General features: G+C 69.4%; 58 protein-coding genes, 4 tRNA genes and 1 pseudogene (2 of these 63 cut by a window edge). 10 read left to right on the top strand and 53 right to left on the bottom strand.

Annotated features, from left to right (window positions below):
- The 29 genes from rpsM to rpsL all read right to left on the bottom strand — a co-directional run.
- Positions 1 to 69, bottom strand: partial view of a 30S ribosomal protein S13 gene (gene rpsM, locus LRS07_RS03495; protein ID WP_260500624.1) — the 5' portion only. 297 nt of this gene lie to the left of the window's left edge; 69 of the gene's 366 nt are visible here — the first part of the coding sequence; it begins with the start codon at positions 67 to 69; its stop codon lies beyond the left edge, outside the window.
- Positions 70 to 110: 41 nt separating this feature from the next.
- Positions 111 to 224, bottom strand: a complete 114-nt coding sequence (gene rpmJ, locus LRS07_RS03490; RefSeq protein ID WP_035036301.1) for a 50S ribosomal protein L36 — start codon at positions 222 to 224, stop codon at positions 111 to 113.
- An 83-nt stretch (positions 225 to 307) separates the two neighbouring features.
- Positions 308 to 1,618 (bottom strand): preprotein translocase subunit SecY, encoded by a 1,311-nt coding sequence (gene secY, locus LRS07_RS03485; protein ID WP_260500623.1) that lies wholly within the window; start codon positions 1,616 to 1,618, stop codon positions 308 to 310.
- 33 nt (positions 1,619 to 1,651) lie between these two features.
- Positions 1,652 to 2,083: a 50S ribosomal protein L15 gene (gene rplO / locus LRS07_RS03480; protein WP_260500622.1), complete on the bottom strand. Its 432-nt coding sequence runs from the start codon at positions 2,081 to 2,083 to the stop codon at positions 1,652 to 1,654.
- 25 nt (positions 2,084 to 2,108) lie between these two features.
- Positions 2,109 to 2,294 (bottom strand): 50S ribosomal protein L30, encoded by a 186-nt coding sequence (gene rpmD / locus LRS07_RS03475; RefSeq protein ID WP_260500621.1) that lies wholly within the window; start codon positions 2,292 to 2,294, stop codon positions 2,109 to 2,111.
- Between the two features lie 22 nt (positions 2,295 to 2,316).
- Complete coding sequence (gene rpsE / locus LRS07_RS03470) at positions 2,317 to 2,835, bottom strand: 30S ribosomal protein S5 (RefSeq protein ID WP_260500620.1); 519 nt, start codon at positions 2,833 to 2,835, stop codon at positions 2,317 to 2,319.
- A gap of 25 nt (positions 2,836 to 2,860) precedes the next feature.
- Complete coding sequence (gene rplR / locus LRS07_RS03465) at positions 2,861 to 3,232, bottom strand: 50S ribosomal protein L18 (RefSeq protein WP_260500619.1); 372 nt, start codon at positions 3,230 to 3,232, stop codon at positions 2,861 to 2,863.
- Positions 3,233 to 3,243: 11 nt separating this feature from the next.
- Positions 3,244 to 3,777 (bottom strand): 50S ribosomal protein L6, encoded by a 534-nt coding sequence (rplF, locus tag LRS07_RS03460; RefSeq protein WP_260500618.1) that lies wholly within the window; start codon positions 3,775 to 3,777, stop codon positions 3,244 to 3,246.
- A 19-nt stretch (positions 3,778 to 3,796) separates the two neighbouring features.
- Entirely contained in the window at positions 3,797 to 4,189 is a 393-nt protein-coding gene (rpsH, locus tag LRS07_RS03455; RefSeq protein WP_260500617.1) for a 30S ribosomal protein S8, read from the bottom strand.
- 24 nt (positions 4,190 to 4,213) lie between these two features.
- Positions 4,214 to 4,519 (bottom strand): 30S ribosomal protein S14, encoded by a 306-nt coding sequence (rpsN, locus tag LRS07_RS03450; RefSeq protein ID WP_260500616.1) that lies wholly within the window; start codon positions 4,517 to 4,519, stop codon positions 4,214 to 4,216.
- 9 nt (positions 4,520 to 4,528) lie between these two features.
- Positions 4,529 to 5,068, bottom strand: coding sequence for a 50S ribosomal protein L5 (gene rplE, locus LRS07_RS03445; protein ID WP_260500615.1), 540 nt, complete (start codon positions 5,066 to 5,068; stop codon positions 4,529 to 4,531).
- Between the two features lie 11 nt (positions 5,069 to 5,079).
- A complete protein-coding gene (gene rplX / locus LRS07_RS03440; RefSeq protein ID WP_260500614.1) occupies positions 5,080 to 5,397 on the bottom strand; it encodes a 50S ribosomal protein L24 in 318 nt (105 codons plus the stop codon).
- A gap of 30 nt (positions 5,398 to 5,427) precedes the next feature.
- The gene (gene rplN, locus LRS07_RS03435) at positions 5,428 to 5,796 is read right to left on the bottom strand and encodes a 50S ribosomal protein L14 (RefSeq protein WP_028997289.1); all 369 of its coding nucleotides are present in this window, start codon (positions 5,794 to 5,796) and stop codon (positions 5,428 to 5,430) included.
- Between the two features lie 349 nt (positions 5,797 to 6,145).
- Positions 6,146 to 6,664 (bottom strand): peroxiredoxin, encoded by a 519-nt coding sequence (locus tag LRS07_RS03430; RefSeq protein ID WP_260500613.1) that lies wholly within the window; start codon positions 6,662 to 6,664, stop codon positions 6,146 to 6,148.
- A 76-nt stretch (positions 6,665 to 6,740) separates the two neighbouring features.
- Entirely contained in the window at positions 6,741 to 7,034 is a 294-nt protein-coding gene (gene rpsQ, locus LRS07_RS03425; protein ID WP_260500612.1) for a 30S ribosomal protein S17, read from the bottom strand.
- Positions 7,031 to 7,234: a 50S ribosomal protein L29 gene (rpmC, locus tag LRS07_RS03420; RefSeq protein WP_260500611.1), complete on the bottom strand. Its 204-nt coding sequence runs from the start codon at positions 7,232 to 7,234 to the stop codon at positions 7,031 to 7,033. The genes rpsQ and rpmC overlap by 4 nt, the downstream gene beginning before the upstream one ends.
- 13 nt (positions 7,235 to 7,247) lie before the next feature.
- A complete protein-coding gene (gene rplP / locus LRS07_RS03415) occupies positions 7,248 to 7,664 on the bottom strand; it encodes a 50S ribosomal protein L16 (RefSeq protein ID WP_260500610.1) in 417 nt (138 codons plus the stop codon).
- A gap of 3 nt (positions 7,665 to 7,667) precedes the next feature.
- Positions 7,668 to 8,546 (bottom strand): 30S ribosomal protein S3, encoded by an 879-nt coding sequence (gene rpsC, locus LRS07_RS03410; RefSeq protein WP_260500609.1) that lies wholly within the window; start codon positions 8,544 to 8,546, stop codon positions 7,668 to 7,670.
- A gap of 9 nt (positions 8,547 to 8,555) precedes the next feature.
- Positions 8,556 to 8,885, bottom strand: coding sequence for a 50S ribosomal protein L22 (gene rplV, locus LRS07_RS03405; protein ID WP_260500608.1), 330 nt, complete (start codon positions 8,883 to 8,885; stop codon positions 8,556 to 8,558).
- Positions 8,886 to 8,891: 6 nt separating this feature from the next.
- The gene (rpsS, locus tag LRS07_RS03400; protein ID WP_260500607.1) at positions 8,892 to 9,167 is read right to left on the bottom strand and encodes a 30S ribosomal protein S19; all 276 of its coding nucleotides are present in this window, start codon (positions 9,165 to 9,167) and stop codon (positions 8,892 to 8,894) included.
- Between the two features lie 15 nt (positions 9,168 to 9,182).
- A complete protein-coding gene (gene rplB / locus LRS07_RS03395) occupies positions 9,183 to 10,007 on the bottom strand; it encodes a 50S ribosomal protein L2 (protein WP_260500605.1) in 825 nt (274 codons plus the stop codon).
- Positions 10,008 to 10,328, bottom strand: a complete 321-nt coding sequence (gene rplW / locus LRS07_RS03390) for a 50S ribosomal protein L23 (protein ID WP_260500604.1) — start codon at positions 10,326 to 10,328, stop codon at positions 10,008 to 10,010.
- Positions 10,325 to 10,945 (bottom strand): 50S ribosomal protein L4, encoded by a 621-nt coding sequence (rplD, locus tag LRS07_RS03385; RefSeq protein ID WP_260500603.1) that lies wholly within the window; start codon positions 10,943 to 10,945, stop codon positions 10,325 to 10,327. Before rplD ends, rplW begins: the two co-directional genes overlap by 4 nt.
- Position 10,946: 1 nt before the next feature.
- Positions 10,947 to 11,627, bottom strand: coding sequence for a 50S ribosomal protein L3 (rplC, locus tag LRS07_RS03380; protein ID WP_260500602.1), 681 nt, complete (start codon positions 11,625 to 11,627; stop codon positions 10,947 to 10,949).
- Between the two features lie 255 nt (positions 11,628 to 11,882).
- Entirely contained in the window at positions 11,883 to 12,194 is a 312-nt protein-coding gene (gene rpsJ / locus LRS07_RS03375) for a 30S ribosomal protein S10 (RefSeq protein WP_260500601.1), read from the bottom strand.
- A gap of 10 nt (positions 12,195 to 12,204) precedes the next feature.
- The gene (tuf, locus tag LRS07_RS03370; protein ID WP_260500590.1) at positions 12,205 to 13,395 is read right to left on the bottom strand and encodes an elongation factor Tu; all 1,191 of its coding nucleotides are present in this window, start codon (positions 13,393 to 13,395) and stop codon (positions 12,205 to 12,207) included.
- A 151-nt stretch (positions 13,396 to 13,546) separates the two neighbouring features.
- The gene (gene fusA, locus LRS07_RS03365; RefSeq protein ID WP_260500600.1) at positions 13,547 to 15,649 is read right to left on the bottom strand and encodes an elongation factor G; all 2,103 of its coding nucleotides are present in this window, start codon (positions 15,647 to 15,649) and stop codon (positions 13,547 to 13,549) included.
- A 143-nt stretch (positions 15,650 to 15,792) separates the two neighbouring features.
- Complete coding sequence (rpsG, locus tag LRS07_RS03360; protein WP_260500599.1) at positions 15,793 to 16,263, bottom strand: 30S ribosomal protein S7; 471 nt, start codon at positions 16,261 to 16,263, stop codon at positions 15,793 to 15,795.
- Positions 16,264 to 16,395: 132 nt separating this feature from the next.
- The gene (gene rpsL / locus LRS07_RS03355) at positions 16,396 to 16,773 is read right to left on the bottom strand and encodes a 30S ribosomal protein S12 (RefSeq protein WP_260500598.1); all 378 of its coding nucleotides are present in this window, start codon (positions 16,771 to 16,773) and stop codon (positions 16,396 to 16,398) included.
- Between the two features lie 255 nt (positions 16,774 to 17,028).
- On the opposite strand from rpsL, the gene LRS07_RS03350 reads away from it, so the two are divergent.
- Positions 17,029 to 17,478, top strand: a complete 450-nt coding sequence (locus tag LRS07_RS03350; protein ID WP_260500597.1) for a PIN domain-containing protein — start codon at positions 17,029 to 17,031, stop codon at positions 17,476 to 17,478.
- A 56-nt stretch (positions 17,479 to 17,534) separates the two neighbouring features.
- Here the strand turns inward: LRS07_RS03350 and rpoC are convergent, their stop codons facing one another.
- The 21 genes and pseudogenes from rpoC to rpe form a co-directional block, all read right to left on the bottom strand.
- The gene (rpoC, locus tag LRS07_RS03345) at positions 17,535 to 21,752 is read right to left on the bottom strand and encodes a DNA-directed RNA polymerase subunit beta' (protein ID WP_260500596.1); all 4,218 of its coding nucleotides are present in this window, start codon (positions 21,750 to 21,752) and stop codon (positions 17,535 to 17,537) included.
- Positions 21,753 to 21,764: 12 nt separating this feature from the next.
- Entirely contained in the window at positions 21,765 to 25,889 is a 4,125-nt protein-coding gene (gene rpoB / locus LRS07_RS03340; protein WP_260500595.1) for a DNA-directed RNA polymerase subunit beta, read from the bottom strand.
- Between the two features lie 248 nt (positions 25,890 to 26,137).
- Positions 26,138 to 26,518 (bottom strand): 50S ribosomal protein L7/L12, encoded by a 381-nt coding sequence (gene rplL, locus LRS07_RS03335; RefSeq protein ID WP_260500594.1) that lies wholly within the window; start codon positions 26,516 to 26,518, stop codon positions 26,138 to 26,140.
- Between the two features lie 16 nt (positions 26,519 to 26,534).
- Entirely contained in the window at positions 26,535 to 27,092 is a 558-nt protein-coding gene (rplJ, locus tag LRS07_RS03330; RefSeq protein WP_260502029.1) for a 50S ribosomal protein L10, read from the bottom strand.
- Between the two features lie 274 nt (positions 27,093 to 27,366).
- Complete coding sequence (gene rplA, locus LRS07_RS03325) at positions 27,367 to 28,074, bottom strand: 50S ribosomal protein L1 (protein WP_260500593.1); 708 nt, start codon at positions 28,072 to 28,074, stop codon at positions 27,367 to 27,369.
- 2 nt (positions 28,075 to 28,076) lie between these two features.
- Positions 28,077 to 28,508 carry a 50S ribosomal protein L11 gene (gene rplK, locus LRS07_RS03320; RefSeq protein ID WP_260500592.1) on the bottom strand — a complete coding sequence of 144 codons (432 nt, stop codon included), beginning with the start codon at positions 28,506 to 28,508 and terminating at the stop codon, positions 28,077 to 28,079.
- Between the two features lie 120 nt (positions 28,509 to 28,628).
- Positions 28,629 to 29,213, bottom strand: a complete 585-nt coding sequence (gene nusG, locus LRS07_RS03315) for a transcription termination/antitermination protein NusG (RefSeq protein WP_260500591.1) — start codon at positions 29,211 to 29,213, stop codon at positions 28,629 to 28,631.
- Positions 29,214 to 29,246: 33 nt separating this feature from the next.
- A complete protein-coding gene (gene secE / locus LRS07_RS03310) occupies positions 29,247 to 29,633 on the bottom strand; it encodes a preprotein translocase subunit SecE (protein WP_260502027.1) in 387 nt (128 codons plus the stop codon).
- A 131-nt stretch (positions 29,634 to 29,764) separates the two neighbouring features.
- Positions 29,765 to 29,840, bottom strand: a tRNA-Trp gene (locus LRS07_RS03305).
- 24 nt (positions 29,841 to 29,864) lie between these two features.
- Positions 29,865 to 31,055 carry an elongation factor Tu gene (tuf, locus tag LRS07_RS03300; protein WP_260500590.1) on the bottom strand — a complete coding sequence of 397 codons (1,191 nt, stop codon included), beginning with the start codon at positions 31,053 to 31,055 and terminating at the stop codon, positions 29,865 to 29,867.
- A gap of 75 nt (positions 31,056 to 31,130) precedes the next feature.
- A tRNA-Thr gene (locus LRS07_RS03295) sits at positions 31,131 to 31,205 on the bottom strand.
- A 92-nt stretch (positions 31,206 to 31,297) separates the two neighbouring features.
- A tRNA-Gly gene (locus LRS07_RS03290) sits at positions 31,298 to 31,371 on the bottom strand.
- A gap of 153 nt (positions 31,372 to 31,524) precedes the next feature.
- Positions 31,525 to 31,610 (bottom strand) — tRNA-Tyr (locus LRS07_RS03285).
- Positions 31,611 to 31,701: 91 nt separating this feature from the next.
- On the bottom strand, positions 31,702 to 32,463 hold the full coding sequence (locus tag LRS07_RS03280; RefSeq protein ID WP_260500589.1) for a uracil-DNA glycosylase: 762 nt from the start codon (positions 32,461 to 32,463) through the stop codon (positions 31,702 to 31,704).
- 5 nt (positions 32,464 to 32,468) lie between these two features.
- A complete protein-coding gene (gene trpC / locus LRS07_RS03275; RefSeq protein ID WP_260500588.1) occupies positions 32,469 to 33,260 on the bottom strand; it encodes an indole-3-glycerol phosphate synthase TrpC in 792 nt (263 codons plus the stop codon).
- Positions 33,257 to 34,297: an anthranilate phosphoribosyltransferase gene (gene trpD / locus LRS07_RS03270; protein ID WP_260500587.1), complete on the bottom strand. Its 1,041-nt coding sequence runs from the start codon at positions 34,295 to 34,297 to the stop codon at positions 33,257 to 33,259. The genes trpC and trpD overlap by 4 nt, the downstream gene beginning before the upstream one ends.
- A gap of 15 nt (positions 34,298 to 34,312) precedes the next feature.
- Positions 34,313 to 34,903 (bottom strand): anthranilate synthase component II, encoded by a 591-nt coding sequence (locus LRS07_RS03265; protein ID WP_260500586.1) that lies wholly within the window; start codon positions 34,901 to 34,903, stop codon positions 34,313 to 34,315.
- A 10-nt stretch (positions 34,904 to 34,913) separates the two neighbouring features.
- Positions 34,914 to 36,390: pseudogene (gene trpE, locus LRS07_RS03260) on the bottom strand (anthranilate synthase component I).
- Between the two features lie 293 nt (positions 36,391 to 36,683).
- Positions 36,684 to 37,343, bottom strand: coding sequence for a phosphoglycolate phosphatase (gph, locus tag LRS07_RS03255; RefSeq protein ID WP_260500585.1), 660 nt, complete (start codon positions 37,341 to 37,343; stop codon positions 36,684 to 36,686).
- Positions 37,340 to 38,536, bottom strand: a complete 1,197-nt coding sequence (locus LRS07_RS03250; RefSeq protein ID WP_260500584.1) for an MFS transporter — start codon at positions 38,534 to 38,536, stop codon at positions 37,340 to 37,342. Before LRS07_RS03250 ends, gph begins: the two co-directional genes overlap by 4 nt.
- A 92-nt stretch (positions 38,537 to 38,628) precedes the next feature.
- A complete protein-coding gene (rpe, locus tag LRS07_RS03245; RefSeq protein WP_260500583.1) occupies positions 38,629 to 39,333 on the bottom strand; it encodes a ribulose-phosphate 3-epimerase in 705 nt (234 codons plus the stop codon).
- 103 nt (positions 39,334 to 39,436) lie between these two features.
- On the opposite strand from rpe, the gene apaG reads away from it, so the two are divergent.
- Together apaG and tlpB are read left to right on the top strand one after the other, a co-directional pair.
- A complete protein-coding gene (apaG, locus tag LRS07_RS03240; RefSeq protein ID WP_260500582.1) occupies positions 39,437 to 39,808 on the top strand; it encodes a Co2+/Mg2+ efflux facilitator ApaG/CorD in 372 nt (123 codons plus the stop codon).
- Between the two features lie 241 nt (positions 39,809 to 40,049).
- Entirely contained in the window at positions 40,050 to 41,894 is a 1,845-nt protein-coding gene (gene tlpB / locus LRS07_RS03235) for a transporter-like protein TlpB (RefSeq protein ID WP_260500581.1), read from the top strand.
- Between the two features lie 9 nt (positions 41,895 to 41,903).
- Here tlpB and LRS07_RS03230 read toward each other — a convergent pair whose 3' ends face one another.
- Entirely contained in the window at positions 41,904 to 42,026 is a 123-nt protein-coding gene (locus LRS07_RS03230) for a hypothetical protein (protein WP_260500580.1), read from the bottom strand.
- Here LRS07_RS03230 and mltA point away from each other — a divergent pair.
- Entirely contained in the window at positions 41,974 to 43,245 is a 1,272-nt protein-coding gene (gene mltA / locus LRS07_RS03225; protein WP_409450590.1) for a murein transglycosylase A, read from the top strand. The genes LRS07_RS03230 and mltA overlap by 53 nt on opposite strands.
- Positions 43,246 to 43,350: 105 nt before the next feature.
- On the opposite strand, the gene LRS07_RS03220 is transcribed toward mltA, so the two are convergent.
- Complete coding sequence (locus LRS07_RS03220) at positions 43,351 to 44,070, bottom strand: hypothetical protein (RefSeq protein WP_260500578.1); 720 nt, start codon at positions 44,068 to 44,070, stop codon at positions 43,351 to 43,353.
- A gap of 153 nt (positions 44,071 to 44,223) precedes the next feature.
- On the opposite strand from LRS07_RS03220, the gene LRS07_RS03215 reads away from it, so the two are divergent.
- Entirely contained in the window at positions 44,224 to 47,814 is a 3,591-nt protein-coding gene (locus LRS07_RS03215) for an indolepyruvate ferredoxin oxidoreductase family protein (RefSeq protein WP_260500577.1), read from the top strand.
- 4 nt (positions 47,815 to 47,818) lie between these two features.
- Here LRS07_RS03215 and LRS07_RS03210 read toward each other — a convergent pair whose 3' ends face one another.
- Positions 47,819 to 48,457, bottom strand: a complete 639-nt coding sequence (locus LRS07_RS03210; RefSeq protein WP_260500576.1) for a DVUA0089 family protein — start codon at positions 48,455 to 48,457, stop codon at positions 47,819 to 47,821.
- Positions 48,458 to 48,712: 255 nt separating this feature from the next.
- Between LRS07_RS03210 and LRS07_RS03205 the strand changes: the two genes are divergently transcribed.
- The 5 genes from LRS07_RS03205 to LRS07_RS03185 all read left to right on the top strand — a co-directional run.
- Complete coding sequence (locus tag LRS07_RS03205) at positions 48,713 to 49,699, top strand: helix-turn-helix transcriptional regulator (RefSeq protein WP_260500575.1); 987 nt, start codon at positions 48,713 to 48,715, stop codon at positions 49,697 to 49,699.
- Between the two features lie 242 nt (positions 49,700 to 49,941).
- A complete protein-coding gene (locus LRS07_RS03200) occupies positions 49,942 to 50,550 on the top strand; it encodes a hypothetical protein (protein ID WP_260500574.1) in 609 nt (202 codons plus the stop codon).
- Between the two features lie 251 nt (positions 50,551 to 50,801).
- The gene (locus LRS07_RS03195; RefSeq protein ID WP_260500573.1) at positions 50,802 to 51,410 is read left to right on the top strand and encodes a pyridoxamine 5'-phosphate oxidase family protein; all 609 of its coding nucleotides are present in this window, start codon (positions 50,802 to 50,804) and stop codon (positions 51,408 to 51,410) included.
- Between the two features lie 78 nt (positions 51,411 to 51,488).
- A complete protein-coding gene (locus LRS07_RS03190) occupies positions 51,489 to 52,877 on the top strand; it encodes an APC family permease (protein ID WP_260500572.1) in 1,389 nt (462 codons plus the stop codon).
- 47 nt (positions 52,878 to 52,924) lie between these two features.
- On the top strand, positions 52,925 to 53,460 hold the beginning of the coding sequence (locus LRS07_RS03185) for a serine hydrolase (protein ID WP_260500571.1). It continues 670 nt past the right edge of the window; the window shows 536 of its 1,206 coding nt (coding positions 1-536); it begins with the start codon at positions 52,925 to 52,927; its stop codon lies beyond the right edge, outside the window.

The following is a 53,460-nucleotide window of genomic DNA, read 5'->3' as shown; positions in this document are numbered from 1 at the left end:
ATAGATCGAGGTCAGACCGATCTCGGCATGCTTGTGCGGCGGGATGTTGATACCAGCGATACGTGCCATGTTCTTGCCAATCGATTCTTACGTTGCGCGCACGCCCGGGGTCAGCCCTGGCGCTGCTTGTGGCGCGGGTCGGTGCAGATCACGCGCACCACACCCTTGCGGCGGATGATCTTGCAATTGCGGCACATCTTCTTCACCGATGCCGAGACTTTCATGGTCTTCTCCTTGACCTTCCACTGACGCCCCCCGGCGGTCAAAGACCGGCGGACGCAAACCAATCACACGGCGGGTCGATCGCTCAACCGGCCTTGAAGTTCGCCTTCTTCAGCAACGACTCGTACTGCTGGCTCATCACGTAGCTCTGCACCTGCGACCAGAAGTCCATGGTGACCACCACGATGATCAGCAGCGAGGTGCCGCCGAAATAGAACGGGACGTTGTAGCGCAGCACCAGGAACTCCGGCAGCAGGCACACCAGCGTGATGTACACCGCGCCGGCCAGCGTCAGGCGGGACAGGATGCGGTCGATGTGACGCGCGGTCTGCTCGCCGGGCCGGATGCCGGGGATGAAGGCGCCGCTCTTCTTCAGGTTGTCCGCCGTCTCCCGGCTGTTGAAGACCAGGGCGGTGTAGAAGAAGCAGAAGAACACGATCATCGCCGCGTACAGCAGCACGTAGATCGGCTGGCCGGGCGACAGCGCCGCCGACAGGTCCTTCAGCCAGCGCAGTCCCTCGCCGGTGGCGAACCAGCCCACCGCCGTCGCGGGCAGCAGGATGATCGACGACGCGAAGATCGGCGGGATGACGCCGGCCATGTTGAGCTTCAGCGGCAGGTGCGACGACTGGCCGCCGTAGACCTTGTTGCCGACCTGTCGCTTGGCGTAGTTGACGAGGATCTTGCGCTGCCCCCGCTCGACGAACACCACCGCGAAGGTCACCAGCAGCACGATGGCCACGATGAACAGCGCCGCCAGGATGCTCATCGCCCCGGTGCGCACCAGTTCCAGCAGGCCGCCGATCGCGCTCGGCAGGCCGGCGGCGATGCCGGCGAAGATCAGGATCGAGATGCCGTTGCCCAGGCCGCGCTCGGTGATCTGCTCGCCCAGCCACATCAGGAACATGGTGCCGGCGACCAGGCTCACCACCGCCGTCATGCGGAAGCCGAAACCCGGGCTGATGACCAGCCCCGGCGAGCCCTCGAGCGCCAGGGCGATGCCCAGCGACTGGAAGATGGCCAGGCCCAGCGTGCCGTAGCGCGTGTACTGCGTGATCTTGCGGCGGCCGGCCTCGCCTTCCTTCTTGAGCGCCTCCAGCGAGGGCACCACGTAGGTCATCAGCTGCATGATGATCGACGCGGAGATGTACGGCATGATGCCCAACGCGAACACGGTGAAGCGCGACAGCGCGCCGCCCGAGAACATGTTGAACAGGCTCAGGATGCCGCCCTGCTGGCTCTTGAAGAGCTGCTGCAGCTGGTTGGGGTCGATCCCCGGCACGGGGATGTGCGCCCCGACCCGGTAGACGACGAGCGCCAGCAGCAGGAAGACCAGCCGGCGACGCAGGTCGCCGAACTTGCCGCTCCTGGCGAGCTGATTGGCGTTGGTGGCCACGAACCCTCTTCGTCTAGCGCCGGTTCAGCGCGCTCAGGCGACCGAGCCGCCGGCGGCCTCGATGGCCGCCTTGGCACCCGCGGTGGCGCCGACGCCCTTGAGCACGACCTTCTTGGTCAGCTCGCCGGACTTGATCACCTTGACGACGCGCGCCAGCTCGCCGACCAGGCCGGCGGCCTTCAGCGACACCAGGCTCACCTCTTCGGCGCCCAGGCGCTCGAGGTCGGCCAGGCTGACCTCGGCGTTGTACTTCAGCGAGGCCGACTTGAAGCCGCGCTTGGGCAGGCGGCGCTGCAGCGGCATCTGGCCGCCTTCGAAGCCCACCTTGTGGAAGCCGCCGGCACGCGACTTCTGGCCCTTGTGGCCACGGCCCGCGGTCTTGCCCAGGCCGGAGCCGATGCCGCGGCCGACGCGGCGGCGCGGCTTCTTGGCGCCGTCGGCCGGCTTGATGGTGTTCAGTTCCATGTTCTTTCCCGGTCGGTGCGGCGCCTTACAGCACCTGCACCAGGTAGGCGATCTTGTTGATCATGCCGCGCACGGCCGGCGTGTCTTCCAGCACCGACTCGCTGCCCAGCTTGCGCAGGCCGAGGCCGCGCACGGTCGCACGGTGCGACTCGCGGGTGCCGATCGGGCTGCGGACCAGCTTGACCTTCAGGGTTTTCTTTTCGTCAGCCATGACGTGATTCCTTCCGGGCCGGTCAGTTGAAGAGGTCTTCGACCGACTTGCCGCGCTTGGCCGCGACCTCGGCCGCGGTGGTCGAGTTCTTCAGCGCGTTCAGCGTGGCGCGGACCATGTTGTACGGGTTGGTCGAACCGTGGCTCTTCGCCACGATGTCGGTCACGCCCATGACATCGAACACCGCGCGCATCGGGCCGCCGGCGATGATGCCGTCACCGGGCTTGGCCGGCGCGATCAGCACCCGGGCGGCGCCGTGCTCGCCCACCATGTTGTGGTGCACGGTGCCGTTCTTCAGGCTGACCTTGACCATGTTGCGGCGGGCCGACTCCATGGCCTTCTGCACCGCCACCGGCACTTCCTTGGCCTTGCCCTTGCCCATGCCGATGCGGCCGTCGCCGTCGCCGACGACGGTCAGCGCGGCGAAGCTCAGGGTGCGACCACCCTTGACGACCTTCGTCACGCGGTTGACCGCGATCATCTTTTCCTTCAGACCGTCCTCGTTGGCCTCGGTCTGCATGCGGGGCTGAAACTTTGCCATTTGTTCTTCCTTGGCTGGCCGCGCGTTAGAACTGGAGCCCGGCTTCGCGGGCGGCCTCGGCCAGCGCCTTGACGCGGCCGTGGTAGGCGAATCCGGCGCGGTCGAAGGCGACCTTCTCGACACCGGCGGCCTTGGCCTTCTCGGCGATGCGCTTGCCGATGATGGAGGCGGCGGAGACGTTGCCGCCCTTGCCGGCGCCGCCCAGCTGCTCGCGCACTTCCTTCTCGGCGGTGGACGCGGTGGCCAGCACCTTCTGGCCGTCGTCGGAGATGACGCTGGCGTAGATGTGCAGGTTGGAGCGGAAGACCGTCAGCCGGGCCATGCGCTGCGTCGCGATGCGCAGGCGCGTCTGGCGGGAGCGGCGGATGCGCTGATCCTTCTTGTTCAGGGTCGTCATGCTGCGGCTCCTTACTTCTTCTTGGTCTCTTTGAGGACCACGCGCTCTTCGGCGTAACGCACGCCCTTGCCCTTGTAGGGTTCCGGCGGGCGGATGGCGCGCACCTCGGCGGCCACCTGGCCGACGGCCTGGCGGTCGGCACCCTTGATGACGATCTCGGTCTGCGTCGGGCAGGCGACGGTCACGTCGGCCGGCATGTCCTTGACCACCGGATGCGAGAAGCCGATCTGCAGGTTCAGCTTGGCGCCCTGCGCCTGGGCACGGTAGCCCACGCCGACCAGGGTCAGCTTGCGCTCGAAGCCCTTGCTCACGCCGTTGACCATGTTGGCCAGCAGCGCGCGCACCGTGCCGCTCATGGCGTCGGCTTCGGCGCTTTCATTGGCCGGCGCCACGCTGAGCGTGCTGCCGTCCTTCTTGATCTCGACCAGCTTGTGCAGCGGGCGGGTCAGCGTGCCCTGCGGACCCTTGACGCTGATCTGCTCGCCGGTGATGGCCACGTCGACGCCCTGCGGGACGGCGATCGGCATTTTTCCAACGCGGGACATAGCGGTTACCTCGGTGTCGTCAGGCGACGTAGCACAGCACTTCGCCGCCCACGCCCGTCTGGCGGGCCTTGCGGTCGGTCATCACGCCCTTCGGGGTGGTGACGATGGCGACGCCCAGGCCGTTCATGACCTGGGGAATGTCGTGCCGGCCCTTGTAGATGCGCAGGCCGGGACGGCTCACGCGCTCGATGCGCTCGATCACCGGACGGCCGGCGTAGTACTTCAGCGCGATCTCGAGCTCCGCCTTGGCGTCGCCCTTGACGGCGAAGCCGTCGATGTAGCCCTCGTCCTTCAGCACCTGGGCGATGGCCACCTTCAGCTTCGACGCGGGCATCACGACGGTGGCCTTCTCGACCATCTGCGCGTTGCGGATGCGGGTCAGCATGTCGGCGATGGGATCACTCATGCTCATGGTGTGTTCTCCTGATCTCGCCGATTACCAGCTGGCCTTGACGACACCGGGGATGTCGCCACGGAACGCCAGCTCGCGGATCTTGTTGCGGGCGAGGCCGAAGGTGCGGAAGGTGCCGCGCGAACGGCCCGTGATGCCGCAGCGGTTGCGCAGGCGGGTCGGGTTCGCGTTGCGGGGCAGCTTCTGCAGTTCCAGGCGGGCGCCGTAACGCTCTTCCTCGGACCGCTTGGCGTCGTCGATGATGGCCTTCAGCTCGGCGTACTTCCGGGCGTACTTCGCGACCAGTTGCTCGCGCTTCAGCTCACGTTGTTTGAGCGACAGTTTTGCCACGGTGCACCTTCAGTTCTTGAACGGGAAGCGGAACGCCGACAGCAGAGCCTTGCACTCGTCGTCGTTCTTCGCGGTGGTCGTGATGCTGATGTTCAGACCGCGCAGCGCATCCACCTTGTCGTACTCGATCTCGGGGAAGATGATCTGCTCTTTCACCCCGATGTTGTAGTTGCCACGACCGTCGAAGCTGCGCCCGCTGATGCCGCGGAAGTCGCGCACCCGCGGCAGCGCCACGGTGACGAAACGGTCGAGGAACTCGAACATGCGCACGCCGCGCAGCGTCACCATGCAGCCGATGGGCACACCGTCGCGGATCTTGAAGCCGGCGATGGCCTTCTTGCTCTTGGTGACCACCGGCTTCTGGCCGGCGATCTTGGTCAGGTCACCGACCGCATGGTCCATGACCTTCTTGTCCGAGACCGCCTCGCTCACGCCCATGTTGAGCGTGATCTTGGTGATGCGCGGCACCTCCATGACGGACTTGTAGCCGAACTTCTGGACCAGGTCCGGCACCACCTTGTCGCGGTAGAACTCTTGCAGACGAGCCATTGCGCTACCCCTCAAGCCTTGATCTCTTCGCCGCTGGACTTGAAGACGCGAACCTTCTTGCCATCGTCCAGCAACTTGACGCCGACGCGGTCGGCCTTGCCCGCGGCCGCGTTGTAGATCGCGACGTTGGACTGGTGGATCGGCATGGTCTTGTCGACGACGCCGCCGGTCGTGCCCTTCATGGGGTTGGGCTTGACGTGCTTCTTCACCATGTTCACGCCCTCGACGATGACGTGGTCGTCATCGACGCGCTGCAGCACGGTGCCACGCTTGCCCTTGTCGCGGCCGGTCAGCACGATGACCTGGTCGCCCTTGCGAATCTTGTTCATGACCGGATGTCCTTTGGAGGCCGACGGCTGTCAGAGCACCTCGGGCGCCAGCGAGACGATCTTCATGAATCGCTCGGTGCGCAGTTCCCGGGTCACCGGGCCGAAGATGCGGGTGCCGATGGGCTCCAGCTTGTTGTTCAGCAGCACGGCGGCATTGCCGTCGAACTTGACCAGCGAGCCGTCCTGGCGGCGCACACCCTTGGCGGTGCGCACGACCACCGCGCTGTAGACCTCGCCCTTCTTGACGCGGCCACGCGGCGCAGCTTCCTTGATGCTGACCTTGATGATGTCGCCGATGCCGGCATAGCGCCGCTTCGAGCCGCCCAGCACCTTGATGCACATGACGGACTTCGCGCCCGTGTTGTCCGCGACGTCGAGCCGCGATTGCATTTGAATCATTTGTCAGTCCCCAACTTGTCCCGTTTCGCCGCACAGCACGTCGCTCGCGGCCAACCGGTCAGTCTTGGGCCCGTCGCCCGCCGTCCCTGCAAACCCGTTGCTGGACGTCGAACGCTTGGGGCGGATCCGCTTTCCGAGGATGGTGCCGTGAACACCCGGCCGTGCGGCCCGGTGCCTGTAGCCCCTGCGCTGCGCAGCGCGTCGGCTGCACCGCTCAAGGTCCGCGAAAAGCGGCGAAGCTTTGCAGTATAGCCCATTGCGAGACGGTCACGCAAGGGCCCCGGGAAGAAGGCCGCACGACGACCGTGCGCCGAGTCCGGCGGAAGTCCCGCCGGGCTCGGCCCGTGCCTCAGCCGCGCAGTGCGCGCGCCTGCGCCAGCAGCGTCCCCGCGTCGGAGACCTCGAACTTGCCGGGCGCCTCGACGTTCAACGCCTTGACGACACCATCCTGGACCAGCATCGAGTAGCGGTTCGAGCGCAGGCCCATGCCGCGCGCCGTCAGGTCCAGCGTCAGGCCGGTGGCGCGCGCGAACTCGGCGCTGCCGTCGGCCATCATGCGCACCTTGCCGGCGGTTTTCTGGTCCCGTCCCCAGGCGCCCATGACGAAGGCGTCGTTGACCGACACGCACCAGACCTCGTCGACCCCGGCCGCCTTGAACTCGGCCGCCTTCTCGACGTAACCGGGCACGTGCTTGGCGGAGCAGGTCGGCGTGTAGGCGCCGGGCAGCGCGAACAGCGCGATGGTCTTGCCCGCAGTTTCCTTGGCGATGTCGAAGCTGTTCGGGCCGAGCGAGCAGCCGTTGCCCTCGACCTCGATGAACTCCTGCAGCGTGCCGGCCGGCAGCCGGTCTCCCACCTTGATCGTCATGTCGCGCTCCAAATAAGAAAAAGGCCGGACGCCAGTATTCCAGCGTTCCGGCCGTTCGGCTCGATGGCGCGGACCGTCAGACGATCTGGGCCTTCTGCACGAGGCGGGTCACGACCCAGGACTTGGTCTTGGAGATGGGGCGGCCTTCGGCGATCTCGACGACGTCGCCCATCTTGTACTCGCCGTTCTCGTCGTGCGCGTGGTACTTGCGCGAACGGGCCACGATCTTGCCGTAGAGCTCGTGCTTGGCCCGGCGCTCGACCAGGACGGTGACGGTCTTGGCGCGCTTGTCGCTGACGACCTTGCCGACCAGGGTGCGGGTGTTCTTCTGCGGCGCGGCTTGCGCCGCGGCTTGGGTGGCGTCGGTCACTTGGCGGCCCCTTCCTTCTTCTTCTGCGCCAGCACGGTCTTGACGCGCGCGATGTCACGGCGCGTCTTGCCCAGTTGGGAGTGGTTGGTCAGCTGCTGCGTGGCCCGCTGCATGCGCAGGTTGAAGTGCGCGCGCAGCAGGTCCGACACTTCTTTCTCGAGCGCGGCCGTGTCCTTGCCGCGCAGTTCGGATGCTTTCATCGATGACTCCTCGTCAGGCGCCGACCTGGCGCGCGACGAACGTGCAGCGCAGCGGCAGCTTGGCCGCGGCCAGGGTGAAGGCCTCGCGGGCCAACGTCTCCGGCACGCCGTTCAGCTCGTAAAGCACCTTGCCCGGCTGGATCTCGGCCACGTAGTACTCGGGGTTGCCCTTGCCGTTGCCCATGCGGACCTCGGCCGGCTTCTGCGAGATCGGCTTGTCGGGAAAGATGCGGATGAAGATGCGACCACCGCGCTTGATGTGGCGCGAGATCGCGCGGCGAGCCGCCTCGATCTGGCGCGCGGTGATGCGGCCGCGCTCGGTGGCCTTGAGGCCGAACTCACCGAACGACACCGCGGCGCCACGGGTGGCGACGCCGGTGTTGCGGCCCTTCTGCTCCTTGCGGTACTTGCGACGAGCGGGTTGCAGCATGGCTTATTCTCCTTTCGCCTCGCCGGGCGCAGCGGTCTTGCGGACCACGCGCTTGGCGGCAGGCGGCTTCGGCGCATCGCCGGCCGGGGCCGGCTTGTCGCCACCGTCGGCGGGACCGCCGGCCTGGCGCGGGGCACCACGGTCGCGGTCGCCCGGGCGGCCGCGGCGGTCGCCGGGGGCGCCGGGACGCGGGCGGCGCGGGCCGCGGCGATCGTCCTCGGGCACGTCGCTCTTCAGCGTCGGCGCCTCGCCATTGGCCAGGCGGTCACCACGGTAGACCCACACCTTGACGCCGATGACGCCGTAGGTGGTCTTGGCTTCCGAGAAACCGTAGTCGATGTCGGCCTTGAGGGTGTGCAGGGGCACGCGGCCCTCGCGGTACCACTCGGTGCGGGCGATCTCGATGCCGTTCAGGCGGCCGGCGGACATGATCTTGATGCCCTGGGCACCCAGGCGCATCGCGTTCTGCATCGCACGCTTCATGGCGCGGCGGAACATGATGCGCTTCTCGAGCTGCTGGGTGATCGAGTCGGCGATCAGCTGCGCATCGACTTCGGGCTTGCGCACCTCTTCGATGTTCACCGCCACCGGCACGCCCAGGCGACGGGTCAGCTCGGCCTTCAGGTTCTCGATGTCCTCGCCCTTCTTGCCGATCACCACGCCCGGACGCGCCGAGAAGATGGTGATGCGGGCGTTCTTGGCGGGGCGCTCGATCAGGATGCGCGAGACGGCCGCGTTCTTCAGCTTGGTCTTGAGGTACTCGCGAACCTGCAGGTCCTCGGCCAGCATGCCGGCGAAGTTGCGGTTGTTCGCGTACCAGCGCGACGTCCACGCGCGGGTGACGGGCAGACGGAAGCCGGTCGGATGGATTTTCTGTCCCATGGTCTTCCTTTAGTTGCCCACGGTCACGTAGATGTGGCAGGTCGGCTTGCTGATGCGGTTGCCGCGGCCCTTGGCCCGGGCGGAGAACCGCTTCAGCGTGGCGCCCTGCTCCACGTAGATCGAGGTCACCTTCAGCTCGTCGATGTCGGCACCGTCGTTGTGCTCGGCATTGGCGATCGCCGACTCCAGCGCCTTGCGGACGATGAGGGCGGCCTTCTTCTGGGTGAAGTTCAGGATGTTCAGCGCCTGGTCCACCTTCTTGCCGCGGATCAGGTCGGCCACCAGGCGGCCCTTGTCGACCGACAGGCGGACACCGCGCACGCTTGCTTTGGTTTCCATGGCTTCTTACCTCTTCGCCTTCTTGTCGGCCGGGTGGCCCTTGAAGGTGCGGGTCAGCGCGAACTCGCCCAGCTTGTGTCCGACCATCTGGTCGGACACGTACACCGGCACGTGCTGCTTGCCGTTGTGCACGGCGATCGTCAGACCGATGAACTCGGGCAGGATCGTCGAGCGGCGCGACCAGGTCTTGATCGGCTTCTTGTCCTTGTTGGCGGACGCCTTCTCGACCTTGGCCATCAGGTGGTGGTCGACGAAGGGGCCCTTCTTCAGCGAACGGGTCATGTGGGCACCCCTTCCTTATTTCTTGCGACGCGAGACGATGAACGTCTGCGTGCGCTTGTTGCTGCGGGTGCGGTAGCCCTTGGTCGGCGTGTTCCACGGCGACACCGGCACCTGGCCCTCGCCGGTGCGGCCTTCGCCGCCGCCGTGCGGGTGGTCCACCGGGTTCATCGCCACACCGCGCACGGTCGGGCGGATGCCCTTCCAGCGGATGGCGCCGGCCTTGCCGTACTGGCGCAGGCTGTGCTCCTCGTTCGACACCTCGCCGATGGTGGCGCGGCAGTCGATGTGCACCCGGCGCACCTCGCCCGAGCGCAGGCGGACCTGCGCGTAGGCGCCTTCACGCGCCATCAGCACCGCACCCGCGCCGGCCGAGCGGACCATCTGCGCGCCCTTGCCGGGCAGCATCTCCACGCAGTGGATGGTCGAGCCGACCGGGATGTTGCGGATGGGCAGCGTGTTGCCGGCCTTGATCGGCGCGTCCGAGCCGCTCTGGACGGTCGAGCCGACTTCCAGGCCGCGCGGGGCGATGATGTAGCGGCGCTCGCCGTCGGCGTAGCACACCAGCGCGATGTGCGCCGTGCGGTTCGGGTCGTACTCGATGCGCTCGACCTTCGCCGGGATGCCGTCCTTGTTGCGGCGGAAGTCGACCACGCGGTAGTGGTGCTTGTGCCCGCCGCCCTTGTGGCGGATGGTGATGTGGCCGTTGTTGTTGCGCCCGGAGTTCTGCTTCTGCGGCTCCAGCAGCGAAGCTTCCGGCGCACCCTTGTGCAGGTGCTTGTGCACCACCTTCACCACGGCACGGCGGCCCGGCGAAGTCGGCTTGACTTTGATGACGGCCATTTAAGCGGCCTCCCCGGAGAAGTTGAGCTCCTGGCCCGGCTTGAGCGACACGTACGCCTTCTTGACGTGGTCGCGCCGGCCCGTGGTCTTGCCGAAGCGCTTGACCTTGCCCTTCTGGTTCACGGTCTGCACCGAGTCCACCTCCACCTTGAACATCAGTTCAACGGCGGCCTTGATCTCGGGCTTGGTGGCGTTGCGCAGGACCTTGAAGAGCACCTGGTTGTGCTTTTCGCCGATGGTCGTCGCCTTCTCGGAGACGATAGGGGCGACCAGCACCTGGGCCAGACGGCCTTGGTCGAATTTCGGTTGCGAGGTGCTCATGCGAACATCTCCTTGAGCTGTTCGATCGCGCCCTTGGTCACCAGCACCTTCTTGTAGAAGACCAGCGACAGCGGATCGGCGTAACGCGGCTCGACCACCAGCACGTTGGCCAGGTTGCGCGAGGCCAGCAGCAGGTTGTCGTCCACCTGGTCGGCGATGACCATCACCGACTCCAGGCCCATCTGCTTGAACTTCTGCGCCAGCAGCTTGGTCTTGGGCGCGTCGACCGCGAAGCTGTCGACCACCGCCAGACGGCCTTCGCGGGCCAGCTGCGAGAAGATGGCGGCCATGCCGGCGCGGTACATCTTCTTGTTGACCTTGTGGCTGAAGTTCTCGTCGGGGCTGTTCGGGAAGATGCGACCGCCCCCACGCCACAGCGGCGAGGAGGTCATGCCGGCACGGGCGCGGCCGGTGCCCTTCTGGCGCCACGGCTTCTTCGTGCTGTGCTTGACGGCCTGACGGTCCTTTTGGGCACGGGTGCCCTGCCGCGCATTGGCCTGGTAGGCCACGACGACCTGGTGCACCAGGGCCTCGTTGTAGTCGCGCGCGAACACGGTGTCCGGTGCGTCGACCTTCGAGGTGGCTTGGCCTTGTTCGTTCAGGAGCTCGAGTTGCATGTCAGGCCCCCTTCTTGGCGTCGGCATCGGGTCGTGCCTTGACGGCCGGGCGCACGACCACATGGCCGTTCTTCGCGCCCGGCACCGCGCCGCGCACCAGCAGCAGCTGACGGGCTTCGTCGACGCGCACGATGTCCAGGTTCTGGGTGGTGACGGTCTCGTCGCCCATGTGGCCGGTCATCTTCTTGCCCGGGAACACACGGCCCGGGTCCTGCGCCATCGAGATCGAGCCCGGCACGTTGTGCGAACGGCTGTTGCCGTGCGAGGCACGCTGCGAGCTGAAGTTGTGGCGCTTGATGGTGCCGGCGTAGCCCTTGCCGATGGAGCTGCCCTGCACGTCGACCTTCTGGCCGGCGGCGAACAGGGTCACGGGCAGCTGTGCACCGGGGGCGTACTGGCCCGCGGTCTCCGCGTCGACGCGGAACTCCTTCAGTACCTCGCCGGCTTCCACGCCGGCCTTGGCGAAGTGGCCGGCTTCGGGCTTGGTGACCCGTGATGCCTTGCGGGCGCCATAGGCGACCTGGAGGGCGGTGTAGCCGTCGGATTCGACGGTCTTGACCTGGGCCACGCGGTTGTTGGACACGTCCAGCACCGTCACGGGGATGGCGTCGCCATCGTCCGTGAAGATGCGCATCATGCCCACCTTGCGGCCCAGCAATCCGAGGCGGTTGCTAAGACTCATGTTTTTCTCCAGCGCACCCTGGGACGGGGCAGCGCCTTTGTTTCACATCCCCGGCAGCGATTGGCCGGGCTGATGGTGAGGCGGGTGCCCGAACGCTTTGACCCGAAAGTCTCGCGAAGAGGCCCAACCTTCTTTTTCAGCTTCTCTTCAAGCCACCGCGGCCCGCCGGGTCACCCCTGCAGGCCGCGTTGGCGGAAAAGCCGCAGATTGTAGCGCCTCGCGGGTCACCCCGGCAAGGCGCCACCCTCGACGGCCTTACTGCAGCTTGATCTCCACGTCCACGCCGGCCGGCAGGTCCAGCTTCATCAGCGCGTCGACGGTCTTGTCGGTCGGGTCGACGATGTCCATCAGGCGCTGGTGGGTGCGGATCTCGAACTGGTCGCGCGAGGTCTTGTTGACGTGCGGCGAACGCAGGATGTCGTAGCGCTGCATGCGCGTCGGCAGCGGCACCGGGCCGCGGACGATGGCTCCGGTGCGCTTGGCCGTGTCGACGATCTCCAGCGCCGACTGGTCGATCAGCTTGTAGTCGAACGCCTTGAGGCGGATGCGGATCTTTTGCTTTTGCATGGTGTCCGCCTTATTCCAGGATCTTCGCCACGACGCCCGCGCCGACGGTGCGGCCGCCCTCGCGGATCGCAAAGCGCAGGCCCTCTTCCATGGCGATCGGGGCGATCAGCTTGACCGTGATCGCCACGTTGTCGCCCGGCATCACCATCTCCTTGTCCTTCGGCAGCTCCACCGCACCCGTCACGTCCGTCGTGCGGAAGTAGAACTGCGGCCGGTAGTTGTTGAAGAACGGCGTGTGGCGCCCGCCCTCTTCCTTGCTCAGCACGTAGATCTCGGCCGTGAAGTGCGTGTGCGGCTTGACCGAGCCCGGCTTGCACAGCACCTGGCCGCGCTCGACGTCCTCGCGCTTGGTGCCGCGCAGCAGAATGCCCACGTTGTCGCCCGCCTGCCCCTGGTCCAGCAGCTTGCGGAACATCTCCACGCCCGTGCAGGTGGTCTTCTGCGTGGCGCGGATGCCGACGATCTCGATTTCCTCGCCGACCTTGATGATGCCGCGCTCGACACGGCCGGTGACCACCGTGCCGCGACCCGAAATCGAGAACACGTCCTCCACCGGCATCAGGAACGCCCCGTCGACCGCCCGCTCCGGCGTCGGGATGTAGGTGTCCAGCGCCTCGGCCAGCTTCATGATCGCCTGCTCGCCCAGCTCGCCCTTGTCGCCTTCCATCGCCAGCTTGGCCGAGCCCTTGACGATCGGGGTGTCGTCACCAGGGAAGTCGTACTTGGACAGCAGCTCGCGCACTTCCATCTCGACGAGCTCCAGCAGCTCGGCGTCGTCGACCATGTCGCACTTGTTCAGGAACACGATGATGTACGGCACGCCCACCTGGCGCGCCAGCAGGATGTGCTCGCGCGTCTGCGGCATCGGGCCGTCCGCGGCCGAGCACACCAGGATCGCGCCGTCCATCTGCGCCGCGCCCGTGATCATGTTCTTCACGTAGTCGGCGTGCCCCGGGCAGTCGACGTGCGCGTAGTGGCGGTTGGCCGTCTCGTACTCGACGTGCGCGGTGTTGATCGTGATGCCCCGCGCCTTCTCCTCCGGCGCCGCGTCGATCTGGTCGTACGCCTTGGCCTCGCCGCCGAACTTCGTCGACAGCACCGTCGTGATCGCCGCCGTCAGCGTCGTCTTGCCATGGTCCACGTGCCCAATCGTGCCCACGTTCACGTGCGGCTTGGTCCGTTCAAACTTGCCTTTTGCCATTGCTGATCTCCAGGGAAAGAGCGTTGCCAGTGCTCGGGTTTAACGTCTCGCGCGGTCACCGGTGTCCGGGACGTCACTGGCATCAGGCCGGAGTGACCGCGAAGACAGGGAATGGAAAGGGGCCGCCTGGCGGGCGGCCCCGCATCACCGCTTACTTGCCGCGGGCGGTGATGATGGCGTCGGCGACGTTCTTCGGCGCCTCGCTGTAGTGCTTGAACTCCATGGTGTAGGTCGCACGGCCCTGCGACATGGAGCGCAGCGTGGTCGAGTAGCCGAACATTTCCGACAGCGGCACCTCGGCCTTGATGACCTTGCCGCCGCCGGGCATGTCGTCCATGCCCTGCACCATGCCGCGGCGGGACGACAGGTCGCCCATCACGTTGCCGGCGTAGTCCTCGGGCGTCTCGACCTCCACCGCCATCATCGGCTCCAGGATCACTGGGCTGGCCTTGCGGCAGCCGTCCTTGAAGCCCATCGACGCGGCCATCTTGAACGCGTTTTCGTTCGAGTCCACCTCGTGGTACGAGCCGAAGGTCAGCGTGACCTTCACGTCCACCACCGGGTAGCCGGCCAGCACGCCGTTGGGCAGGGTGTCCTCGATGCCCTTCTTCACCGCGGGGATGAACTCGCGCGGCACCACACCGCCCTTGATGGCGTCGACGAACTCGAAGCCCTTGCCCGGCTCCTGCGGCTCGATGGTCAGCACGACGTGGCCGTACTGGCCCTTGCCGCCGGACTGGCGCACGAACTTGCCTTCCACGTCGGACACGTTCTTGCGGATGGTCTCGCGGTAGGCGACCTGCGGCTTGCCGACGTTGGCCTCCACGCCGAACTCGCGCTTCATGCGGTCGACGATGATTTCCAGGTGCAGTTCGCCCATGCCGGAGATGATGGTCTGGCCCGACTCCTCGTCCGTGCGGACGCGGAAGGAAGGATCCTCCTGCGCCAGGCGGCCGAGGGCCACGCCCATCTTCTCCTGGTCGGCCTTGGTCTTCGGCTCCACCGCCTGCGAGATCACGGGCTCGGGGAAGACCATCTTTTCCAAGGTGATGATCGCTTCCGGATCGCACAGCGTCTCGCCGGTGGTCACCTCCTTCAGGCCCACGCAGGCGGCGATGTCCCCGGCCAGGATCTCCTTGATCTCCTCGCGCTGGTTGGCGTGCATCTGCAGGATGCGGCCGATGCGTTCCTTCTTGCCGCGGATCGGGTTGTAGACCGAGTCGCCGGACTTCAGCACGCCGGAGTACACGCGCACGAACGTCAGCTGGCCGACGTACGGGTCGGTCATCAGCTTGAACGCCAGGGCGGCGAACTTCTCGTTGTCGTCGGCCTTGCGCACCACTTCCTTGTCGTCGTCGTCATGGCCGGGCACCGGCGGGATGTCGATCGGCGACGGCATGAACTCGATGACGGCGTCCAGCATGCGCTGCACGCCCTTGTTCTTGAAGGCGGTGCCGCACAGCATCGGCTGGATCTCGGTGGCGATGGTGCGCGTGCGCAGGCCGGCCTTGATCTCCTCCTCGGAGAGCTCGCCCGTCTCGAGGTACTTGTTCATCAGTTCCTCGGACGCCTCGGCCGCGGCCTCAACCATCTGCTCACGCCACTTGGCGCACTCGGCCGCCAGGTCGGCGGGAATGTCCTCGTAGGTGAACTTCATGCCCTGGCTGGCCTCGTCCCAGATGATGGCCTTCATCTTGAACAGGTCGACCACGCCGCGGAAGTTCTCCTCCGCGCCGATCGGCACGACGATGGGCACCGGGTTGGCCTTCAGCCGCGTCTTCATCTGGTCGTAGACCTTGAAGAAGTTGGCGCCGGTGCGGTCCATCTTGTTGACGAACGCCAGGCGCGGCACCTTGTACTTGTTGGCCTGGCGCCAGACGGTCTCCGACTGCGGCTGCACGCCGCCCACGGCGCAGTACACCATGCAGGCGCCGTCGAGCACGCGCATGGAGCGCTCCACCTCGATGGTGAAGTCCACGTGGCCCGGGGTGTCGATGATGTTGATGCGGTGCTCCGGGAAGGACATGTCCATGCCCTTCCAGAAGCAGGTGGTGGCCGCCGACGTGATGGTGATGCCGCGCTCCTGCTCCTGCTCCATCCAGTCCATGGTCGCCGCACCGTCGTGCACCTCACCGATCTTGTGGTTCACACCCGTGTAGTAGAGGATGCGTTCGGTGGTGGTGGTCTTGCCGGCATCGATGTGCGCCGAGATACCGATGTTGCGGTAGCGCTCGATGGGGGTCTTGCGGGACATGGTGGACTCCAAATGCAGGGGCCGCTGCCGGGTTGGTGTGAACCCTGAGAGCGGCCTTCAAGGGTGTCGACCCTTGCGCGTTGTGCGCGCCTCGGGCCTTGTCGGCTGGCGTCCGCGGCACCGGGCCCCGGACGTCAGCACCATCAGAAGCGGAAGTGCGAGAAGGCCTTGTTGGCCTCGGCCATGCGGTGCACCTCGTCGCGCTTCTTCATCGCGCCGCCGCGGCCTTCCGACGCCTCGAGCAGCTCGTTGGCCAGGCGCTGCGCCATCGACTTCTCGCCGCGCTTGCGGGCCGAGTCCTTGAGCCAGCGCATGGCCAGCGCCACGCGGCGGACCGGGCGAACTTCCACGGGAACTTGGTAGTTCGCGCCGCCGACCCGGCGGGACTTGACCTCGACCATCGGCTTGACGTTGTTCAACGCGGTGAGGAAGACCTCCAGCGGATCGCGGTTGGCCTTGCGCTCGACCTGCTCGAGGGCGCCATAGATGATCCGCTCGGCGACGGCCTTCTTGCCCGACTCCATGACGACGTTCATGAACTTCGACAGTTCGACGTTGCCGAACTTCGGGTCGGGCAGGATCTCGCGCTTCGGTACTTCGCGACGACGTGGCATTGGATTTCCTTCTCTTGCTTCAGTTGGCCCGGCCGTTGTGACCGGACCGCGAAAGGCCATGACGGCCCCTCACTTACTCGACCCGCCGGGGCGGGCCGGACTTCGCCGGCCGATGCGGCCGGCCCCTGGGCTTTACGCCTTCTTCGGACGCTTGGCGCCGTACTTGGAGCGCGCCTGCTTGCGGTCCTTGACCCCCTGCAGGTCCAGCGAACCGCGCACGATGTGGTAGCGCACGCCCGGCAGGTCCTTGACCCGGCCGCCGCGCACGAGCACCACCGAGTGCTCCTGCAGGTTGTGGCCCTCACCGCCGATGTAGGAGATGACCTCCTGCTGGTTGGTCAGGCGCACCTTGGCGACCTTTCGCAGCGCGGAGTTCGGCTTCTTCGGGGTGGTGGTGTAGACCCGCGTGCAGACGCCGCGGCGCTGGGGGTTGCCCTGCAGCGCCGGCGATTTCGACTTCGTGGTCTCGGTCTCGCGACCTTGGCGCACGAGTTGATTGATGGTTGGCATGTGTGGACTTGTTCCCGTTTGAAGTCACTCGGTTTTCGGGCACGTCGCCGAGGCGCTCGGGAAGCTTCAGTCGGGCCCGAAGCCGGAACGCAGCCCGCGGCGCATGGGGAACGCGCTGCGCGAGGGGTCCGGTGAGCCGCCAGCCAAAGAGCGCAGCAGAATGCCGAAAAGCCCGCCATTATAGGAAGCCGCGCAAGTCCCCGCAAGTTGTCCACAACCGGCGGACCGGGAGGACGCACGCACCGACGCTCCGCCATGACCGCTCCCCTGCCGAAGCCCGCCGCCGTGCTGGACACCAACGTGCTGCTCGACTGGCTGGTCTTCGGCGACGCCCAGGGCCGCCGGCTCGGCGAGGCGGTGACGGCCGGCCGCCTGCACTGGGCGGCGAGCCCGGCGATGGAAGACGAGATGGCCGAGGTGCTGCGGCGCGGCCTGCCGCCGCCGTGGGAGGACGCCGGCCGTGGCTGGCGCGACGCCTGGCGCCGGCACGCCGACCTGCGCCCCCAGCCGGCGCCCGACCTGGCCCGCCCCCGCTGCCGAGACGCCGACGACCAGAAGTTCGTCGACTTCGCCGTCGTCCACCGGGTGCGCTGGCTGATCAGCCGGGACAAGGCGCTGCTGGCGCTGCGCCGCCGGTTGCGGCCGCTGGGCGTGGCGGTGGTGACGCCCGACGAGTGGCTGGCCCACGAGCCACCCGTCGCCTGACGAAAAAAGGGGTGGCCGCAGCCACCCCTTGTCGGTCGCCAGACGGCGGATGCGGCTTATTCGCCGCCGCCCTCGCTGTTGGCGTCGACCTGCGCCATCTGCACGGCGGCCAGTTCCTCGGCCTCCTGCAGGGCGATCGCCCGGCGCTCGCTCTCGTCCATTTCCTCCTTGACCTTGCGGGCCTGGTGGAAGGCCATCCCGGTCCCGGCGGGGATCAGGCGGCCGACGATCACGTTCTCCTTCAGGCCCCGCAGCTCGTCGCGCTTGCCCATGATGGCCGCCTCGGTCAGCACTCGGGTGGTCTCCTGGAAGGAGGCCGCGGAGATGAACGAGTCGGTGGACAGCGACGCCTTGGTGATGCCCAGCAGGATGTCCTGGTAGGAGGCCGGGGTCTTCTCCTCGCCACGCAGCCGGTCGTTGGTGTCGAACAGCTCGCTGCGCTCCACCTGTTCGCCGGCGATGTAGCTGCTGTCGCCCGGGTTGACGATCTGCACGCGGCGCAGCATCTGGCGAACGATCACCTCGATGTGCTTGTCGTTGATCTTCACGCCCTGCAGGCGGTAGACGTCCTGCACCTCGTCGACGATGTAGCGCGCCAGTTCCTCGACGCCCAGCAGGCGCAGGATGTCCTGCGGGTCCGCCGCGCCGTCGACGATCAGCTCGCCGCGGTTCACCACCTGGCCCTCGTGCACCAGGATGTTCTTCTCCTTGGGCACCAGCTCCTCGTAGACCTTGCCGTCCGGGTCGGTGATCTGCAGGCGCACCTTGCCCTTGGTCTCCTTGCCGAACGACACCGTGCCGGTCTGCTCGGCCAGGGTGCCGACGTCCTTCGGCGAACGGGCCTCGAACAGCTCCGCCACCCGCGGCAGGCCGCCGGTGATGTCGCGCGTCTTCTGGCCTTCGACCGGGATGCGGGCCAGCACCTCGCCGGGGGCCAGGTCCTGGCCGTCACGCACCTGGATCAGCGCGCCCACCGGGAAGCCGATCGTCACCGAGTGGTCGGTGCCGGGGATCTTCACCTCGTGGCCGCCGGCGTCCAGCAGCTTGACCTGCGGGCGCACGATCTTCGTCGCGCCGCGGCGCTTCGGGTCGATCACCACCAGCGTGGACAGGCCGGTCACCTCGTCGACCTGCTTGGCGACGGTCACGCCCTCCTCGACGTTCTCGAAGCGCGCCTGGCCGGCGAACTCGGTGATGATCGGGCGGGTCAGCGGGTCCCAGTTGGCCAGCACGGTGCCGGCCTTGATCTGCTGGTCGGGCTTGACGTTCAGCGTCGCGCCGTACGGCACCTTGTGGCGCTCGCGCTCGCGGCCGTGCTGGTCGGAGATGATGATCTCGCCGGAACGCGAGATCACCACCAGCTCGCCCTTGCCGTTGGTCACGTAGCGCATCGTCGGGTTGAAGCCGATGAAGCCATCGGACTTCGCCTCGACGCTGGAGGCCACCGCCGCACGCGACGCAGCACCACCGATGTGGAAGGTCCGCATCGTCAGCTGCGTGCCCGGCTCGCCGATCGACTGCGCGGCGATGACGCCCACCGCCTCACCGACGTTGACCAGGCCGCCACGGCCGAGGTCGCGGCCGTAGCACTTGGCGCAGATGCCGAAGCGCGTGGCGCAGGTCAGCGGCGTGCGGACCTTCACCTCGTCGACACCGGCGGCCTCGATCTCGTCGAGCGCCTCCTCGTCGAGCATGGTGCCCGAGGGCATCAGCACTTCCTGCGTCTCGGGGTGCTGCACCTCGACCGCGGCGACGCGGCCCAGGATGCGGTCGCGCAGCGACTCGATCACCTCGCCGCCTTCGACCAGCGCGCGGGTGGCGAAGCCGTTCTCGGTGCCGCAGTCGACCTCGGTCACGACCAGGTCCTGCGTCACGTCGACCAGGCGGCGCGTCAGGTAGCCGGAGTTCGCGGTCTTCAGCGCCGTGTCGGCCAGGCCCTTGCGGGCGCCGTGCGTCGAGATGAAGTACTGAAGCACGTTCAGGCCTTCGCGGAAGTTCGCGGTGATCGGCGTCTCGATGATCGAGCCGTCCGGCTTGGCCATCAGGCCGCGCATGCCCGCCAGCTGGCGGATCTGCGCGGCGGAACCGCGCGCACCCGAGTCGGCCATCATGTAGATGGAGTTGAAGGACTCCTGGTCCACCTGCTTGCCGTGGCGGTCGGTGACCTTCTGCTTGGACAGCTGGGCCATCATGACCTTGCCGACCTCGTCACCGGTCTTGCCCCAGATGTCGACCACCTTGTTGTAGCGCTCGCCGGAGGTCACCAGGCCCGAGACGTACTGCTGCTCGATCTCCTTGACCTCCTTCTCGGCGCGCTCGATCAGCTCGTGCTTCTGCTTGGGCACCAGCATGTCGTCGATGGCGATGGAGATGCCGGCGCGCGTGGCCAGGCGGAAGCCCGCCTGCAGCAGCTTGTCGGCGAAGACCACCGTCTCCTTCAGGCCGCACTTGCGGAAGCTGACGTTGATCAGCTTGGAGATCTCCTTCTTCTTCAGCGCCTTGTTGATGTTGGCGAAGGGCAGGCCCTTGGGCAGGATCTCCGACAGCAGGGCGCGACCCACGGTGGTGTCGACCAGCTTGGTCTCCGGCGTGAAGCTGCCGTCCTCGGCCTTGACCCACTCGGTCAGGCGCACCGCCACCTTGGCGGTGACCTCGACCACGCCGTTGTCCAGCGCGCGCTGCACCTCGGCCAGGTCGGAGAAGATCAGGCCCTCGCCGCGGGCGTTGATGCGGTCGCGGGTGGCGTAGTACAGGCCCAGCACCACGTCCTGCGAGGGCACGATCGACGGCTCGCCGTTGGCCGGGAACAGCACGTTGTTGGAGGCCAGCATCAGCGTGCGGGCTTCCATCTGCGCCTCGATCGACAGCGGCACGTGCACGGCCATCTGGTCGCCGTCGAAGTCGGCGTTGAAGGCGGCGCAGACCAGCGGGTGCAGCTGGATCGCCTTGCCCTCGATCAGCACCGGCTCGAAGGCCTGGATGCCCAGGCGGTGCAGCGTCGGCGCGCGGTTCAGCAGGACGGGGTGCTCCTTGATCACCTCTTCCAGGATGTCCCACACCACCGGCGTGCCGCTCTCGACTTCCTTCTTCGCCGCCTTGATGGTGGTGGCGATGCCCATCGCCTCCAGGCGGCTGAAGATGAACGGCTTGAACAGCTCGAGGGCCATCAGCTTGGGCAGGCCGCACTGGTGCAGCTTGAGCGTCGGGCCCACGGTGATGACCGATCGGCCGGAGTAGTCGACGCGCTTGCCCAGCAGGTTCTGCCGGAAGCGGCCGCCCTTGCCCTTGATCATGTCGGCCAGCGACTTGAGCGCGCGCTTGTTGGCGCCGGTCATCGCCTTGCCGCGACGGCCGTTGTCCAGCAGCGAGTCCACCGCCTCCTGCAGCATGCGCTTCTCGTTGCGCACGATGATCTCGGGCGCCTTCAGCTCGAGCAGGCGCGCCAGCCGGTTGTTCCGGTTGATGACGCGGCGGTACAGGTCGTTGAGGTCGGAGGTCGCGAAGCGGCCGCCGTCCAGCGGCACCAGCGGACGCAGGTCCGGCGGCAGCACCGGCAGCACCTCCAGCACCATCCAGCTCGGCTTGATGCCCGACTTCTTGAAGGCCTCCATCACCTTCAGGCGCTTGGAGTTCTTCTTGACCTTCAGCTCGCTGCCGGTCATGTCGTTGCGCAGCTTGTCGATCTCGACGTCGAGGTCCATCTCCTCGAGCAGCTTCTTGATGCCCTCGGCGCCCATCAGGGCCACGAACTCGTCACCGTGTTCGACGCGCTTCGCGTCGTAGTCGTCCTCGGACATGATGCTGAACTTCTTCAGCGGCGTCATGCCGGGGTCCACCACCACGTAGGCCTCGAAGTACAGCACGCGCTCGATGTCGCGCAGCGTCATGTCGAGCACCAGGCCCAGGCGCGACGGCAGGCTCTTCAGGAACCAGATGTGCGCGCAGGGCGCGGCCAGGTCGATGTGGCCCATGCGCTCGCGGCGCACCTTGGTCTGGGTCACTTCGACGCCGCACTTCTCGCAGATCACGCCGCGGTGCTTCAGGCGCTTGTACTTGCCGCACAGGCACTCGTAGTCCTTGATCGGCCCGAAGATCTTGGCGCAGAACAGGCCGTCACGCTCCGGCTTGAAGGTGCGGTAGTTGATGGTCTCCGGCTTCTTCACCTCGCCGAAGGACCAGGAACGGATCTTCTCCGGCGAGGCCAGCCCGATGCGGATGGCATCGAAGTGCTCGTCGGGGGTGAACTGCTTGAAAAGGTCGAGTAGTCCCTTCATGCCTTTTCTCCTTTAGTTGCGCTCGAGCTCGATGTCGATGCCGAGCGAACGGATTTCCTTGACCAGCACGTTGAAGGACTCGGGCATGCCCGCGTCGATGGCGTGTTCGCCCTTGACGATGTTCTCGTACACCTTGGTACGGCCGTTCACGTCGTCGGACTTCACGGTCAGCATCTCCTGCAGCACGTAGGACGCGCCGTAGGCCTCCAGCGCCCACACCTCCATCTCGCCGAAGCGCTGGCCGCCGAACTGGGCCTTGCCGCCCAGCGGCTGCTGGGTGACCAGGCTGTACGGGCCGGTGGAGCGGGCGTGCATCTTGTCGTCGACCAGGTGGTGCAGCTTGAGCACGTGCATGTAGCCCACGGTGACCGGGCGCTCGAAGGCGTCCCCGGTGCGGCCGTCGTGCAGCGTGGCCTGCGTGCGCGTGTCGGTCAGCCCCTTGCGGGCGGCGATGTCGTCCGGGTAGGCGAGCTTGAGCATGGCGCGGATCTCCTCTTCCGCCGCACCGTCGAAGACGGGGGTGGCGAAGGGGACGCCGTGCTTCAGGTTCTCGGCCATCTCGACGATCTCGTCGTCCGACAGGTCGTCCAGCCGCTCGGTCTTGCCGCCGCTCTTGTTGTAGAGCTCGTCGAAGAACCGGCGCAGCTCCGCCGCGCGCGACTGGTGCTGCAGCAGGTCGCCGATGCGCTGGCCGATGCCCTTGCCGGCCCAGCCCAGGTGCACTTCCAGCACCTGGCCCACGTTCATGCGCGACGGCACGCCCAGCGGGTTGAGCACGATGTCGCACGGGGTGCCGTCGGCCATGTAGGGCATGTCCTCGACCGGCACGATCTTCGACACCACGCCCTTGTTGCCGTGACGGCCGGCCATCTTGTCGCCGGGCTGCAGGCGGCGCTTGACGGCCAGGTACACCTTGACCATCTTCAGCACGCCGGCGGGCAGCTCGTCGCCCTGCGTCAGCTTCTTGCGCTTCTCCTCGAAGGCCAGGTCGAAGCTGTGGCGCGTCTGCTCCAGGCTGTTCTTGATCGACTCCAGCTGGTTGGCCACGTCCTCGTCGGCCGGGCGCACGTCGAACCAGTGGAACTTCTCGATGCCCGAGAGGTACTCCTTGGTGATCGCCGCGCCGCGGGCCAGCTTGTTCGGGCCGCCGTTGGCGGGCTTGCCCACCAGCAGCTTCTCGATGCGGTCGAAGGCGTCGGCCTCGACGATGCGCAGCTGGTCGTTCAGGTCGAGGCGGAAGCGCTTCAGCTCGTCGTCGATGATCTGCTGGGCGCGCTTGTCGCGCTGGATGCCCTCGCGGGTGAACACCTGCACGTCGATGACGGTGCCGTTGGTGCCCTGGTCGACGCGCAGCGACGTGTCCTTCACGTCGGACGCCTTCTCGCCGAAGATGGCCCGCAGCAGCTTCTCTTCCGGCGTCAGCGTGGTCTCGCCCTTCGGCGTGACCTTGCCCACCAGCACGTCGCCGGGGTTCACCTCGGCACCGATGTAGACGATGCCGGACTCGTCCAGCCGCGCCAGCTGGTTCTCGCTCAGGTTCGGGATGTCGCGGGTGATCTCCTCGCTGCCCAGCTTGGTGTCGCGGGCCATCACCACCAGCTCCTCGATGTGGATCGAGGTGTAGCGGTCCTCGGCGACCACACGCTCCGAGATCAGGATCGAGTCCTCGAAGTTGTAGCCGTTCCAGGGCATGAACGCGACCAGCATGTTCTGGCCCAGCGCCAGCTCGCCGATGTCGGTGGAGGCGCCATCGGCGATGATGTCCTCGGCCGCCACCTTGTCGCCGCGCTGCACGATCGGCCGCTGGTGGATGTTGGTGTTCTGGTTGGAACGCTGGTACTTGATGAGGTTGTAGATGTCGACGCCCACCTCGCCGGCCACCGTCTCGTCGTCGTTGACGCGGATGACGATGCGGTTGGTGTCGACGTAGTCCACCACGCCGCCGCGGCGCGCCGCGACCACCGTGCCGGAGTCCTTGGCCGCCACGCGCTCGACGCCGGTGCCCACCAGCGCCTTCTCGGGACGCAGCGTCGGCACTGCCTGGCGCTGCATGTTGGCGCCCATCAGCGCGCGGTTGGCGTCGTCGTGCTCCAGGAAGGGCACGAGCGAGGCCGCCACCGACACGATCTGCGTCGGCGCCACGTCCATGTACTGGATGCGCTCGGGGCTGGTCAGCACCGATTCGCCGTTCTCGCGGGCGGAGACCAGCTCGTCGATCAGCTTGCCCTCGGCGTCGAGGCCGGCGTTGGCCTGGGCGATGACGTACTTGCCCTCCTGGATGGCCGACAGGTAGTCGATCTCCATCGTGACCTTGCCGTCCACCACCCGGCGGTAAGGCGTCTCGAGGAAGCCGTACTCGTTCAGCTGCGCGTACAGCGCCAGCGAGTTGATGAGGCCGATGTTCGGGCCTTCCGGCGTCTCGATCGGGCACACGCGACCGTAGTGGGTCGGGTGCACGTCGCGCACCTCGAAGCCGGCGCGCTCGCGGGTCAGGCCGCCCGGGCCCAGGGCCGAGACACGCCGCTTGTGCGTGATCTCGGACAGCGGGTTGGTCTGGTCCATGAACTGCGACAGCTGCGACGCGCCGAAGAACTCCTTCAGGGCCGCGGAGATCGGCTTGGAGTTGATCAGGTCATGCGGCATCAGCGCTTCGGTCTCGGCCTGGCCGAGACGCTCCTTGACCGCCTTCTCGATGCGCGCGAGGCCCGAGCGGTACTGGTTCTCGGCCAGCTCGCCCACGCAGCGCACGCGCCGGTTGCCCAGGTGGTCGATGTCGTCGACCTCGCCGCGGCCGTTGCGCAGCTCGACCAGGATCTTCACCACGTCGAGGATGTCCTCGTTGGACAGCGTCATCGCGCCTTCGGCCGAGTCACGGCCGACGCGGGCGTTGAACTTCATGCGGCCGACGCGCGACAGGTCGTAGGTGTCGGCCGAGTAGAACAGGCGGTTGAACAGCGCCTCGACCGCGTCCTCGGTCGGCGGCTCGCCGGGGCGCATCATGCGGTAAATGGCCACCCGCGCGGCCAGCTGGTCGGCCGTCTCGTCGGAGGCCAGCGTCTGGCTGATGTACGCGCCTTCGTCCAGCTCGTTGGTGTAGAGGACCTGCAGGTCCTTCACGCCGGCGGTGCGCAGCTTCTTCAGCAGCGTCTCGGTGAGCTCGTCGTTGGCCTTGGCGATGATCTCGCCCGTCTCTTCGTCGACGACGTTCTTGGCCACCACGCGGCCGATGAGGAAGTCCTCGGGCACCGACAGGAACTGGGTGCCGGACTGCTCCAGCGCGCGCACGTGGCGGGCGGTGATGCGCTTGTCCTTCTCGACCAGGACCTTGCCGTCCTTGTCGGTGATGTCGAAGCGCGCGATCTCGCCGCGCAGGCGGTCGGGCACGAACTCCATCTGCGCGCCCGCGTCCATCAGGCGGAAATTGTCGAAGACGAAGAAGTGCGCCAGGATCTGCTCGGGCGACAGGCCGATCGCCTTGAGCAGGATGGTCACCGGCATCTTGCGACGGCGGTCGACGCGGAAGTACAGCACGTCCTTCGGGTCGAACTCGAAATCGAGCCACGAACCGCGGTAGGGGATGATCCGCGCCGAGAACAGCAGCTTGCCAGAGCTGTGCGTCTTGCCCTTGTCGTGCTCGAAGAACACGCCCGGGCTGCGGTGCAGCTGGCTGACGATGACCCGCTCGGTGCCGTTGATGATGAAGGAGCCGTAGTCGGTCATGAGCGGCACTTCGCCCATGTAGACCTCCTGCTCCTTGATCTCCTTGACCGTCTTCGGCTGCGCCGACTCACGGTCGTAGATGATCATCTGCAGCTTGGCGCGCACCGCCGCCGCGAAGGTCAGGCCCCGCTGCTGGCATTCCCGCACGTCGAAGGGTGGTTTGGCGATGTTGAATTCGATGAACTTCATCTCCACGAACCCGTTGTGCGAGACGATCGGGAAGGTGGACAGGAAGGCGGCCTGCAGCCCCTCGGGCTTGCGCTGGGCCGGCGGAACATCCTTCTGCAGGAAGGCGACGTAGGACTCCCGCTGCATGGTGAGCAGGTACGGGACGCTGAGGACGCTTTCGCGCTTGCCGAAGCTCTTGCGGATTCGCTTGCGCTCGGTGTAGCTGTAGGAAGGGGATGCTTGCGCCATGAGGACTCCGTCTCGGGCGCAGCTCTGGCCGTGAGCTGCACCGCGTCGGCGACTGGCTTCTCGAACGTTGCGCTCGATGCTTGGTGGCGGGCCACTACCCACCGCTGGCGGACAACCCCGGCATTGCACCGGGGCCCGACCAAACCCGTTCTCTGCAGTCGGATCAGAGAACACTTGCAAGTGGCGACGCATGCGCCGCTTGCAAGTGCTCCCCGGGGTTGGCCCCCGGGAGCACCTGAGCAGAGCCTTTACTTCAGCTCGGCCTTCGCGCCGGCTTCCACCAGCTTCTTCAGCGCGGCTTCGGCGTCGGCCTTGGCAATGCCTTCCTTGACCGGCTTCGGCGCACCGTCGACCAGGTCCTTGGCTTCCTTCAGGCCCAGGCCGGTGATCTCGCGCACCGCCTTGATGACGGACACCTTCTGGGCGCCGGCGTCCAGCAGTTGCACGGTGAACTCGGTCTTCTCTTCGGCGGCCGGGGCGGCGGCGCCGCCGGCACCACCGGCGGCCGGGGCGGCCATGGAGGCGGCGGACACGCCGAACTTCTCCTCGATGGCCTTCACCAGGTCATTGAGTTCCATCACGGACATGCCGTCCAGGGCGGTCAGGAAAGCGTCTTTGTCGAATGCCATTTGGGGTTCCTCGAAATCAGGGAAAGGTGTTGAACGCGGGACTCAGGCGGCGGGCGCTTCGGCGGCGGCCGGGGCTTCCTCCGCCCCCCGCACCACGCTTCTCGGCCAGGGCGGCCAGCACGCCGGCCATGCGCTGCACGGGCGACTTCAGCAGGCCGGCGATCTGGGCCAGCAGCACTTCCTTGCTGGGGATCGAGGCCAGGGCCTTGACGCCTTCGGCGTCCAGCGGCTTGCCGGCATAGGCGCCGGCCTTGAGCACCAGCTTGTCGTTGGTCTTGGCAAAGTCCGCCAGGACTTTGGCCGCGGCCACCGCGTCCTCCGAAAAGCCGTAGATCAGCGGGCCGACCATGGCCTCCGACGCAACCTCGAACGGGGTGCCGGCGACGGCGCGACGGGCCAGGGTGTTCTTCAGCACGTGAAGGTACACACCCTTGGACCGCGCATCGACGCGCAGCTTGTTCAGGTTCTCGACGGTGAGGCCACGGTACTCGGCCAGGGCGAGCGTCTGCGAGCGGGCCGCCTGGGCCGCCACATCCGTCACCACGGCTGCTTTCTCGTTGCGATTGAGACTCAAAGGTCCACTCCTCACGAAACGTGCGTCCGGTCCGAGGACCTTCCGCACACCGGGTTTCAGCGACCTTCTGCTCGGAACCGCCCCGGTGAGCCGGGGCACATCCTTCACAGCGGGTGCGCCATCTGCGCTGGCTGTCGGGCGACTTGCGGCGCCGTCGATTTAAGGGACCTCGCGGGCCCCGCCAGCGGTCTTGGACGGCCTGCGGCGGTCAAGCGACCCCCGCAGCCCACCAATCCGTTGCCTGCCGGCCTGGGGCCGGCAGGGCTTCAAACCATCAGGCCTGCGCCTGCTGGGCGATGGTCGACGCGTCGACGCGGACGCCCACGCCCATGGTCGACGACACCGCCACCTTGCGCAGGTACACGCCCTTGCTCGACGCGGGCTTGGCCTTGTTCAGCGCGTCCAGCAGCGCGGCCAGGTTGCCCACCAGCTTGTCGGACTCGAACGAGCGCCGGCCGATGGTGGCGTGGATGATGCCGGCCTTGTCGACGCGGAACTGCACCTGGCCGGCCTTGGCGTTCTTCACCGCGGTGGCCACGTCGGGCGTCACGGTGCCGACCTTCGGGTTCGGCATCAGGCCGCGCGGGCCCAGGATCTGGCCCAGCGTGCCGACGACGCGCATGGTGTCCGGCGAGGCGATCACCACGTCGAAGTTCAGGTTGCCGGCCTTGACCTGCTCGGCCAGGTCCTCCATGCCGACGATGTCGGCACCGGCGGCCCGGGCCTCCTCGGCCTTCGCGCCCTGGGCGAACACCGCCACGCGCTTGGTCTTGCCGGTGCCGTTGGGCATCACGACGGCACCGCGCACCACCTGGTCGGACTTCTTGGCGTCGATGCCGAGCTGGACGGAGACGTCGATGGACTCGTCAAACTTCGCGGTCGCGAACTCCTTGACGAGCGTCAGCGCGTCGGCGATCGGGTAGAGCTTGGTGCTCTCGATGCGGCCCTGCTGGGCCTTCTGCTTCTTGGTCAGTCGGGCCATGGTCAGACTCCTTCCACGGTCACGCCCATCGAACGGGCGGTGCCGGCGATGATCTTGACGGCGCCGTCGAGGTCGGCGGCGTTGAGGTCCTTCATCTTGACCTTCGCGATGTCCTCCAGCTGGGCGCGGGTCAGCTTGCCGACCTTGTCCAGGTGCGGACGGGCCGAGCCCTTGTCCAGCTTGATCGCCTTCTTGATCAGCACGCCGGCCGGCGGCGACTTGATGACGAAGGTGAAGGACTTGTCCGCGAAGGCGGTGATCACCACCGGCAGCACCAGGCCCGGCTCCATCGTGGTGGTCTGCGCGTTGAACGCCTTGCAGAACTCCATGATGTTCAGGCCGCGCTGACCCAGCGCGGGGCCGATCGGCGGGGACGGGTTGGCCTTGCCGGCCGGGACTTGCAGCTTGATGAAGCCGACGATCTTCTTTGCCATGACTGGCTCCTCGAGTTCAAACGCCTGTGCGCCCTGCGGCGCTTCGGCTCCTCGTCAACATGGCCCTGACCGAACGACACGCGCCGTGCCGGGCCACCCCGCACAGCGCGCTGAAAAGACTCAGACCTTCTCGACCTGCGCGAAGTCGAGCTCGACCGGCGTGGCGCGACCGAAGATGGTCACCGACACCCGCACCTTGGACTTCTCGTAGTTCACGTCCTCGATGGCGCCGTTGAAGTCGGTGAACGGGCCTTCCTTGACCCGCACCAGCTCGCCCACCGTCCACTCGACCTTGGGCCGCGGCTTCTCGATGCCTTCCTGCATCTGGTTGACGATCTTCATCACCTCGGCTTCCGAGATCGGTGCCGGCCGGTTCTTGGCGCCGCCGACGAAGCCGGTGACCTTGCTGGTGTGCTTGACCAGGTGCCAGGACTCGTCGTCCATCAGCATCTCGACCAGCACGTAGCCGGGGAAGAAGCGGCGCTCGGTGACGGCCTTCTTGCCGTTCTTCAGCTCGACCACTTCTTCGGTCGGCACCAGGATGCGGCCGAACTTGGCCTGCATGCCGGCCCGCTCGATGCGCTCGCGCAGGTTGCGCTCGACCGCCTTCTCCATGCCGGAGTAGGCGTGCACGACATACCAGCGCATTGGCGAGGCGGAGGCCGCGCTGCTCGCGCCGGTGTCGGGGGCTTGTTGTTCGCTCATCACTTGGTGTCTCGCAGGGTCGCTTTCAGCGCCTCACGGCCTCATGTCCAGGATCAGGCTGTAGAGCAGCCACTCCAGGGTCTTGTCGGTGAGCCACAGGAACAGCGCCATCAGCACCACGAAGCCGAAGACGTACAGCGTCATCTGCATCGCCTCCTTGCGGGCGGGCCAGACGACCTTCTTGGTCTCGCGCACCGAGTCCTGGCCGAAGGCGATCAGCTGCCGGCCCGACTCGGAGGTGAAGAACACCGCCACGGCGGCGGCCAGCAACGCCAGCAGCGCGACGACGCGCAGCCACAGGTCCTTCTGGCCCAGCAGGTAGAAGGCGACCACGCCGCCGACCATCAACGCGGCGGCCGCGGCCAGCTTGGCCTTGTCCGCACCGCTGGAGACGGTCTCGACTTGAGGGTTGGTGGACATCGATTTCATTCGGTTCCCGATGGCGCCTGCCTTGCAGTGAACGCCGACGCCATCAGCAGCAAAGCCCGCCGGGCTGTTTCACCACCCGCGGGCTGCTTGTTCGGCCGCCAGACCCCTGGCAGTCAGGGGTCTGGCAGGGGCAGAGGGAATCGAACCCCCAACCTTCGGTTTTGGAGACCGACGCTCTGCCAATTGAGCTATGCCCCTGCGGCCTGCTTGCTAGAACGCTGTTTACTCGAGGATCTTCGCCACGACGCCCGCGCCGACGGTGCGGCCGCCCTCGCGGATCGCAAAGCGCAGGCCCTCTTCCATGGCGATCGGGGCGATCAGCTTGACCGTGATCGCCACGTTGTCGCCCGGCATCACCATCTCCTTGTCCTTCGGCAGCTCCACCGCACCCGTCACGTCCGTCGTGCGGAAGTAGAACTGCGGCCGGTAGTTGTTGAAGAACGGCGTGTGGCGCCCGCCCTCTTCCTTGCTCAGCACGTAGATCTCGGCCGTGAAGTGCGTGTGCGGCTTGACCGAGCCCGGCTTGCACAGCACCTGGCCGCGCTCGACGTCCTCGCGCTTGGTGCCGCGCAGCAGAATGCCCACGTTGTCGCCCGCCTGCCCCTGGTCCAGCAGCTTGCGGAACATCTCCACGCCCGTGCAGGTGGTCTTCTGCGTGGCGCGGATGCCGACGATCTCGATTTCCTCGCCGACCTTGATGATGCCGCGCTCGACACGGCCGGTGACCACCGTGCCGCGACCCGAAATCGAGAACACGTCCTCCACCGGCATCAGGAACGCTCCGTCGACCGCCCGCTCCGGCGTCGGGATGTAGGTGTCCAGCGCCTCGGCCAGCTTCATGATCGCCTGCTCGCCCAGCTCGCCCTTGTCGCCTTCCATCGCCAGCTTGGCCGAGCCCTTGACGATCGGGGTGTCGTCACCAGGGAAGTCGTACTTGGACAGCAGCTCGCGCACTTCCATCTCGACGAGCTCCAGCAGCTCGGCGTCGTCGACCATGTCGCACTTGTTCAGGAACACGATGATGTACGGCACGCCCACCTGGCGCGCCAGCAGGATGTGCTCGCGCGTCTGCGGCATCGGGCCGTCCGCGGCCGAGCACACCAGGATCGCGCCGTCCATCTGCGCCGCGCCCGTGATCATGTTCTTCACGTAGTCGGCGTGCCCCGGGCAGTCGACGTGCGCGTAGTGACGGTTGGCCGTCTCGTACTCGACGTGCGCGGTGTTGATCGTGATGCCGCGCGCCTTCTCCTCCGGCGCCGCGTCGATCTGGTCGTACGCCTTGGCCTCGCCGCCGAACTTCGTCGACAGCACCGTCGTGATCGCCGCCGTCAGCGTCGTCTTGCCATGGTCCACGTGCCCAATCGTGCCCACGTTCACGTGCGGCTTGGTCCGTTCAAACTTGCCTTTTGCCATGTTGAGCGCTCCTGCTGGCGATCAGATGATGCGTCGTCGGAAGAGAAGGCGGCACGAGGCCACCGAAGAAGGGGTTGGTGCCCATGGCGCGGATCGAACGCGCGACCTCTCCCTTACCAAGGGAGTGCTCTACCACTGAGCCACATGGGCATCGACACAGGTCTGGGCGCGGACACCCGCCGCACGCCCAGACCGCTGTCGATGTCGACCGACACCGCGAACCGCTCCGACCCGGCAGTCGCTGGAGCGGGAGACGGGAATCGAACCCGCGTCATCAGCTTGGAAGGCTGAGGTTCTGCCATTGAACTACTCCCGCCACGCCTTGTGCCCCGTCACCGCCAGGGCGCCGCGACGGATCCGCTCGCGCCGGTCGTCTCGTCTCGAACCTTCTTCGTCCGCTTGTTACGTCTGCCAGGCGATCGGCGCTTCGCACCGCCCGCCGTCCTTCACTTTTTGTATCGTTTCGCCGTGGTGGAGGAGGCTGGATTCGAACCAGCGTAGGCGTAAGCCAACAGATTTACAGTCTGCCCCCTTTAGCCACTCGGGCACCCCTCCGCGGCGAACCGCAGATTCTAGCAGCTTGTCGCGACACAAGCCAAGACGCGCGCTGCGCCAGTCGGCCGGGGGCGACGAGAACCCCAGCGCGCTACCAGCGGACCGGCGGCTCCTCGGGGCGTCGCACCGTCAGCCGCCGGTTCGCTTCGGCGAAATGGCCGCAGCCGATGAAGGGGATCGGCGGTCGACGCGCCGCGAGCGGCGACGGGTGGTTGGCCTCCAGCACGTCGTGACGCCGGCGGTCGACCAGCGCCGCCTTCGCCCGCGCCGGGTTGCCCCACAGCAGGAAGACCACCGGCCGGGGCTGATCGGACACCGCGCGGATCAGCGCGTCGGTCAGCCCCTCCCAACCGCGTCTGGCGTGGCTGTTGGGACGGCCGTCCTCCACCGTCAACACCGTGTTGAGCAGCAGCACCCCCTGTCGCGCCCACGATTCCAGGTCCGGCGCCGGTCCGGCGCCCTCGCCGCCGCAGGCGCGCACCTCGGCCGCGATGTTGCGCAGGCTCGGCGGCACGGCGCATGTGGGCGGCACGTGGAAGGCCAGGCCCTGGGCCTGCCCCGGCCCGTGGTACGGGTCCTGACCGAGCACGACCACCCGCACCGCCTCCAGCGGCGTCAGCCGCAGGGCCCGCAGCACGTCGGCCGGGTAGACGGTGGCGCCGTCCGCCACACGGTCGTCGACGAACTGGATCAACCGACGGCCCTCCGGCGAACGACGGAAGGGTTCCGTCACCGCGCGCCAGCCGCCCGGCACCTCGTCGAACAACGCGTCCAGCGGTCGCCGCAGGGCGCTGTCGGGACTGTCGGTGGCCGGCGCCTCGGCGGCGAACAGCCCGCCCTGCCGGTCGGTCATGGCGCTCAGCCGAAGAGCGCGGCCAACGCGGTGCCCGGATCCTCGGCCCGCATGAAGGCCTCGCCGACGAGGAAGGCATGCACACCGGCAGCGCGCAGGCGCTGCACGTCGTCACCGCTCAGGATGCCGGACTCGGTGACCAGCAGCCGGTCGGCCGGCACCCGCGGTTTGAGGCCGATCGTGGTGTCGAGCGACACCTCGAAGCTGCGCAGGTTGCGGTTGTTGACGCCGATCAGCGGCGTCTGCAGCCGCAGCGCCCGGTCCAGTTCCTCGGCGTCGTGCACCTCGACCAGCACCGCCAGGCCGAGGTCGCGCGCACAGACCTCGAGGCCCGCCATGGCCGCATCGTCCAGGCAGGCGGCGATCAGCAGGATGCAATCGGCGCCCATGGCGGCCGCCTCGATCACCTGCAGTTCGTCGACGATGAAGTCCTTGCGCAGCACCGGCAGCGAACACGCCGCGCGCGCCTGGCGCAGGAACGCCTCGTCGCCCTGGAAGAAGGGGCGGTCGGTCAACACGCTCAGGCAGGCCGCACCGCCGCGTTCGTAGGACGCCGCGATCTCCGCCGGCATGAAGCGCTCGCGCAGCACGCCCTTGCTGGGACTGGCCTTCTTCACCTCGGCGATCACCGCCGGCCGGCCGACGTCGGCGCGGGCTCGCAGCGCGCCGACGAAGTCGCGCCGGCCGGCGCGCTGGGCCTCGGCCTCGCGCCGCAGGTCGGCCGGCGGCCGCGCCGCACGCAGCGCCGCCACCTCCTCCCGCTTGACTGCGACGATGCGCTGCAGGATGTCGGTCATGCCGCGCCTTCCTTGACGCGACGGGTGAACGCGACGAACGCCTCCACCTTGGCCGCCGCCGCGCCGCTGGACACGGCGGTCCGCGCGCGGCCGATGCCGTCCTCGATCGACGACGCCACGCCGGCGCAGTACAGCGCCGCCCCGGCGTTGAGCAGCACGATGTCGCGCACCGGGCCGTCCTCGTTCGCCAGCGCGCGGCGGATGCAGGCCACCGACTCGTCGCGGTTGGCCACCCGCAGCACCCGGCTGTCGTAGACCGGCAGGCCGAAGTCGCTGGGGTGGAGGGTGTACTCGCGCACCTGGCCGTCCCTCAGCTCGCCGACCAGCGTCTCGCCGGACAGCGAGATCTCGTCCATGCCGTTCAGCCCGTGCACCACCATCACGTGGCGCGACTGCAGCCGCTGCAGCACGCGCACCTGGATGCCGACGAGGTCCGGGTGGAAGACGCCCATCAGCGTGTTCTCGGCGCCGGCCGGGTTGGTCAGCGGCCCCAGGATGTTGAACAGCGTGCGCACGCCCAATTCCTTGCGCACCGGCGCCGCGTGCTTCATCGACGCATGGTGGTTGGGCGCGAACATGAAGCCGATGCCGGTGGCCGCCAGGCACTGCGCCACCTGCTCGGGCGTGAGCTGGATGTCGGCGCCCAGCGCCTCCATCACGTCGGCGCTGCCGCTGGTCGACGACACGCTGCGCCCGCCGTGCTTGGCCACCCGGGCGCCGGCCGCGGCGGCGACGAAGGTGGCCGCGGTGGAGATGTTGAAGGTGTGCGCGCCGTCGCCGCCGGTGCCGACGATGTCGACCAGGTGCTGCCGGTCGGCCACCGGCACCGGCGTGGCGAACTCGCGCATCACCTGGGCCGCGGCGGTGATCTCGCCGATCGTCTCCTTCTTCACCCGCAGGCCGATGGCCAGCGCGGCGATCATCACCGGCGAGGTTTCCCCGCGCATGATGCGGCGCATCAGCGCCAGCATCTCGTCGTGGAAGATCTCGCGGTGCTCGATGACGCGGGTCAGCGCGTCGACGTCTGACAGGATCATGTCAAGCCCCTCGGGTCACGCGCGGCCCGCGCGCAGGAAGTTGCGCAGCAGCGCATGGCCATGCTCCGACAGGATGGACTCCGGATGGAACTGCACGCCCTCCAGCGGCGTGGCGGTGCCGGCCAGGTCCTTGTGACGCACGCCCATGATCTCGCCGTCGTCGGTGGCGCTGGCGGTCACCTCCAGCACCGTCGGCAGCGACTCGCGCTCGATCACCAGCGAGTGGTAGCGGATGACCTCGAAGCGCTCGGGCAGGTCGGCGAACACGCCCTGGCGGTCGGTGGTGATGGTGCTGGCCTTGCCGTGCATCTGGCGCTGCGCCCTCACCACCTTGCCGCCAAGCGCGGCGCCCATCGCCTGGTGGCCCAGGCAGACGCCGAGGATGGGCAGCCTGCCGGTGAAGTGGCGGATGGCGTCGATGCAGACGCCGGCCTCGGCCGGCGAGCAGGGCCCGGGCGACAGCACCAGGTGGTCCGGCCGCAGGTCGGCGATGCCTTCGAGCGTGATCTCGTCGTTGCGCACCACCCGCACGTCCTCGCCGAGTTCGCCGAAGTACTGCACCAGGTTGAAGGTGAAGCTGTCGTAGTTGTCGATCATCAGCAGCATGGCGGCCCCCTCAGAACCCTTCCTCGACCAGCTCGGCGGCGCGGATCAGCGCGCGCGCCTTCACTTCGGTCTCGCGCCACTCCATCTCGGGCACCGAGTCGGCCACCACGCCGGCCGCCGCCTGCACGTACAGCGTCTGGTCCTTGACGATGCCGGTGCGGATGGCGATGGCGACGTCCATGTCGCCGGCGAAGCTCAAGTAGCCGCAGGCGCCGCCGTAGATGCCGCGCTTGACGGGCTCCAGCTCGTCGATGATCTCCATCGCGCGGATCTTCGGCGCGCCGCTCAGCGTGCCGGCGGGAAAGGTCGCCTTCAGCACGTCCAGGCTGGTGGCGCCATCCTGCAGCAGGCCCTCGACGTTGCTGACCAGGTGCATGACGTGCGAGTAGCGCTCGACCACGAAGGCCTCGGTCACCTTCACGCTGCCGGTCCTGGCGATGCGGCCGATGTCGTTGCGCGCCAGGTCGATCAGCATCAGGTGCTCGGCGCGCTCCTTCGGGTCGGCCGTCAGCTCGGCCTCCATCAACCGGTCGGCCTCGGGCGAGGCACCGCGGGCACGGGTGCCGGCCAGCGGGCGGATGGTCACCTTCTGCCCGTCGGGCGTCGCCTCCTGCCGCACCAGGATCTCCGGCGAGGCGCCGACGATCTGGAAGTCGCCCATGTCGTAGAAGTACATGTACGGGCTGGGGGTTGAGCGAGCGCAGCGCCCGGTACAGCGCCAGCGGCGACTGGGTGTAGCGCTTGCGCAGGCGCTGGCCGACCTGCACCTGCATCATGTCGCCGGCGGCGATGTACTCCTTGGCCTTGAGCACCGCGGCCAGGTAGTCGTCCTTGGTGAAGTCGCGCTCCACGGGGTAGGCCGTGCCGCGCTGCACCGTCGGCGCGGTCACGCTGTAGCGCAGCTGGTCGGCCAGTTCGCCCAGGCGCTTCTTGCCGCGGAAGTAGGCCTCGGGCTGCGCCGGGTCGGCGTAGACGATGAGGTACAGCCGGCCCGACAGGTTGTCGATGACGGCCAGCTCCTCGGTCTGCAGCAGCAGGATGTCCGGCGTGTCCAGGCCGCCCGGCTTCTCGGTCTTGGCCAGCCGCGGCTCGATGTAGCGCACGGTGTCGTAGCCGAAGTAACCGGCCAGCCCGCCGCAGAAGCGCGGCAACCCGGGCCGCAGCGCCACCTTGAAGCGCTGCTGGTAGGCGGCGACGAAGTCCAGCGGGTTGCCCTCGTGCGTCTCCACCACCTGGCCGTCGGTGACCACCTCGGTGGTCCAGCCGGTGGTCCGCAGCAGCGTCTTCGCCGGCAGGCCGATGAAGGAGTAGCGGCCGAAGCGCTCGCCGCCCACGACCGACTCGAGCAGGAAGCTCAGGGGCCGGCCGCCGGCCAGCTTGAGGTACAGCGACAGCGGCGTCTCGAGGTCGGCGAAGGCCTCGGCGATGAGGGGGATGCGGTTGTGGCCCTGTTCGGCCAGGCTCTTGAATTCGAGCTCGGTGATCATGCGGTTCTGGTTCCTCGTCAGGGCCGGAGGGGCTCCGGCCGGGCGCCGTCCGCCGGCAAGGCGGTGGTCTTCGAGGCCGCGGGGTCAGCGCCGGGGAGGCCGGTTCACCGGCAGGGCCGGTCCGTCGGGACCGGGCGGTGAACGAGGGGCGTCAGGCGCTGGCGCGGCAAGCAGCAGCGGACGGTCGCCAGGGCCAGGCTCCCCGGTCGTGCGACCCCTTGATGTGCTTGCGCGTGATGAACATGGCCCGGGCAGTTTAGCAGCGGCCCTTTCAGCCGCAGTGCAGCCGGAGTTCAGTCAAAGGCCAGCGCGTCGAGCCGGCCGATGACGCCATCGGCGTCCTCCGCCCCCACCGGCCGGCCGTGGTTGTAGCCGTAGTCCACCAGCACCACCGGGCAGCCGGCGGCGCGCGCGGCCTGGGCGTCGTTGCCCGAGTCGCCGACCATCAGCGTCGCCGCGGGCGCCGTGCCGAGCGCCTTGCAGGTCTCGAGCAGCGGCAGCGGGTCGGGTTTCTTGCGCGGGAAATCGTCGCCGCCGAAGACGTGGGCGAAGTACCCCTCCAGCCCCAGCCGCTGCAGCAGCGGGCGGGCGAAGGCGGCCGGCTTGTTGGTCAGGCAGGCCAGCGGCAGGCCGAGCGCGCGCAGCCGCTGCAGCCCCTCCACCACGCCGGGGTAGACGGCGGCCGCGCTGCCGTTGATGCGCAGGTAGTGCCGCTGGTAGCGGTCCCAGGCCCGCGGCTGCAGGCCCGGCCCGGCGCCCGCCTGCGACAGCGTCGCCGCGATCAGGTGCTCCGAGCCCTTGCCCACGCTGCGTTCGATGAACGCCCGGTCCACCGCCGGCAGGCCGAGGTCGGCCAGCATGGCGTTGAGCGCCAGGTCGAAGTCGCCCAGCGTGTCGACCAACGTGCCGTCGAGGTCGATCATCACCGCGCGCGGCCTCGGCAACGGCCTCATGCGCGGTCCCCTCGCTGCAGCCGCCAGCCGCACCAGAACACCACCGCCGCCATCGGCAGCAGGGCGGCCGGCGACCACTGCCAACCGCCGAGGGCGGAGGCCAGCGCCGCCACGACCACCGGCGAGAACATCTGGCCGATGTGCGAGCACTGCACGACGAAGCCCATGGCGATCGCCGGCTCCGCCCCGGACTGCTGGCGCGCCGCGGCCTGCAGCCGCACGAAGACCGTCGCCGGCGGGATGCCCGCCACCAGCGAGAACACCAGCGCGCAGCCCACCCGCGCCGGCGCGGACAGGCCGCCGGCGTACAGCGCCAGCTCCATGGCGCCGATGGTCAGCGCCGCCGCCATCAGCAGCGTGCCGGCGCGGGCGCCGCGCTTGAACAGCCAGCCCGTCAGCGTGTTGCCCAGCGCGTTGAAGAGCACCGCCGTCGCGGTGAGCGCGGCGGCCGTCTCGCCGCGCATGCCGGCCTCGTGCAGCACCGTGGGCAGGAAGCCGAACACCGCCATGTACTGGTAGGCGTGGCAGAGGAAGACCAGGCCGAGCAGCTGGACCTCGCGCCGCCGCAGCACCACGGCCAGGCCGCGCACCAGCGCCGACAGCGGCTGCCCCTGCGCCGACCGCGGCGGCGCCTGGGGCCGGGCCACCCCCAGCGCCAGCGCCAGCAGCGCCAGCAGCGCCGCGTCCGCGCCCCACAGCCCGCGCCAGCCGCCCCAGGCCAGCAGCGCCGGTGCGGCGAACATCGCCGCCGCCATGCCCAGCCCCATGTAGGCGCCCCAGAGGCCGAAGACCAGCGGCCGGTCCGCCGCCGCCGAGTTGGCCGCCAGCAGGCCCGGCACCGCCACCACCGCGAACAGGAAGCCGGCGCCCTCCACCGTGCGGCTGGCCAGCAGCGGCGCGGGCGACGGCGACAGCGCGCCCAGCGCGTTGGCCGCGGCCATCAGCAGCAGGCTGCCCAGCACCACCCGCCCCGCGCCCCAGCGCGCGGCCAGCGAGCCGGCGAGGCTGCCGCCGAGCGCGGCGACGGCGCTGAGCAGGGCCAGCACCCAGGCCACCTCGACCAGGCTCATGCCGAGCGACTGCCGCAGCGCGCCGATGGCCGGCGGCACCTTGCCCACCTGCATGGCGCAGGCGATGCCCACGAGTTGCAGCAGGGCGACCTGGCCCCAGCGGGTGCGCGACAGCTCGGCCATGGCAGGGCCGTGGTTCAGCGCCGCACGGCCGCCCGAAAGCGCTGAGCGCCCCCATGGGGGGCAGCAAACGACAGTGTGCGTGGGGGCCTCATTCAGGCCCAGGTGCCGCGCGGGGGAAGGGCCTTCAGCTCGGCCCGCATGGCACCGACGACGGCGGCGTAGTCGGGCTGGCCGAAGATGGCGCTGCCGGCGACGAAGGTGTCGGCGCCGGCTTCGGCGACGCGGCGGATGTTGTCCACCTTGATGCCGCCGTCCACCTCCAGCCGGATGTCGCGGCCGCTGGCGTCGATCAGCTGACGCACCTGCTCGACCTTGCGCAGCGCCGAGGGGATGAACCCCTGGCCGCCGAAGCCCGGGTTGACGCTCATGATCAGCACCAGGTCGAGCTGGTCGATCGTCCACTCCAGCACGTCCAGCGGCGCGGCCGGGTTGAACACCAGGCCGGCCTTGCAGCCGGCGCCGCGGATGAGCTGCAGGGTGCGGTCGACGTGGGTCGAGGCGTCGGGGTGGAAGCTGATCAGGTCGGCGCCGGCCTGGGCGAAGGCCGTGGCCAGCGCGTCCACCGGCTGCACCATCAGGTGCACGTCGATCGGCACCGGCGTGCCGTCGGCCCGGACCGCATGGCGCTTCAGCGCCTGGCACACCATCGGCCCGAAGGTCAGGTTGGGCACGTAATGGTTGTCCATCACGTCGAAGTGAATCCAGTCGGCACCGGCCGCGATGACGGCCTTCATCTCCTCGCCGAGGCGGGCGAAGTCGGCCGAGAGCAGGCTGGGGGCGATGCGGAAGGTGGTCATGGCGAGGGTGCGACGGCGGCTGCGACGGACCCGCCACCTTTTTCTGGCAAGGATTCTAGGTGGCGACCCCAAGGCGGACGGGTGCGCTACCTAGAATGCCCCGATGGCCCGACCCGAGTTCACCGTCTCCGTGCAGGTCCGCTTCCTGCCGGAGCAAAGCCCCGCCGGCGGGCCCTTCGCCTACGCCTACACGATCACCATCGTGAACAGCGGCGACACCACGGCGCAGCTCATCGGGCGCCACTGGCTGATCACCGACGCCGACGGCAAGGTCGAGGAGGTGCGCGGGCTGGCGGTGGTCGGCCACCAGCCGCTGCTCAAGCCCGGCGAGCGCTTCGAATACACCAGCTGGACCCGCGTGGCCACCGCCACCGGCACCATGCGCGGCACCTTCTTCTGCATGACCGAGGACGCCCGGCCCTTCGACGCGCCGGTGCCGGAGTTCCTGCTGGCGCAGCGGCAGACGCTTCACTGACCGCTGCCGATGGTCGCCGGGGCCCGTCCCACGACGGCCTGGGACCTGACCGCGTTGCTCAACGCGGCCGATCCCGGGGCCGAACTCGCCGAACGTCACCTCTGGCTGGTGCGCCTGGCGCAGTGGCTGCGCCATCCCGCACCGTGGCGCGAGCGGCGCGAAGGCGGCGGCACGCCGATCGCGCTGCTGCGGCTGAAGCACCTGCTCAACGTGCTGGAGCAGAACGAGTCGCCGCGCGAGCGTGCGCGGCCTGCTGCACGCCTTCTGGCGCGAGGTCGACGCGCCGGCGCTGTTCGCCGACTTCGGCTTCGCGCCGCGCGCCGCGCTGATGAGCGAGCTGCGCCAGCGCCTGGTGCAGCGGGTGCTGCCCGGCACGCCGGCCACGCGCGACCTGGCGGCGCTGTTTCCGCTGCTCTTCGAGCCGCAGGACCTGGACTGGCTGGGCCGCATGGACGCCGCGCTGCTGGCGCGGCTGGCGGCGCTGCTGGCGCCCGCCGCCCCGGCCGCCGCATTGGCCGCCGAACAGGCCGCGCCGACGGCCCACTGGCGCATCGCCATGGCCGAGGCGCTGACCGTGCTGGTCAGCGAGATCCGCGCCGGCGGCTTCGCACCCGCCATGCGCCAGCGCATGAGCGCCGATCTGCTGGACGGCGACCCCTTCCGCCAGCTGGCACAGGTGGGCGACCGCTTCGGCGACGCGGTGCTGGCCGGCGATGCCGACGCCGCGCTCGCGCAGGCGCCCTACCTGCGCGCGCTGCTCGACCGCTGCCGCGCCGCCGCCGCCTCGATCCACGACCACCTGGCCGAGGCCGGCGTGTCGGTGGACCTGGTCTTCCGCATGGACCAGCTGCGCGCCCGCTGCGACCGGGTCGAGCTGCTGATGGACGCGCTGCTGGCACCCGACCCCGCGCCGGAGCTGCTGCGGCTGACGCGCTCGCTGGTGCAGGACGCGGCCGAACGCCGCGGCGTGCGCAGCCTGATGGCGCGCCACTACTCGCTGCTCGCGCGCAAGGTGGCCGAGCGCAGCGCCGAGACCGGCGAGGGCTACATCACCCGCACCCGCGCCGAGTACCGCCGCATGCTGGCCCGCGCCGCCGGCGGCGGCACCGTGCTGGCCGGCACCACCTTCCTCAAGTTCGCCATCGGCGGGCTGGGCCTGTCGGCGTTCTGGGGCGGCTGGTGGGCCGGCGTCAACTACGCGGCGAGCTTCGTGCTGATCCACCTGCTGCACTTCACCGTGGCGACCAAGCAGCCGGCGATGACCGCGCCGGCGATGGCGGCCCGGCTCGGCGAGGTGCAGAAGGCGGCGGCCACCGCCGGCGAGGGCGACGACGAGCGGGCGGCGGACGGCTTCGTCGACGAGATCGCCAACCTCATCCGCTCGCAGACGGCGGGCATCCTCGGCAACCTGGCGCTGGTGGCGCCGGTGGTGCTGGCCGTGCAGGCGGCGTCGCGCGCCGCCCTGGGCGAGCCGCTGGTCGGCGGGGCCACCGCCGAGCACATCCTGCACGACCTGACCGCCCTCGGGCCGACGCCGCTGTTCGCCGCCTTCACCGGGGTGCTGCTGTTCTCCGCCAGCCTGGTCGCCGGCTGGGTCGAGAACTGGTTCGTCTTCTACCGGCTGGACAGCGCCATCGCCTGGCACCCCCGCATCGTGCAGCGGCTGGGCGCCGCGCGGGCGCAGCGCTGGGCGGCCTGGGCGCGGGCCAATGTCTCCGGCCTGGCGGCCAACGTGTCGCTGGGGCTGATGCTCGGGCTGGTGCCGGCCATCGCGTCCTTCTTCGGCCTGCCGATCCAGGTGCGGCACGTCACGCTGTCCACCGGCCAGCTGGCCGCGGCCCTCGGCGCCGAGGGCATCGGCCTGCTGCTGGACGCCAGCTTCTGGTGGTGCGCGCTGGGCATCGTGCTCACCGGCCTGCTCAACGTCGGCGTCAGCTTCGCGCTGGCCTTCAAGGTGGCGCTGCGCTCGCGCGGCATCCGCGTGGGCGAGCGGCTGCGGCTGAATGCCGCCTTGCGGCGTCGGCTGTGGCGGCGGCCGTGGTCCTTCCTCTGGCCGCCGAAGGACCCGGCGCCTCCCGGCGGCTGATCCGGCGGTTCAGTCGCGCGGCGCGTCGTCGTCGCGCCGCTCGCCCTTGCGCCGGCCGGCGAACATCGTCCACCAGACGATGAACACCAGCAGGGCCAGCGCGCCGAGGGCTTCCAGCAGAATCAGGGCCATGGTGCGGACGGTGGTGGCGCGGCGGGATGGGGCAGGACCTTCGGGGCCGGCGATTCTAGGCAGCGGGCACCGGCGGCGGCGGGCGTGGGGCTGGGTCGCCACGCTGGCCGCGCTGCTCACCGCCTGCGGCACCGCGCCGCCGCCGCCCGCGCCGGCACCGGAAGCGCCGGCCAGCGTGCCGCCGGTCGCCACGGCACCCGCCGCGCCCGTGCCCGGCACGCTGCAGCGCAGCCGCTCGCGCTGGGTGCCCGTCGCCTTCGACGAGCTGCCCGGCTGGCGCGACGACCGCCTGGCCGACTGGTGGGTGGCCTTCCGCCGCGGCTGCGAACGCCCGGCGCCCGGGTTCGCCGGCCTGTGCGCCGAGGCGGCAGGGGCCCCGTCGGCCGACGATGGTTTCCTGAGGTTGTGGCTGGAACAGCGGCTGCAGCCCTACCGGCTGGAGGCGATGGACGGCAGCGCCGCCACCGGCCTGTTGACGGGCTATTTCGAGCCGCTGGTGGAAGCGGTGCGCAGTCCGCGGCCGACGCATGCGGTGCCGCTGCTGATGCCGCCGGCCGACCTGGCCAGCCGCAGGCCCTACTGGACCCGGCAGCAGCTGGACAGCCTGCCCGCCGCCCAGGCCGGCAGCCGCGGCCGGGAGATCGCCTGGGTGGCCGACCCGCTGGACGCGCTGGTGCTGCAGATCCAGGGCTCCGGCCGCTTGAAGCTGACCGAGCCCGACGGCCGCCAGCAGACGGTGCGCGTGGCCTATGCCGGCCACAACGACCAGCCCTACAAGTCGGTGGGTCGCTGGCTCATCGACCAGGGTGAGCTGAAGGCCGAGCAGGCCTCCTGGCCCGCCATCCGCGACTGGGCGCGGCGCAACCCGAAGCGCGTGCAGGAGATGCTGTGGGCCAACCCGCGCGTCGTCTTCTTCCGCGAGGAACCGCTGCCCGACCCCGGGATCGGCCCGCGCGGCGCGCAGGGCGTGCCGCTGACGCCGGGCCGCTCGATCGCGGTGGACCCGCAGAGCGTGCCCTACGGCACCCCGGTCTGGGTCGACGCCACCGAACCGCTGTCGGCCACGCCGCTGCGCCGGCTGGTCATGGCGCAGGACACCGGCTCGGCCATCGTCGGCGCGGTGCGCGCCGACTTCTTCTGGGGCTGGGGCGACGAGGCCGAGGCCAAGGCCGGGCGGACCAAGCAGCCGCTGCGCATGTGGGCGTTGTGGCCGCGATAGACGGACCACCCCCGTCGCGCCTGCGGCGCTCCTCCTCCACGGGGGCGCCACGAGCGGCCCGGCGAAGCCGGATCCGCCGTGGCCGCTTGAAGGACGCCCGCGCCTTCAGCGCTGGGCTTCGACCTTGACGCGCAGCACCGGCCCGGCGCGCCGGGCGACGGACCGCGTCGACAACTCGCCCGGCGCGGTGTGCACCGGCGCCGGCCCGAGGTCGGCCAGCGTCACCCATTCGCCCATCGGCAGCAGCAGCTGGGTCTCGACCTGGGCATGGGCCGGGGGACGGTCGCGCCGCTCGGGCCCGCCGAGGCGGGCCATCGACGCCATCTCGCCCGTCTCGCGGCCCTGCGGCAGCACGGCCGAGACCGACAGGGCGACGGGCGCCTGGCCGCCGGGCCAGACCGGGCGCAGCGTCAGCGCCGTGACCGCTTCGGTCCACGCCTGGCGCAGCACGCCCACGTCGCCGTCGGGCGTGCGCAGGCCCTCGGCCCAGACCACCTGCACCGGCCGGCCCAGGCGCGCGGTCGCCTGACCCCCGTTCACCACCCGCAGCCGCTGCACGCCGGCGGACCGGTCGGTCGGCGCGCTGCGCAGCACGGCACCAGGCTGCGCACCCGCCATGCCCTGGGTGGAGACCGCCCAACCGCCACCGGTCGACAAGCCGGCGGCGGCCGCCTGGCCTTCGACCACTTCCCAGCTGAGCAGCAGATTGACCGCCGGCAGGCGGGGCTGCGCAACCGCCGGCAGCGACAGGCCGGCCACGCCCAGCCAGGCGATCAGCCGGCGGCGGTGCCATGGCGGTGGGAACGGCGGGCGGGGAAACGTCACGATCGGCTTCGGCGACGGCGGTTCCTCAGGGTAGCCGATGGCCCGCCGCACGCCGCTTGCTTCCTAGACTGGACCGGCCCCGTTGCGTGAAGGCTGCCGCCACAAGCGGTGCCGCGCAGGCCACGGGGGCCCCACCGCCACCGGAGGTCCGGCATGAACGCTCCCCTTCCCGACGAGGTGCTGAAAGCCCTCGCCGAGGTCCGCCTCGACGACAAGTACCGGCTCGACCAGGGCCGCGCCTTCATGAGCGGCGTGCAGGCACTGGTGCGGCTGACGCTGCTGCAGCACGAACGCGACCGCCGCGCCGGGCTGGACACGGCCGGCTTCGTCAGCGGCTACCGCGGCTCGCCGCTGGGCACGCTGGACCAGGCGCTGTGGCAGGCCAAGGACCACCTGCAGCGCCACCAGGTCGTCTTCCAGCCCGGCGTCAACGAGGAGCTGGCCGCCACCGCGGTGTGGGGCAGCCAGCAGCTCGACCTCTGGCCGCAGGCGAAGAAGCACGACGGCGTCTATGGCCTGTGGTACGGCAAGGGCCCGGGCGTGGACCGCAGCGCCGACGTGCTGAAGCACGCCAACTACGCCGGCACCGCGCGCCACGGCGGCGTGATCGCGGTGGCGGGTGACGACCACGTCGCCAAGAGCAGCACCATCGCCCACCAGAGCGACCACCTGTTCAAGGCCTGCGGCATCCCGGTGTTCTTCCCGGCCTCGGTGCAGGAGATCCTCGACCTCGGCCTGCACGCCTGGGCGATGAGCCGCTACGCCGGGCTGTGGTCGGGCTTCAAGACCATCCAGGAGATCGTCGAGTCGTCGTCGTCGGTGGAGATCGACCCCGACCGCGTGCGCATCGTGCTGCCCGACGACTTCCCGCTGCCCGCGGGCGGGCTGCACATCCGCTGGCCGGACACGCCGCTGGAGCAGGAGGCGCGGCTGATGGACCACAAGTGGTACGCCGCGCTGGCCTACGTGCGGGCCAACCGGCTCAACCACGACGTCGTCGCCGGGCCGGCCGACCGCTTCGGCCTCATCGCCAGCGGCAAGGCCTACAACGACACCCGCCAGGCGTTGCACGACCTGGGCCTGGACGACGCCGCCTGCCGGCGCATCGGCCTGCGGCTGCACAAGGTGGCGGTGCCCTGGCCGCTGGAGGCGCGCACCACCCGCGAGTTCGCGCAGGGGCTGCAGGAGATCCTGGTCGTCGAGGAGAAGCGCCAGCTCATCGAGTACCAGTTGAAGGAGGAGCTCTACAACTGGCGGCCCGACGTGCGGCCCAACGTGCTGGGCAAGTTCGACGAACCCGACGGCGACCACAGCGGCGGCGAATGGAGCTGGGGCCAGCCGGCCGACCACTGGCTGCTGCGCGCCAAGGCCGACCTGACGCCGGCCCTCATCGCCCGCGCCATCGCCAGGCGCCTGCAGCGCCTGGGCGTGCCGGCGGACGTGCAGGCGCGCATGGCCGCGCACCTGTCGGTGCTGGACGCCGCCGCGCGCCGCGAGCAGGCGGTGCAGGCCTCCACCGCGGCCGGGGCCGGGGCGACGGGCGAACGCGCGCCCTGGTTCTGCGCCGGCTGCCCGCACAACACCAGCACCCGGGTGCCCGAGGGCTCGCGCGCGATGGCCGGCATCGGCTGCCACTACATGGCGCTGTGGATGGACCGGCAGACCGAGACCTTCAGCCAGATGGGCGGCGAAGGCGTGGCCTGGGTCGGTCAGGCGCCCTTCACGAAGGACGCCCATGTCTTCGCCAACCTGGGCGACGGCACCTACTTCCATTCCGGCGTGCTGGCGGTGCGGCAGGCGGTCGCGGCCGGGGTCAACATCACCTACAAGATCCTCTTCAACGACGCGGTGGCGATGACCGGCGGCCAGCCGGTGGACGGCACGCTGCGCGTGCCGGCGCTGATCCGCGAGCTGCAGGCCGAGGGCGTGACGCGGGTGGTGCTGGTCAGCGACCGCATCGACCCGTGGCGCGACGCCGGCCTGCCGGCGGACGTCGCCCTGCACCCGCGGGAGGACCTGGACGCGGTGCAGCGCACGCTGCGCGAGGTGCCGGGCTGCACCGTCATCGTCTACGAGCAGACCTGCGCCACCGAGAAGCGCCGGCGCCGCAAGCGCGGCACGCTGGCCGATGCCGGCGTCCGGGTGGTCATCAACGAAGCGGTGTGCGAGGGCTGCGGCGACTGCTCGGTGCAGAGCAACTGCCTGGCCGTGGAGCCGGTGGAAACGCCGCTCGGCCGCAAGCGCCGCATCAACCAGAGCGCCTGCAACCAGGACCTGTCCTGCCTGCACGGCTTCTGCCCCAGCTTCGTCACGCTGGAGGGCGCCGTGCCGCGCCAGCCGAAGGCCGCCGCTCCGGCCTCAGCGGCCGACGTCGATGCGCTGCCGCCGCTGCCCGAGCCCACGCTGCCCGACGCCGGCGCCGGCTGGCGCTGCGTGGTCGCCGGTGTCGGCGGCACCGGCGTCATCACGCTCGGCCAATTGCTCGGCATGGCGGCCCACCTCGACGGCAAGGCGGTGGTGACGCAGGACGCCGCCGGCCTGGCGCAGAAGGGCGGTGCCACCTGGTCGCACGTGCAGGTGGCCGGGGCCGCCGACGCCCTGCGCACGACCAAGATCGACGCCGCCCAGGCCGACCTGCTGCTGGCCTGCGACGGCCTGGTGGCGGCGCTGCCGGTCACGCTGCAGGCGCTGCACCCGCAGCGCAGCCGGGTGGTGCTGAACACCCACCCCACGCCCACCGCGGCGCTGCTGCAGCAGCCGGATTGGCAGTACCCCGCCGCCGCCTGCGAGCAGCGGCTGCGCGAGGCGGCGGCTCGCCTGTGGGCGGTGGACGCCGAGGCGCTGTCGGTGGCGCTGCTGGGCGACGCGGTCTATGCCAACCCGCTGCTGCTGGGCCATGCCTGGCAGCGCGGGCTGATCCCGTTGAGCCGCGCCGCCATCCGGCAGGCGATGGTGCTCAACGGCGTGCAGCCGCAGCGCAACCAGGCGGCCTTCGAATGGGGCCGGCGGGCCGCCCACGACCCGGCCTCGCTGCCCCGGCCGAACACCGGCGCGCAGGTCATCCAGCTGCACCGCAGGCTGGGCATCGAGGCGCTGATCGACGACCGCGCGCAGCGGCTGGCGGCCTACCAAAGTGCCGCTTACGCCGACACCTTCCGCGCCTTCGTCGCCCAGGTGCGCCTGGCCGAGGCGCCGCTCGGCTCGACCCGCCTGGCGCAGGCGGTGGCCGAGGGCCTGCACAAGCTGATGGCCTACAAGGACGAGTACGAGGTGGCCCGGCTGCACGCCGACCCCGCCTTCGCCGAGCGGCTGCAGCGCGAGTTCGACGGCGGCCGGCCGCACTGGCACCTGGCGCCGCCGGGGCTGGCCCGCCGGCTCGACGCGCAGGGCCGGCCGCGCAAGCTGCGCTTCGGGCCGTGGCTGGGCGCCGTCTACCCCTGGCTGGCGCGGCTGAAGGTGCTGCGCGGCACGCCGTTCGACCCCTTCGGCCGCACCGAGGAGCGGCGCACCGAGCGGGCGCTGGTCGGCGAATACCGCGCGGCCATCACCGAGCTGCTGCCCGACCTGCGCGCCGACAACCTGGCGCTGGCGCTGGAGATCGCGCGCCTGCCGGAGCGCATCCGTGGCTTCGGCCCGGTCAAGGCCCGCCACCTGGCCGAAGTGCGGCCGCGCTGGCAGGCGCTGATGACGCAGTGGCGCACGCTGGTGCGGCGCCCGCCGGCGCCGGCTCGGGCGCAGGGCTGAGGCGTCAGCCCTGGCGGCGGCGCCGCACCGCGGCGCCGAGCGCGGCCAGGCCGCCCAGCATCAGCGCGTAGGTCTCGGGCTCCGGGATGGCCTGCACCGGCGGGATGGTGCTGTCCACACCGCTCAGGTTGACGCGGAAGAAGGTGCCCATGCCGCAGCCGTTGGACGGCTGGCACCAGTTGGCCATGGCGATCGGCGCGGCGTTGTCGAGCACGAAGCCGTTGGCCAGGCTGGTGCCCCGGCGGTCGTTGGGGTAGGTGGCCACGGTGAAGACGTAGTCGCCGGCCGCCAGGCTCGAGAACACCAGGCCCGAGTCGTAGCGCGTCTGGCCCGGCGCGATGGCGGCGTTGTCGTCGTTGTCGGCGATGAAGGCCCCGGTGCGGCCGTTCCACACCGCGGTGATGGGATCGAAGTTCTGGCCGCCCATGAACGAATCGGTCCACACCCGCACGTTGGTCGCGTCCTGCGCCAGGCTGAAGCCGACGCGGATCACGTCGTTGTGGAAGCTGATGTTGCCGCTGTAGGTGAAGCTGGCGGCGGCGGCCGGGCCGGCCACGGCGAGGGCGGCGGCGGCCAGGGCGCTCAGGCGGGACAGGGCGGCCAGGGCGGGCAGGGCGGGCAAACGGATCGGGCGGGACGTCATGGTTTCCTCAGTCGTGCGTTCTTGTGGAAGGTGGGGGCCCGCCACCCGGCAGCGGCGCTGACGGGCTGGAGGCCGGTCGGCATGGTTCCCGCGACGGCCGCCCGCGGCCATGGCTGAAAAAGGGTAAATGGCCCCCGCGGCTTGGGGATTCCGTGCACGCCGACACCTTTGGAAACAAGGAAAATCCGCGGCCGCTTTCCCCCGGCAGGCCTGCCCGGCGCCGCAGGCCTGCTCGGGGTTTTCCGGCTGTTCCCGATGTCCCCGCCCTTCTCGCTGCGCCACCGGTTCCTGCAACCGGCCGACTTCACCGACGCCCTCGACCTGCTGCCCGCCTGGCTGCCGCTCTCGGCCGCGCAGCGCGAGGCGCTGCCCGCGCTGTGGCGCCGGCTGCTGCTGGAGCCCGGCTTCAACGCCGACGTCATCGAGGACCTCGCCGCCCCGCCCGGCCAGCGTCTGCTGGCCATGGGCATGGCCATCGCGCTGGACGACGGCTGGGCGCGGCGGCTGCGCGGCGGCGACGCCCCGCCCGGCGTGGCGCGGCATGTCTACGCCGACCTGCTGGCCGGCCGCCTGCGCCTGCCCGACGACGCCACGCTGGCCAGGCTCAACGGCGGCGAGGGCGACGGCGTGGCCTTCCTGGTGCTGCACTACCAGCAGCGGCACATGGCCTTCGACGACCCGCGCACCATGAGCCTGCTGTCGGTGGCGATGAGCGCCTTCCGCCACGCCCATGCCGGCCACCGCATCGGCGTGCTCTGGCAGGAGGCCTGGGGCCCCGAGCAGGACGTGATGCGCAGCATGGGCCACCGCGAGCAGCCCACCGCGCTGGCGCCCGGCGGCGCCGACGGGCCGCGCCTGTTCGGTCTCACCCGCGCCGAGGCGCTGGCGATGCTGCCCGGCAGCCACCTGCGCGACGTGTTCGAGCACCGCGCGCCGCGCTGCTTCTTCTCGGCGGCAGAGCGCCGCCTGCTGCGTCGCGCGGTGGGCGACGAATCCGACGAGGAGATCGCCGCCCTGCTGGACATCTCCATCCACACCGTGAAGAAGCTGTGGGCGGCGGTCTACGCCCGTGCCGCCCGCCAGATGCCCGAACTGCTGGGCGACGCGCCCGCCGCGGCCGTCGAAGGCGTGCGCGGGCCGGAGAAGCGGCGCTCGCTGATCGGCTACCTGCGGCAGCACCCGGAGGAGCTGCGGCCGCATGTGGTGGGGGTGGCGGGTGGGGTGGCTGCCCGTCGCGGGTGATGCGCGGCACGTCGCGCTGCATCGTCTTTCTTCCGACTACCCCTGCCGGCAATAGGCCGGTCCGCCGCATGAGGCCGCCGGTCGCTTTCGGGCATCCGGCGAACGGGGGAGCCTTTTGGTCTTCACGCCGAGCGGACCGCAGGGCAGCATCCGGGAATGGGAAGGAGCCCAGACACCGAGGGCAAGTACCGCGGTTCGCCCCTTCACGTCAGCGCTCGGAAGGCGCCATCCCGGGAGGCCCCATGACAACCGCCGACTACGAAACCTTCTGGAAGCTCATTCCAATCGTCACCTCGTGTCTTGCACTGGCGGTCGTTTATGCCAACACACGATTCGGTCTTCGAAACAAGCAGGCCGATCTTGTCATCCACTTTCACAAGCAGTTCGACGAGCTTCAAAAGAAGAGGACCGAATTGCTGACCGCACACCGAGAGCGTGACGCCAAGATGACCAGCGCTTGGTCGCCGCAGCGGATCGACATCGAATCCGACATGTTCTTCGACAGATTCTGGAGCCTGCAGTTCGATCAATTCTTGGCCTGGTACGAAGGCTACGTGCCGACGCGACTCTATGTTTACTGGGCCTTTTCCAGATGGCGCGAACTGCATAAGGCGAGCGACGAGTGGACCTTTGCCAGCAAGACCATGGCGTCCACCTTGGAGGATTTGAAGAATCGCTGGCAAAGCAATCCTGACAAGTCATCAAGCCTTTCCACCCACGTCACCAGCTTTCTCGGGCTCATGTTCGCACTCAAACAGAACGCAGCCTATGCGGACATTGGCGCTCTGCTGTCGACATACGGTCCGTCCAAACCACGTCGCTTGGCGCGCTGGCTTTTTGGCGCCGAGTGATCCATCGCAGCAGAACCGACTGTGGCGTTCGCCAATGCATGCAAGGGCGAACACCGCCGCGGCCAGATGGCGGGCACCGCAGGCCGCCACCCTGGCGAAAGGCACGCCCGGTAGCTCCATTCGTCGGCCGGCTGTTGAAGAACCTTGTCGTCGACCCGACACTGACCGCCGCCGCTTAGCCAACGGCTGACCCCCAGCCGTCCCGCCGGCCGACCCTCGCGTCAACGGCTCACGACCCTCCAGGAGGCCCCATGGACGACGCCCCGCTGTACCACGACGGCATGCGGCGGTTGCAGGACGCCCGGGAGACCCGGGCGCTGGCCGACCGTCTGCAACAGGTGACCTGCCGGCGGGCGTTCACCGAGGAGGACCGGGCCTTCATCGCACGCTGCCCGATGGTGTTCGTGGCCAGCGCCGACGCGCTGGGCCAGCCCGACTGTTCGTACAAGGGCGGCCTGCCGGGGTTCGTGCGCGTGCTCGACGACCGCACGCTGGCCATCCCCGACTACGACGGCAATGGCATGTACCGCAGCTGGGGCAACGTGCTGGTGAACCCGCAGGTCGGCCTGCTGTTCATCGACTTCCAGGCGCCGAAGCGGATCCGGGTGAACGGCACCGCGCAGGTCCGGGAAGACGACCCGCTGCGCGACGAGTTTCCCGGCGCGGTGTTCATCGTCCGGGTGACGGCCGGCCTCATCTTCCCGAACTGCCCCCGCTACCTCCACCGGATGGACCTCGTCGAGCACTCGGTGTACGCGCCGCGGCCGGCGTACGAGCCGCCGGTGCCGGCGTGGAAGACGTTCGACGTCTTCCGAGACGCGCTGCCGCCGCGCGACCGGGACGCGCCGCCGGCGGGCTGAGCCGGGGCGGCGGGCAAGGTACCGTTGTTGCCTGTCACCACCGGTGCGCGCGAACACCCTGCGCGCCGGAAGGACCGCATGACGACCGACGTTGCCGCCCCCGTCCCCGCTCGCCCCGATGGCCAGCCCGCCCTGCACCGGGTGATGGGCCCCTGGCTGCTGCTGCTGTTCATCGTCGGCGACATCCTGGGCACCGGCATCTACGCGCTGACCGGCCAGGTGGCCAAGCAGGTGGGCGGCGCGGTGTGGCTGCCCTTCGTCGTCGCCTTCGTGGTGGCGCTGATCACCGCCTTCAGCTACCTGGAGCTGGTGACGAAGTACCCCAAGGCCGCCGGCGCGGCGCTGTACGCGCACAAGGCCTTCGGCATCCACTTCGTCACCTTCCTGGTCGCCTTCGCGGTGATGTGCTCGGGCATCACCTCGGCCTCCACCGCCTCGCGGGCCTTCGCGGCCAACCTGTCGGGCGCCTTCGGGCTCGGGCTGTCGGGCGCCGGCATCACCGCCATCGGCCTCGGCTTCATGGCGCTGGTGGCGGCGGTCAACCTGCGCGGCGTGGGCGAGAGCGTGAAGTTCAACGTGCTGCTCACCTGCGTCGAGCTGACCGGCCTGCTCATCATCATCTTCATCGGCCTGGCCGCCATCGGCAGCGGCCAGGGCGACGTGTCGCGGGCGCTGGAGTTCGCCCCCAGCGAGCGCGGGCTGTTCTGGTCGGTGATCGGCGCCACCACGCTGGCCTTCTTCGCCATGGTGGGCTTCGAAGACTCGGTGAACATGGCCGAGGAGTGCAAGGACCCCGTGCGCCACTTCCCCAAGGTGCTGCTCACCGGCCTGGTGATCACCGGCTTGATCTACGTGCTGGTGTCGGTGTCGGCCATCGCGCTGGTGCCGGCGGCCGAGCTGGGCGAGGGCGAAACGCCGCTGCTGAAGGTGGTGCGGGCCGGCGCACCGGACTTCCCGCTGGCGGTCTTCGGCGTCATCACCATGTTCGCGGTGGCCAACAGCGCGCTGATCAACATGCTGATGGCCAGCCGGCTGGTCTACGGCATGAGCCGCGAGGGCGTGCTGCCCGCCGCGCTGGGCCGGGTCCACCACGGCCGGCGCACGCCGTGGGTGGCCATCGTCTTCACCACGCTGCTGGCCTTCGGCCTCATCACCTTCGTCGGCGAGGTGCCGGCGCTGGGCGGCACCACGGCGCTGCTGCTGCTGTGCGTGTTCACCGTCGTCAACGTGGCGGTACTGGTGCTGCGGCGCGACGCGGTGGCGCACCGCCACTTCCGCACGCCGACGGTGCTGCCGGTGCTCGGCGGGCTGTCCTGCGCCTTCCTGGCCGGGCCGTGGACCGGCCGCGCCATGGTGCAGTACGAAGTGGCCGGCGTGCTGCTGGCCGTTGGGGTGGCGCTGTGGGCGCTGACCTGGTGGGGCACGCGGCGCGTGGCCGCGCGCAGCGACCGCGACGCCAGGGCCTGAGGCGGCCGGGCGCTTCCCTGGGTGCAGTGCTTGCCCCCGCACGGGCGATGCCGATCCGCGCCCGCCTGCTTCACACCGCCCGCCGGGCGCTGGCCCGCCCGGGCAGCGCCGGCCTGCTGCTGCTCGCCCTGCTGGGGTGGCCGGGCGCCGCCGCCTGGGCCGCGCCGCCCGGCCCGGCCGCCGACTGGCCGGCCCGGCTGCAGGCCGCGCTCGCCACGCTGGAAGCCGCCAGCCCGCTGCAGTTCGGCGTCTACGTGCGCGACCTGGACAGCGGCGTCGCCGCCGGGCACCGCGCCGACGAGCTGTGGTACCTGGCCTCCACCGTCAAGCTGCCGGTGGCGCTGGCCGTGCTGCGCGACGTGCAGCATGGTGCCTACGACCTCGACACCCGCCTGACCCTGCGCGCCGACGACTACGTCGACGGCGCGGGCAGCACGAACCGGCACCCGGTGGGCACCTCGCTGACCGTGCGCGAGCTGCTCGAGCAGATGATGGTCTGGAGCGACAACACCGCCAGCGACATGCTGATCGGGCTGACCGGCCTGGACCAGGTCAACCGGCTGGTGCAGGACACGACGCAGGC

Origin of the sequence: Aquabacterium sp. J223 (genome assembly GCF_024666615.1) — a bacterium.
Lineage (GTDB): Bacteria > Pseudomonadota > Gammaproteobacteria > Burkholderiales > Burkholderiaceae_C > J223.
This window is presented reverse-complemented; position numbering and strand designations above follow the sequence as displayed.

What these genes read in the sequence shown, in the direction of transcription:
- rpmJ (WP_035036301.1), bottom strand. Translation starts at nt 224, where the DNA reads ATGAAAGTCTCGGCATCGGTGAAGAAGATGTGCCGCAATTGCAAGATC.
- rplO (WP_260500622.1), bottom strand. Translation starts at nt 2,083, where the DNA reads ATGGAACTGAACACCATCAAGCCGGCCGACGGCGCCAAGAAGCCGCGC.
- rpmD (WP_260500621.1), bottom strand. Translation starts at nt 2,294, where the DNA reads ATGGCTGACGAAAAGAAAACCCTGAAGGTCAAGCTGGTCCGCAGCCCG.
- rpsE (WP_260500620.1), bottom strand. Translation starts at nt 2,835, where the DNA reads ATGGCAAAGTTTCAGCCCCGCATGCAGACCGAGGCCAACGAGGACGGT.
- rplR (WP_260500619.1), bottom strand. Translation starts at nt 3,232, where the DNA reads ATGACGACCCTGAACAAGAAGGATCAGCGCATCCGCCGCTCCCGCCAG.
- rplF (WP_260500618.1), bottom strand. Translation starts at nt 3,777, where the DNA reads ATGTCCCGCGTTGGAAAAATGCCGATCGCCGTCCCGCAGGGCGTCGAC.
- rpsH (WP_260500617.1), bottom strand. Translation starts at nt 4,189, where the DNA reads ATGAGCATGAGTGATCCCATCGCCGACATGCTGACCCGCATCCGCAAC.
- rplE (WP_260500615.1), bottom strand. Translation starts at nt 5,068, where the DNA reads ATGGCTCGTCTGCAAGAGTTCTACCGCGACAAGGTGGTGCCGGACCTG.
- rplX (WP_260500614.1), bottom strand. Translation starts at nt 5,397, where the DNA reads ATGAACAAGATTCGCAAGGGCGACCAGGTCATCGTGCTGACCGGCCGC.
- rplN (WP_028997289.1), bottom strand. Translation starts at nt 5,796, where the DNA reads ATGATTCAAATGCAATCGCGGCTCGACGTCGCGGACAACACGGGCGCG.
- LRS07_RS03430 (WP_260500613.1), bottom strand. Translation starts at nt 6,664, where the DNA reads ATGACGATCAAGGTGGGAGACCGGCTGCCGGCCGGCACGCTGCAGGAG.
- rpmC (WP_260500611.1), bottom strand. Translation starts at nt 7,234, where the DNA reads ATGAAAGCATCCGAACTGCGCGGCAAGGACACGGCCGCGCTCGAGAAA.
- rplP (WP_260500610.1), bottom strand. Translation starts at nt 7,664, where the DNA reads ATGCTGCAACCCGCTCGTCGCAAGTACCGCAAGGAGCAGAAGGGCCGC.
- rpsC (WP_260500609.1), bottom strand. Translation starts at nt 8,546, where the DNA reads ATGGGACAGAAAATCCATCCGACCGGCTTCCGTCTGCCCGTCACCCGC.
- rplV (WP_260500608.1), bottom strand. Translation starts at nt 8,885, where the DNA reads ATGGAAACCAAAGCAAGCGTGCGCGGTGTCCGCCTGTCGGTCGACAAG.
- rpsS (WP_260500607.1), bottom strand. Translation starts at nt 9,167, where the DNA reads ATGACCCGTTCGCTGAAGAAGGGCCCCTTCGTCGACCACCACCTGATG.
- rplB (WP_260500605.1), bottom strand. Translation starts at nt 10,007, where the DNA reads ATGGCCGTCATCAAAGTCAAGCCGACTTCGCCGGGCCGCCGTGCCGTG.
- rplW (WP_260500604.1), bottom strand. Translation starts at nt 10,328, where the DNA reads ATGAGCACCTCGCAACCGAAATTCGACCAAGGCCGTCTGGCCCAGGTG.
- rplD (WP_260500603.1), bottom strand. Translation starts at nt 10,945, where the DNA reads ATGCAACTCGAGCTCCTGAACGAACAAGGCCAAGCCACCTCGAAGGTC.
- rplC (WP_260500602.1), bottom strand. Translation starts at nt 11,627, where the DNA reads ATGAGTCTTAGCAACCGCCTCGGATTGCTGGGCCGCAAGGTGGGCATG.
- rpsJ (WP_260500601.1), bottom strand. Translation starts at nt 12,194, where the DNA reads ATGCAAAAGCAAAAGATCCGCATCCGCCTCAAGGCGTTCGACTACAAG.
- tuf (WP_260500590.1), bottom strand. Translation starts at nt 13,395, where the DNA reads ATGGCAAAAGGCAAGTTTGAACGGACCAAGCCGCACGTGAACGTGGGC.
- fusA (WP_260500600.1), bottom strand. Translation starts at nt 15,649, where the DNA reads ATGTCCCGCAAGACCCCCATCGAGCGCTACCGCAACATCGGTATCTCG.
- rpsG (WP_260500599.1), bottom strand. Translation starts at nt 16,263, where the DNA reads ATGCCACGTCGTCGCGAAGTACCGAAGCGCGAGATCCTGCCCGACCCG.
- rpsL (WP_260500598.1), bottom strand. Translation starts at nt 16,773, where the DNA reads ATGCCAACCATCAATCAACTCGTGCGCCAAGGTCGCGAGACCGAGACC.
- LRS07_RS03350 (WP_260500597.1), top strand. Translation starts at nt 17,029, where the DNA reads ATGACCGCTCCCCTGCCGAAGCCCGCCGCCGTGCTGGACACCAACGTG.
- rpoC (WP_260500596.1), bottom strand. Translation starts at nt 21,752, where the DNA reads ATGAAGGGACTACTCGACCTTTTCAAGCAGTTCACCCCCGACGAGCAC.
- rpoB (WP_260500595.1), bottom strand. Translation starts at nt 25,889, where the DNA reads ATGGCGCAAGCATCCCCTTCCTACAGCTACACCGAGCGCAAGCGAATC.
- rplL (WP_260500594.1), bottom strand. Translation starts at nt 26,518, where the DNA reads ATGGCATTCGACAAAGACGCTTTCCTGACCGCCCTGGACGGCATGTCC.
- rplA (WP_260500593.1), bottom strand. Translation starts at nt 28,074, where the DNA reads ATGGCCCGACTGACCAAGAAGCAGAAGGCCCAGCAGGGCCGCATCGAG.
- rplK (WP_260500592.1), bottom strand. Translation starts at nt 28,508, where the DNA reads ATGGCAAAGAAGATCGTCGGCTTCATCAAGCTGCAAGTCCCGGCCGGC.
- nusG (WP_260500591.1), bottom strand. Translation starts at nt 29,213, where the DNA reads ATGAGCGAACAACAAGCCCCCGACACCGGCGCGAGCAGCGCGGCCTCC.
- secE (WP_260502027.1), bottom strand. Translation starts at nt 29,633, where the DNA reads ATGTCCACCAACCCTCAAGTCGAGACCGTCTCCAGCGGTGCGGACAAG.
- tuf (WP_260500590.1), bottom strand. Translation starts at nt 31,055, where the DNA reads ATGGCAAAAGGCAAGTTTGAACGGACCAAGCCGCACGTGAACGTGGGC.
- LRS07_RS03280 (WP_260500589.1), bottom strand. Translation starts at nt 32,463, where the DNA reads ATGACCGACCGGCAGGGCGGGCTGTTCGCCGCCGAGGCGCCGGCCACC.
- trpC (WP_260500588.1), bottom strand. Translation starts at nt 33,260, where the DNA reads ATGACCGACATCCTGCAGCGCATCGTCGCAGTCAAGCGGGAGGAGGTG.
- trpD (WP_260500587.1), bottom strand. Translation starts at nt 34,297, where the DNA reads ATGATCCTGTCAGACGTCGACGCGCTGACCCGCGTCATCGAGCACCGC.
- LRS07_RS03265 (WP_260500586.1), bottom strand. Translation starts at nt 34,903, where the DNA reads ATGCTGCTGATGATCGACAACTACGACAGCTTCACCTTCAACCTGGTG.
- gph (WP_260500585.1), bottom strand. Translation starts at nt 37,343, where the DNA reads ATGAGGCCGTTGCCGAGGCCGCGCGCGGTGATGATCGACCTCGACGGC.
- LRS07_RS03250 (WP_260500584.1), bottom strand. Translation starts at nt 38,536, where the DNA reads ATGGCCGAGCTGTCGCGCACCCGCTGGGGCCAGGTCGCCCTGCTGCAA.
- rpe (WP_260500583.1), bottom strand. Translation starts at nt 39,333, where the DNA reads ATGACCACCTTCCGCATCGCCCCCAGCCTGCTCTCGGCCGACTTCGCC.
- apaG (WP_260500582.1), top strand. Translation starts at nt 39,437, where the DNA reads ATGGCCCGACCCGAGTTCACCGTCTCCGTGCAGGTCCGCTTCCTGCCG.
- mltA (WP_409450590.1), top strand. Translation starts at nt 41,974, where the DNA reads ATGAACACCAGCAGGGCCAGCGCGCCGAGGGCTTCCAGCAGAATCAGG.
- LRS07_RS03230 (WP_260500580.1), bottom strand. Translation starts at nt 42,026, where the DNA reads ATGGCCCTGATTCTGCTGGAAGCCCTCGGCGCGCTGGCCCTGCTGGTG.
- LRS07_RS03215 (WP_260500577.1), top strand. Translation starts at nt 44,224, where the DNA reads ATGAACGCTCCCCTTCCCGACGAGGTGCTGAAAGCCCTCGCCGAGGTC.
- LRS07_RS03210 (WP_260500576.1), bottom strand. Translation starts at nt 48,457, where the DNA reads ATGACGTCCCGCCCGATCCGTTTGCCCGCCCTGCCCGCCCTGGCCGCC.
- LRS07_RS03205 (WP_260500575.1), top strand. Translation starts at nt 48,713, where the DNA reads ATGTCCCCGCCCTTCTCGCTGCGCCACCGGTTCCTGCAACCGGCCGAC.
- LRS07_RS03200 (WP_260500574.1), top strand. Translation starts at nt 49,942, where the DNA reads ATGACAACCGCCGACTACGAAACCTTCTGGAAGCTCATTCCAATCGTC.
- LRS07_RS03195 (WP_260500573.1), top strand. Translation starts at nt 50,802, where the DNA reads ATGGACGACGCCCCGCTGTACCACGACGGCATGCGGCGGTTGCAGGAC.
- LRS07_RS03190 (WP_260500572.1), top strand. Translation starts at nt 51,489, where the DNA reads ATGACGACCGACGTTGCCGCCCCCGTCCCCGCTCGCCCCGATGGCCAG.